Origin of the sequence: Nocardioides agariphilus, assembly GCF_015352445.1 — a bacterium.
GTDB lineage: Bacteria > Actinomycetota > Actinomycetes > Propionibacteriales > Nocardioidaceae > Nocardioides > Nocardioides agariphilus.
Window position 1 is genome coordinate 1 of the sequence record NZ_JADKPO010000032.1, and the last position, 51,771, is coordinate 51,771.

A 51,771-nucleotide genomic window follows, 5' to 3' on the forward strand; every position below is an offset into this window, starting at 1 on the left:
GCGCGCCTTCCTCAACCAGCGGGGGTTGTTGTTGGTTGAGGAGGTTGCGCAGCAACCGTCTCGAAACCATGGGGGTGGTCGGCGTTGTCTGGTTTCGAGACAGGCGCTGGCGCGCCTTCCTCAACCAGCGGGGGTTGTTGTTGGTTGAGGAGGTTGCGCAGCAACCGTCTCGAAACCATGGGGGTGGTCGGCGTTGTCTGGTTTCGAGCGAGGCTAGGGCCGGGTGGTGATGGCGACCTTCCCCTGGACCGATCCGGACTCCAACTGCCGCACCGCCAGGGGGGCGTCCGCCAGCGAGTACGTGCGGTCGATGCGGGGGACGACCTGGCCGGCTTCGACCAGCTCGGTGAGCCGCTCGTAGTCGCTGCCACGTTCCTTGGTCACCAGCAGTGCCAGCTTCTGCCGCAGGAAGGGCGAGAGGAGCGCGCCACGGAGCTGACGCCCCATCCCGGTCACCGCGCCGGCCGACTCGCCGCCCACGAAGACCGCAGTACCGCGCGGCTTGAGCGCCTTGCGGAGCCGACGCAGCGACGGGTTGCCCGCGATGTCGAGGATGAGGTCGTAGCGGGCGGCGACCTCGGCGAAGTCGTCGCGGGTGTAGTCGAGGACGTGGTCGGCGCCGAGAGAGGCGACCAGCTGCATCTTGCTCGTGCTGCACACGCCGGTGACCTCGGCGCCGAACGCCTTGGCCAGCTGGACCGCGTAGCTGCCGACGCCGCCCGAGGCGCCGAGCACGAGGACGGACTGTCCGGCGCGTACACCGCCGACATCGACGAGCGCGCGGAGCGCGGTGGCCGCCGAGACGGGCACGACAGCCGCCTCGGTGAACGACAGGTTGGCCGGCTTGGGCGCCAGCTGGGACTCGCGGGCCCGTGCGTACTCGGCGAACGAGCCCGGTGCGACGCCGTACACCTCGTCGCCGATGGCGAAGCGCGTGACGGCCGAGCCGACGGCGACGACGCGACCCGCGACGTCGCGACCCAGGACGGGGTTCTTGGGACGACGAAGGCCCATGGCAAGGCGGACGGCGTAGGGCTTTCCCGTCATCAGGTGCTCGGTGCCGCGGTCGAGCCCGGCTGCGTGCACCTGCACGAGGACGTCGTGGTCGCCGATCTCCGGGCGGGGCACCTCTGCGAGGCGCAAGACCTCGGACGTCCCGTAGCGGTCCTGGACGACGGCACGCATGGTCCCCGTGGTCGTCCCCGTGCTGATCGATGTGCTCATGGGTGTGATCTCCTCTCGGTTCCGGTGGCTACACCGGGGGCTGGGGGTCGTACTGGATGGAGCGACGTACGTCGCGGGCGCGCTCGTCACTAGTGAGACGAGCCACCAGGTGCAGGGACATGTCGATGCCGGCACTCACGCCGGCGCTGGTGACCAGGTCCCCGTCGTCGACGAAGCGCGCCTTGACGTCGGTGATGACGGTCGGGTCGAGCTCGGACAGCAGGTTCAGCGAGGCCCAGTGCGTGGTGGCGCGCCGACCGACCAGCAACCCGGCAGCCGCGTAGACGAGGCTGCCGGTGCAGACCGAGGCCATCAGCGGGACCGACGCGCGCTGCTGCCGGACCCACTCCAGGTGAGTCTGGTCGCGCAGCATCGGACGCGTGCCGGGGCCGCCGGGATGGATCAGTACGTCGAGGGCGGGCGCGTCGAGCATCGAGTAGTGCGCGCCGATGGTCAGGGTCTTGGCGGCGACCACGGGAGCGCCGTCGGCCGAGAAGCAGAAGGCGTTCCACCCGTCGTCGGGGTGCTCCTGGGTCCAGGCGGACAGCACCTCCCAAGGGCCGACGGCGTCGAGCTCCTCGACCCCGTCGAAGACGAGGATCCCGATGTTGCGTCGCTGCTTCATGAGCACTCCCGGTGTCGCGGTGGTGGCGGGCTTCTTGCTCGAATCCTGATCTCGCGCCGACGGAATCGCCCCGGTCAAAGGGCCAGGATCGACAGGGTCCCGACCGGTGGTGCAACGTGTACGTTCGTCGCGTGCTGGTGGGCCGTGAGCGCGAGATGGCGCGCTTCACAGCGCTCGTCGAGGCGGCCCGCAACGGCACGGCTGGCTGCGTCGTCGTGCGGGGAGAGCCTGGGATCGGGAAGTCGGTCCTGATCGACGAGGCCGTGGCCGCGGTGGGAGAGGCGACCGTCCTGCGCACCCAGGGCCTCGAGGTCGAGGCGCCGCTGGCGTTCGCCGCCCTGCACCGGCTCCTTCGCCCGCTGGATCGGCTGCGCGGCCAGCTGCCCGGACCGCAGGCCCGGGCGCTGCGGGTGGCCTTCGGGGAGGAGGACGGCACCTCGGTCGAGCCGTTCCTCATCGGGGTCGCGACCCTGTCGCTGCTCACGGCAGCAGCCGAGGAGAGCCTGGTCGTCTGCGTGGTCGACGACGCCCACTGGCTGGATGCCGCGACGGCGGCCGCCTTGCTGTTCAGCGCGCGCCGGCTGGGGGCGGACCGCGTCGCCATGGTCTTCGCGGCCCGTGAGGGGGAGTGGGCAGGCTTCGACCCGCAAGGGCTGGCCGAGATCGTGCTCACGGGTCTCGACGACCAGGCCTCTCGCGCTCTGCTCGCCGACAGGTGGGGCGAGGCTCCCGCGATCGCGGTGACCGACCGGCTGATCGCCGAGACGCGCGGCAACCCGCTGGCACTGGTCGAGCTGCCCAGCGAGCTCACGCCGAGCCAGCTGCAAGGCACCTCGGAGCTGCCGGCCCAGCTGCACCTGACCGACCGCGTCGAGCAGGTCTTCCTCGACCGCAGCCGCCGCCTGCCGGCGACCGTGCAGTCGGTCCTGCTGCTGGCAGCAGCCGACGACACCGGCGATCTCGACACCATCAGACGTGCCTCGAACCGTCTCGGCCTCCCGGAGGCGGCGCTGCCCGAAGCCGTGGCCTCGGGGCTGCTGGTGTCCGACGCGACGTCGTGCTCGGTGCGGCATCCCCTGGTGCGATCGGCGATCTACCAGGCGGCGTCCGCGTCCGAGCGACGCCAGGTCCACCTGGCGTTGGCCGAGGTGCTCGCCGGCTCGGGGGACCCGGATCGCGAGACCTGGCACCGTGCGTTCGCCGCCGAGGGACCCGACCAGTCACTGGTGTCCGCCCTCGAGCTCGTCGGCACCCGAGCGCTGCGCAGGGGTGGCTACGTCGCCGCGCTGGCGGCGTACGAACGGGCGGCCGGCCTCTCGACGGATCAGGCCCAGCGCGCCGGGCTCACCTTCGCAGCCGCTCGCAGCGCCTGGGCGTGTGGGCAGGCCGCCCATGCTCAGGCACTGCTGACCACTGCGCGGGAGCTGTCGGTCGACCCGCTCCTGCTCTGCGACATCGCTCGGGTGCGCGGGCACATCGAGGTCAACGTCGGTTCGGCCCCGGAGGCGCACCGGATCTTCGTCGAGGCGGCCCACGCGGTGCTCGCCTCGGACCCGGGCCGGGCCCTCGAGACCGGCGTCGCGGCGGCTGTGATGCGCACGTTCGGTGCCGACAGCGGCACGCCCCTGCGCGCGGCAGACCTGCTGGCAGCGACCGAAGCCGACCAAACGGCGCGCACCAGGTGTCTGCGCCACCTCCTGGTCGCCATGACCCACACCGCCCAGGGCGAGTGGCGCGCGGCCGTGGAGGCTCTGGACCTCGCGCTCGACGTCGGCGAGCAGGTCGATGACCGCGATGTCCTCTGGAACCTGGGGAACGCCGCACTCCAGCTTGGGGATGATCGACGCCAGCAGCAGTTCTACTCCTTCGCCCTGTCGCGTGCCCGAGAGGCCGGCGCCGTCACTGCCGTCGTCTACTGCCTGCAGCGGCTGTGCTTCGGGTACTACCTGGCGGGCGACCTCGTCGCGCTCCGCGTGGCCGCTGAGGAGGCCCTCGCCCTTGCCTCGAGCATCGGTCAACGAGCGATGACCGCTCTCCCCGTGGCGTGGCTGACGATGCTGGCCGCACTGCAGGGCAGCGACGAGTACGACGACCTGGTGCAGCGCCTGGAGGAGGTCGTCGCGGCCTCCCCGCTCGGCATCACGGCCGATCCGGTGCACGACCTGGCGCGCTGGGCAGCCGGCATCCGCGCAGCGGGTGCCGGGGACGCCACGGGTGCCCTGCACCAGCTCACGCGGCTGCGCGTTCCGGTGTTCGCGCGGATGGCCGATCCCGAGCGCATCGAGGCGGCGACCCGCTGCCATGAGATCGAAGCGGCCCGCGACCGGACCGAGGAGCTGGCCAGGTTCGCCGAGTCCACCGGCCGGCGCTGGGCACTGGCGAGCGTCGCCTTCGGGCGGGCGCTGACGGCCGAGCCGGACGAGGCCGAGGCGTACTTCGCCGAGGCCCTCTCGCACCACGCCCTCGCGGACCGGCCCCTGGACCAGGCGCGCACCCGGCTCGCGTACGGCGAGTGGCTGCGCCGGGCGCAACGCCGGGTCGATGCCCGCACTCACCTTCGTCACGCCGCTGAGACCTTCCAGGACCTCCGGGCCGAAGCATTGGCCGACCGCGCCAACCAGGAACTACGGGCATCCGGGGAGACCGCGCGGAAGCGCGACCCGTCGACGCTGGTCGACCTCACCCAGATGGAGCTCAAGGTCGCCCAGCTGGTGAGCTCGGGCATGTCCAACAAGGAGGTCGCCGCCCAGTGCTGGATCTCCCCCAGGACCGTGGCCTTCCACCTGCGCAACGTCTTCGCCAAGGCGGGCATCACCTCGCGAGGTGAGCTGGCCAGGCTCGACCTGGGCTGACCCACCGGGTGGCCGTGCACATCCTGGCCATCTGGCCGGGGTGAGCATGCGCCGACCGGCGCACTCTCGACGCAGTGCTCAACACGAGCCCACCTCCACTGCGAGAGCGAGAGAGCCATGAGCGTCGACCTCCACCACACGGCACGACCCGGTGCGTCCACCGAGAGCACCTCGCGACTGACGCGAGTGACCCTCGGCTCGCTCGCCGCTGGCGCGGCGGCAGCGCTCTTGCTGTCCGTCGTGGTGTTCCCGGGAGCCACCGAGGCCGTCATCACCGGGTCGCTCCTGGTCGGCTTCGCGATCGGCTGGGCGATGCTCGCCCTCGTCTCGAGCCGCCGGACAACGCAGCCGCAGTCCTGGGCCAAGGTTCCGGCGATCGCGATGGCGGCGACCGGCATCGCCCTCCAGGCGATCTCGCCGGCAGACGCTGCGCTCACGGCGCTCAACTGGATCTGGCCGCTGCCCCTGCTGGCCCTCGTCGTCTGGATCGCGGTGCAGGTGCGCCGGTCCATGCCGGGATTCGGGCGCTGGCTCCTGGCACCGGTCCTCCTCGTCCTCGCGTTCGCGTCGGTGGGAGCCACCGTCGAGAACGTGTCCTCGCTCGGCGACTCGAGCCCCCGCCCGGCGCCCGGCGACACCTACACCGTCGGCGATCACCGGTTGCACATCGACTGTCGCGGGCACGGCACGCCGATCGTCGTCCTGTTCAACGGCCTCGGCGAGATCTCCGCATCGTGGGCGCGCATCACCGAGAAGGTCGCCGACACCACCCGCGTCTGTGCCTACGACCGCGCAGGCGAAGGCTGGAGCGACGACGTGTCAGAGCCGCAGGACGGTGTCGCCGCCGCCGAGGACCTCCACGCCCTGCTGGCAGCGGCTGGTGAGCAGGGGCCCTTCGTGCTGGCCGGGCACTCCATCGGCGGGCCCTACGCGATGACCTACGCCGAGCTCTACCCGGACGACGTGGCCGGGGCGGTGATGCTCGACAGCTCCAGCCCGTTCCAGCTCACGGCCGTGCCGAGCTACCCCATGCAGTACGCCTTGATGCGGCGCGGGCTCGCCTTGATGCCCACCCTCGCCCGCATCGGCCTGGGTCCTGTGATCAGCGCGGGGTCGCACCTACCGACCGACCAAGCCGACGTCGTCGACGCCATGAACGCGACCCCCCGGGCGATGCGAGTCGCCCGTGACGAGCTGTCGGTGATCCCGGTGGTGTTCGAGCAGGCCCAGTCGCTCACGTCGTTGGGCGACCGGCCGCTGGTCGTGCTGACCAGCTCCGAGCAGGCGGGCACCGAGGGTTGGACCCCAGCCCAGGATCGCATCGCCGCACTCTCGACGGACTCGCAGCACCGCGTCGTCGAGTCCACCCATGCCGGCATGGTCGACGACCCGCACGGGTCGGCCGAGTCCGCGCGCGCCATCTCGTCGGTCGTCATGGCTGTCCGCACGGGCACGCCCCTGACCGCTTCCTGACCTCGTTCATCGCCCCACTCACATCGAAGGAGCACCGTCATGTCCGAAACCCACGCCCACCACTCACGCGCCACCGTCGACGACGAGCAAGGACCTCGCAGGTCCTGGGCTCTGCTCGTCGTCGCACTCGCCGCCCAGATCCTCGTCGTCCTCGACATCTCGGTGGTCAACACCGCGCTCCCCACGATCGGACGCGCCCTCGACCTCGCCGGTGGCGACCTGCAGTGGGTCGTCACGGCCTACGTGATGATGTCCGGCGGCGCGCTGCTCCTCGGCGGCCGGATCTCCGACCTGCTCTCGCGACGCGGGGTCTTCCTGACCGGTCTCGGACTCTTCACCGTGGCCTCGCTGGTCAGCGGGGTCGCCGAGACCGGGCCCCAGCTGATCGCCGCCCGCGCCGTCCAGGGGTTGAGCGCTGCTCTGCTCACACCGTCGGCGCTCTCGCTGATCACCACGACGTACTCCGGGGCGCAGCGCAAGGCCGCTCTCGCTATCTGGGGTGCCGTGGGCAGCCTCGGCGTCGCGGCCGGTGTGCTGGTCGGCGGTGCCATCACGACCTGGACCAGCTGGCAGTTCATCTTCTGGGTCAACGGCCCCATCGGGCTGGTCGCCCTCGTCGTCGGTAGCCGGATCATCGCCAAGGACGCCGTCAGCCGTCCGAGCCTCTCGGCCTTCGACATCCCGGGTGCCGTCACGGTCATCGCCGGTCTCGCCACGCTGGTCTACGCACTCGGCGGCACCGCCACCCACGGCTGGTGGTCGGTGCGCACCGTGGTCACGCTGGCGGTCGCCGTCTCGCTGCTGATCGTGTTCCTCCGGATCGAGCGACGTGCCGCCAAGCCGCTGTTCCCGCCCCACGTCTGGAAGCTGGACAGCCTGGTCTCCGGGACCGCCGTGATGCTCGGCGTGACCGGCATCCTGGTCGGCGCCGTGTTCTTGACCTCGATCTTCTTGCAGACGGTGCTCGGCTACTCGGCACTGCGGACCGGTATCGCGTTCCTGCCGTTCGCGCTCGCCATCACGGTCGGCGCGGTGCTGGCCAAGCACCTGCTCGCGCACCTGTCGCCGCGCACTGTGGCGACCGCGGGCCTGGCCGTCGTGGCCGTTGCCTCCGGCGTGCTCGCCATGGCCGGCGCCGACGCCCACTACGCAGCCGACCTGCTGCCCGGTCTGCTCGCGTCCGGACTCGGCGTCGGCATGGTGTTCGTCCCGGTCTCGGTGACCTCGCTGTCCGGTATCCCGGCTTCCCACGCGGGAGTCGCCTCCGGATTCTTGATGACCGGCCACGAGATCGGCGCAGCGCTCGGGGTTGCGGTCCTGTCCGCGATCGCCAGCACCGCCGGCTCGCTCGTCTCGGCGCAGGGCGCGGCCGACGCGTTCTCGCGCGGGTTCGTCGGCGCGGCAGCGATGGCGGCCGTGGTCGCGGTGTTCGCACTCGTCCGGATGCCTGCCGCTCGCGTCGCCGACGGCGGCGGACACCTCCACCTGCACTGAGAGGCGGAGTCCGATGAGGGCCGCTGACAGCCGGCGCGTGGGCGAGGCGGTGGGGTTCGTCGCCACCTGGGTGCTCCTGGGGTACCTGCTCCAGGGCAACGCCGATCTCTACCTCCTGCTGGGGATTCCCCTCACGATCGCCTTCCAGGTCCTGGTGCGCCGCCGGCCGGTGCGTGAGCTGTGGGTCCGCGACGCGACCCGGTTCGTGCTCGACCGGCGGGGCTGGGTGCTGGCCCTGCTGCTGGCACTCACGCCTGCGTACTTCGGGACGCAGGCCCTCATCGAGGGTGACTGGTCACTGACCGGCTGGTACGCCGCAGCTGTCGCGGGCGCCGCCGCGGCAGCCTTCGCGGTGCGATCCAGCACGGTGAGTGCCGTCGTACGCTCCGCCGCGCTTCCCCTGGCCGTAGGTGTCGTCGGCAACGTCGTCGTGCTCGGTGGCGCCCACCTCGCCACCGGCACGTCGGTCGACGTGGTCGCGATGCTCGGAGCGGCGCTCAAGTCACTGGCGCTCTACTTCCCGCTGACCTTCGTGATCGAGGAGGTGGCGTTCAGGGGTGCGCTGGACGCGCACGTGCACCACCCGGGCGAAATCCGCGGATGGTCGACCGCTCTCCTCGTCTCGGCGCTGTGGGGGCTCTGGCACCTGCCGGTCTCGAGCGGCCTGCCGTTCCCCGTCCTCGTCCTCTCACTGGTGGTGTGGCACTGCCTGGTCGGCGTACCGCTCTCGTTCGCCTGGCGGCGCAGCGGAAACCTGGCCGGCCCCGCACTCGCCCACGCCGGCCTCGACGCCGTCCGCAACGCGCTCATGCTCGGCCTCCGAGTGCAGGGACAGACCCGGTCGAACCTGGCCATTCGGCCGGTTCGAGCGATCGCGGTCGGCGGGAGCGTGGAGCCACGAGCCAACCACGGCCCGGACCAGATCGAACCAGACCAGACAAGGCGTGATCACGATGGACGCTCAGCCCACGATCTCGGAGTCCCCCCGGCACTCGGCCCTCTCCCACGGCGGTCCGGTGGTCTGCTGGTGCGGCCAGGACATCGAGCACCTGCAGGCGTCGTACTGCCCTCGTTGTGGCACCGCGTTCCGGCGCACCGCCACTGCCGGGACGTCCGCACTCGGTCTGGCTGCGTGACGACGTGTCCGCCGTGACCACCCTGACGAGCAGCACGTACGCCGCGACGCGACGTCACCCGGCCACTCTCGCGCTGTTGGTGTCCGCCCAGTTCCTGGTGATGCTCGACGCCTCGATCGTCAACGTGGCGCTGCCCTCGATCCAGTCCGACCTCGGCTTCGGCCCGGCGAGCATTACGTGGGTCGTGAACGCCTACGTCCTCGCGTTCGGCGGACTCCTGCTGCTCTCGGGTCGCTTCGCCGACATGTTCGGCCGCCGCCGGGTCTTCGTCGCCGGCTCGTCGCTGTTCACCGTGGGCACCCTCCTGGCCGCGACCGCCGGCGGTCAGGAGCAGCTCCTGGCCGGTCGCCTGGTCCAGGGCGTCGGCGCCGCGGCCCTCAGCCCGGCAGCCATGTCCCTGCTGCTGTCGGCATTCCCTGGTGAGCAGCGGGCGAGGGCGATGGCTACCTGGGGCGCGGCCTCCGCCTTGGGCGGCGCAACCGGCGTGATGGCCGGGGGACTTCTCGCCGGTTCGTTCGGCTGGCGCTCGGTCTTCCTGGTCACGGTGCCGTTCTCGTGCACCGCCGCCTTCGTGGCCAGGCGCCTCCTCGCCGAGTCTGCTCTGAGCGCAGCTCGCAGGTTCGACGTGGTCGGTGCCGCGACGGTCACCGCCGCGGTGATCGCCCTGGTGCACGGCGCGGTCGATGCGGTCGACCTCGGTTGGGACTCTCCCCGCGTCCTCATCACGCTGGCAGGCGCGGTCGTCTTCGCGGGGGGCTTCGTGGCGGTGGAGCGACGCGTGCCGGACCCACTGGTCCCGCTCGAGCTCTTCAGGTCGCGAGCACTCAGCCGCGGTGTCGCGTTGGCCGTGCTCGGAGCAGGAGCCCGGGCCTCGAGCTTCGTGCTGGTCGCGCTCTACTTCCAGCAGGCTCTCGCCATGGCTCCGCGGGAGGCAGGGCTGGCCATGGTGCCCACGTCTGTCGCTGGGTTCGCCATCTCCATGACCGTCCTGCCGCGCCTGCTGAAGGCAGTCGAACCGCAACGGTTGGTCGTCGTCGGCCTGGTGGTCCTCGCCGCCGGCCATCTCTGGCTGGCCAACGTGTCGCAACACGGCGGCTACGCGCTCGGCGTCCTGCCGGGTCTGATTCTCGTCGCAGCCGGGGTCGCCCTCAGCTTCACGCCGACCACCATGGTCGTGGCCGCCTCGGTGCCGGAGGCCCACGCCGGACTGGCCTCGGGCCTGGCAGCGACGGCCTCGCAGGTCGGCGGCGCGCTCGGGACTGCGACGTTCATCGTCGTCGGCCTCTCGGTGGCGGACTCGGGCTCGCGCGTGCTCGGCCCGGCCGGCTTCTCCGCAGCCTTCACCGCCGCCGCTGCGGTTGCGCTCGGGACGGCTGCCCTCGGTGCTCGCGGCCTTTTCGCCGCTCGCTGACCCATGTCCTATGCTTCCTCCGGTCAGGCAAATCTTCGAGATCAGGGGAGTGAAAGAGCAAATGCTGTCGGCAAACACAGAGATGACCGAACTCTTTGCGGGCAACATCGTCGATCATCCCGCCTGGTCCGACCTCAAGGCAGCCGTCGAGCGCGTCCGCGCCTGGCAGGTCGCTGACGGGTCCGTGGACCTGGAGGCACACGGGGCGCCGAGCGAGTCGGCGCTGCGCGACGCCGTCGAGGAGATCGTTGCCGGAGTGCAGCGGTTGAGCCCGCTGCTGCCCCACGACGCGGCCTACCACGCCGCTCTGGTCGGCGACCTGCGTCGCTGGGCGGACGACGGCTTCGGCGTGCCTGACTTCCTCGACAGCCTGATGGCCTTCCAGCCGGCGGTCGACCGCACCGACAAGCGCCAGCACCTCGTGGTGTTCGCGATGTACACCCAGAACGGCAACCCGCATCGCAACCTCGAGGCCGTCGTACTGCGCATGGTGTGGCCCGACTGGCTCGCCGAGCTGGAGAGCACCCGGTTCGACAACCCGCTGTTCTGCGGGATCACCTTCGAGGACTTCACCGCCGGCTACGACACCCACTCGGCCGTGTTCTTCCCCGAGACGATCGCTGTCCGCGAGACGCCCGAGCGGTTCACCTGGGGCGGCATCTTCTGCGACCGCGAGGCGGCCCGCTTCCGCCAGGTCGCCACCGCAGCGGTCGAGACGCTGAGGCTCGACGTCCCCGACGACGGCCGAGCACTCCTCGAGGACCAGCAGCGGTGCGAGGAGGCGTTCGTGCTCTGGGACATGGTCCACGACCGAGCCCACAGCCGGGGCGACCTCCCCTTCGACCCGTTCATGATCAAGCAGCGCCAGCCGTTTTGGATGTACGCCCTCGAGGAGCTGCGCTGCGACCTCACCGCGTTCCGGGCAGCCGTCGAGCTGGAGGGCGAGGGCACCGGCCCGGCCCGCGACGTCCAGTACGCCGTGCTCCTCGACCGGATGTTCCGCTTCCCGGTGACCGGTGCTCGCCAGCGCAACTACGACGGCCTCGGCGGTCAGCTGCTGTTCGCCTACCTGCACCAGCACGACGCGCTGCGCTGGACCGACAACTCCCTGCGCATCGACTGGGCCTTGGCCACGGAGGTCACCGGGAGGCTGCTCGACGAGATCGAGACCCTCTACCGCGACGGCATCGACCGACCCAAGGTCGTGCACTGGCTGCGCGGCTACGAGCTGGTCGCCCGCTACGTGACTCCGCACCCGGCGTCGCGCTGGGCCAAGGGCGCCGAGGCACTCGACTTCCACCAGCCACCGCGGGCGCTGGTCGACGACGTGCTGCCCGACGAGTTCCCGCTGAGCATGTTCTTCGAGGCGCTGGCCAAGAAGCTGCACGAGGTGATCGCCGAGACTCGCGGCATCACCAGGGCCGGTGCGGCATGACGGACCTCAGCGGCAAGGTGATCGCGGTCGCCGGCGCCGGTGGCTCCGCAGGTCGGGCGACCGTCGCGCGGCTGACGGCCGCCGGGGCGACCGTCGCCGCGGCCGACGCCGACGCGTCCCGGGTCGTGGGAGTCGCGGGGGCCAGCGTCGTCGACCTTCTCGACGCGGCGGCGACCCGAGCGTGGATCGACGGCGTCGAGCAGACCCACGGGAGGCTCGACGGCCTGGTCCACCTCGTCGGCGGCTGGCGCGGCGGCAAGGAGCTCGACGACGGCGCCCTGGCCGACTGGGCGGCTCTCGCACCACTCCTGGTCGAGACGGTGGCGAGCACCTCGGTGGCAGCACGCGAGGCGCTGGTGCGCACCGATGGGCGCTTCGCAGTGGTCAGCGCGACCGGTGCCCACCATCCGACTGCGGGCAACGCCGCCTATGCCGCGGCCAAGGCCGCTGCCGAGGCCTGGACGCTCGCCCTCGCCGACTCCTTCGCCAAGTCCGGCGCAGGGGCTGCCGTCGTGCTCGTCGTCAAGGCGCTGGTCGACGACGCGATGCGAGCGGCCAAGCCCGACGCTGCGTTCGCCGGCTTCACCCACGTCGACGAGCTGGCCGAGACCATTGCCGGGCTGTGGGCCCGGCCCACCCGCGAGCTGAACCGAACCCGCCAGTGGATGATCGAGCCGTGACCCTCTCCGACACCAGCTCAGCAGCGGTCCGCCGTCACGACCCCGAGGTGCGCGGCTTCGCCAGCGACAACTACGCGGGTGTGCATCCGCAGGTCCTGGCTGCCCTGGCGCACGCCAACGGCGGCCACCAGACTGCCTACGGCGACGACGCCTACACGGCCCACCTCGGCGACCTGATGCGCGAGCTGTTCGGCGGCTCGGTCGAGACCTACCCGGTCTTCAACGGCACCGGCGCCAACGTCGTCGCCCTGCAGGCGCTGACCGACCGGTGGGGTGCGGTGATCTGCGCCGAGACCGCGCACGTCAACGTCGACGAGGGCGGTGCGCCCGAGCGCGTGGGCTCGATCAAGCTGCACACCGTGCCGACGCCCGACGGCAAGCTCACTCCCGAGCTCGTCGACCGCCAGGCCTTCGGGTTCGACGACGAGCACCGCGCGATGCCGCAGGTCGTCTCGATCACCCAGTCCACCGAGCTCGGCACCCTCTACACCCCTGACGAGATCCGGGCGCTGGCCGACCACGCGCACGGGCTCGGCATGAGCCTGCACCTCGACGGGGCGCGGATCGCCAACGCCACGGCCGCACTCGGCACGCCCGTGCGCGAGTTCACCACCGACGCCGGCGTCGACCTGGTCTCCTTCGGCGGCACCAAGACCGGCGCGCTCGCTGCCGAGGCCGTGGTCGTCCTCGCCCCCGAGAAGGTCCGCCACCTCAAGCACCTGCGCAAGCTGTCGATGCAACTGGCCTCCAAGATGCGGTTCGTCTCGGTGCAGCTCGAGGCCCTGCTGGCCGACGGGCTGTGGCTCGAGCTGGCCGGTCACGCCAACACGATGGCGCAGCGCCTGGCTGCGGGCGTCCGCGAGGTCGACGGGGTCGAGATCCTCTACCCCGTGCAGGCCAACGCCGTCTTCGCCCGGCTGCCCCACGACGTGAGCACCCGACTCATGGAGCGCTACCGGTTCTACTTCTGGGACGAGGCTTCCGGGCACGTGCGGTGGATGTGTGCCTTCGACACGACCGAGGCCGACGTCGACGGCTTCCTCGCGGCGTTGCGCGAGGAGATCGCCCGCTAGGTTCCTGCCTGATGCAGCGGTGTGGGCGTTGTGGTTCCTGCGCTCTCCGCCCTAGCCTCCGACCAACCGGCCCCGGCGTGCTGAGCGGGGCCATCCCAGAGGGAGATGGTCAGGCATGTGGGCACAGGTACAGCGGGTCAAGACGAGTCCCGAGGGGGACGCCGAAGTGCTCGAGGTCTTCGACCAGTTGCGCGCCATCGAGCAGGAGGACTCCGGTCTCTTGCAGACCTTGGTGCTGCGCAGCCAGGCCGATCCGGCCGACGTCTTCGTGGTGGTCGTGTTCGAGAGTGAGGAGAAGGCCCGCGCACGCGAGGTGGATCCTCGGCGCCAGGAGCCGCTTGAGCGCATCCGCGGAGCGATGGGGAACCTCCTGGACGGCCCGCCTGAGTTCTTCGACTGCGACGTCCTCGTGAACCGGTAGTCGCCAGACGCTGTCCTATGTTCGGCCTATGCTCGCGCCGTGGTGGACATCCGCCAGGCCGGTCCGGGCCGAGTCGACCAGGTCGCCCGGGTGATGGGCCGTGCATTTGTCACCGAGCCGATGATGACGTGGCCGCTCGGAGGGCAGAGCGAGGACCTCGAGGAGCGATGCGTTCGCGCCTATGCGCTCTACCTTGGCCCATTGCTGGAACAAGGGCTCGTGTGGGAGACCGCGGATGGGCGCGGAGCCCTCGTCTTCGTGTCGCCCGACGGGACCGACGTGTGGGATGACGCGCTTGCCCACGTCGACGACTCGACCACTCACGACGTGACCGATGACGGCGGTCGGCGGCACGAGCGGTTCTGGGAGTGGGTCGCTTCGAAGATTCCGCCGGAGCCGGTTTGGCACCTTGACTCCGTGGCGGTCGAGCCCGGCTGGCAGGGACGCGGGATCGGTTCGGCGCTGATCGAGTTCGGACTCGAGCTGACCCGCGAGAGCAACGCGGCCGTCATCCTCGAGACCGGTACGGCGCGCAACGTGCCGCTCTACAAACGGTTCGGATTCCGCGTCGTCGAGGAGGCTGACTCTCCCGAGGGCGGACCGCACGTCTGGTTCATGCGGCGGGAGCCTTGGTAGGTCGACCTCGTCGCCCGGGTCGATCATCGCCGCGAACGCCTCGAGCGATGGATGATGGCGGGACGTACCTGGAGGTGGCCATGCAGACTCGCTGTTTCCCGAGCACTCCCGACGCTCGCTCTCCCGCGGGGGCCGAGGTTCGGACCCTGATCGAGGGGGAGCTGGGCGGCATGATCCACTCCACCGTCCCAGCAGGTCAGGTCAATCGGGCGACGGTCCACGCCACGGTCAGCGAGTTCTGGCACGTCCTGTCCGGCGAGGGTCAGATCTGGCGCCGAGATGACACCGGCGAGGAGACGACGCAGCTGGGTGCCGGTGTCACCATCGACATCACCGTCGGGACCGCCTTCCAGTACCGCTGCACCGGTTCCGAGCCGCTCACGTTCTTGTGCATCACGATGCCGCCCTGGCCCGGCGAGCAGGAGGCGACGATCATCGAGGGGCCCTGGACGCCGAACGCTCCCCAGGGTCGTCGAGGAGGCGGCGGCGTCGTCGGCTGGGCCTAATTAGTAGGACGTCCTAGTATCTAGGTCATGACTCCCCACCGTGCGCGCATCGTCGTGGCCAAGCCTGGCCTCGACGGGCACGACCGAGGCATCAAGATCGTGGCCCGGGCGCTGCGCGACGCTGGACACGAGGTCATCTACACGGGTCTTCGCCAGAGCCCCGAGGAGATCGTGGCGACGGCGATCCAGGAGGACGCCGACCTCATCGGGCTGTCGGTGCTCTCCGGTGCGCACATGACGTTGTTCCGCGTGCTGATCGAGGAGCTGGCCCGGCGCGACGTCGACGACATCGCGGTCTTCGGCGGAGGCATCATCCCCGACGAGGACATCCCGCTGCTCGAGGCGATGGGAGTGCGCAAGGTGTTCACGCCGGGCGCCGCCACCGGCGAGATCACGGCGTGGGTCGCCGAGTTCGTCGAGTCCCTCCGCGAGCGCGTCTGAGGCTCCTTGCTACGAGGCTGGGCTACGAGGCTGGCCTGCGCGCCTGGTCAGGCGTAGCCTCGATCTGCCGCCAGCGTGGGCGCACCCCGCTCCCAACGGAGGCGGCAAGGGGGGACCTACCCAAGTCCCTGGACCGCCCGTCAGCGATCTGCATTCGCCGACGGGCGGTGCCACGTCCGAGGAGAGCAGGGTCCGGATGTCAACAGAGCGCACGAGCAACCGCGTCGCCTTGGTGACCGGTGCCGCGCGCGGCATCGGGGCCGCCACCGTCGAGGCCTTGTGCCGACAGGGGTACGGCGTCGCCGCTCTCGATGCCTGCCGCGGCGGCGATGTCCTCCCGGGCGTCGGCTACCCGATGGCCACGCCGGCCGAGTTGCAGGCCCTCGCCGAGACGTACCCGGACCAGGTGCTGGCCGTGCGTGCCGACGTACGTGACCGGGAGGCGCTCGACCTGGCGGTCAACGCCACCATCGACCGGTTCGGGCGGCTGGACGCCGTGGTCGCTGCCGCCGGTGTGGTCGTCGGCGGCCTGCCGCTGTGGCGCACGCCCGACGAGCACCTCCAGACCCTGCTCGACGTCAACGTTCTCGGGGTGTGGAACACCGCGGCCGCGGTGGTGCCCACGATGCTCGACGGGCCCGATCCCCACGGCTGCCGGTTCGTGGCCATCGCCTCGGCGGCCGGCGAGCGCGGCCTGTTCCACCTCAGTGGCTACACGGCCAGCAAGCACGCCGTGATCGGCATCGTGCGCGGGCTGGCCGCCGACCTCGTCGGCACCGGCATGACCGCCGTCGCGATCGCGCCGGGCTCGACCCGGACGGCGATGCTCGCCGCGACCGCCGACCTCTACGAGGCCACGCCCGCCGACCTCGCGCAGCACCAGGGCATCCGCCGGCTCATCGAGCCCGAGGAGATCGCCGAGACGATCGCGCTGTGCTGCTCGCCGGCTGGGGCCGCGCTCAACGGGTCGGTGGTCCGCGCCGACGGCGGCTTCGGGTGAGGTGAACTCGGCTCACGGGGACCGGAGGTCGGAGCACGCACGCAGCCTGGCTCGGTCGTTGGCGAAGTCCTCGCGCTCGGGGGCAATTGCCGGTGTCGGCAGGCCGTCCGTGCCGATCAGAGCAGGTGACCAGACTGCGCGCGTGACGCGTGCGTGGGCTGCCGGGTGCGCCGGGTCCGTCGGCGGTCGGGTGCTCAGCGTGAGCACGCCGGTGGGCGAGGACCCCGGGGTGTACCAGACGTAGTTGCCCAACCCGTAGGCCACGTAGCTGCGTCCGAGCCGACCGTCTCCTTGCAGGGTGTGGCTGTGACTGCCGACCACGATGTCGGCGCCGCTGCGCACCAGCCGAGCTGCCAAGGTGCGTTGGACGTCGTCCGCGCACGACTCGCCCTGCATTCCCCAGTGCATGAAGACCACCACGATGTCGGCGTCGCGGTTGGCTTGCCTCACTGCTCGCAGGAGGCGGCGCGGATCGATCGCGTCGGCCGTCCCCGCGCGGGTGTCGGTGGCAGGCCACTGGGCAGTCGAGTCCGCGGTCGGGTCGCTCCCGGCCGTCGAGGCTCCCAGCACTGCCACCGAGACGCCCTTGCGCTCGACGATCGCGGGACGGAAGGCCGCTTCGGCGTTCTTGCCGAGCCCGACCACGGCCAGTGACGGCCGGTGAGAGCGCGCCGCCCTGATGGCCCGGAAGGTCGCCGGCAACGGCGTGCGCCCGAAGTCCAAGGCATGGTTGTTGGCCATCGTGACCACGTCGATGCCTGATGCGGCGAGCGCCTTGAAGGCCGTGGGCGGCGCCTGGAAGGTGTAGCGCTTCCCCGGCTCGCGACGTCCACCGACGCCGACCGAGGTCTCGAGGTTGACGATGGCGAGGTCCGCCTCGGCCAGTGCCGCTGTCGCTGTCAGGAGAGCCGATGCCGGGTCGTCGAGCCGCTCGCGAAGGACGCCCTCGAAGTGGACGTCGCCCGCCACGGCGATCGTGACCGTCGGCGGCTCCGTGGGCGCCGCAGAAGTCGGGCTCACGATCGTCGGTTCGTCCGATGCCGAGACTGGGCCGGTAGCGGATGGGGACGCGGTCGGAGCCGTCGAGACCTCGCTGTCCGTCGAGCAGCCGCCGACGACGACGAGCACCAGCACGCCCACCGCGAGTGAGCGCCACAGGTACACGCGCCCACAGTAGGTGGAGCAGGTTGTGTGGCACAGCGTGCGCTAGAAGGCTCGCTGAGCCGCACGACCCGCGCTGGGAACTACCTGCGGAGTATCTGACCTCCCGCGAGGCGCTCCTCACCTAGGTACGCGAAGGTCGCGCAGCACATGAGGGTGGACAGCCATGACATTCGTACGACGCAACGTGTGGGAACTGGGAGACGACTGGGCCGAGGAGATCCTCTGGTACGCCCGGGGCGTGGCGGCCATGAAGGCGAGAGGTCTCAACGAGCCGACGGGCTGGCGCTTCTACGCCGGGATGCACGGCTTCAACGCCGCGAGATGGCAGGAGCTCGGCTACCTGTTCGCGACCGACACGCCGCCGACCCAGGCGGACTTCAGCACCTTCTGGAGGCAGTGCCAGCACGGCAGCTGGTACTTCCTGCCCTGGCACCGCGGCTACGTGCTCGCCCTGGAGGCCAACATCCGCGCCGAGGTCGTCGCTCTGGGCGGACCCGAGGACTGGGCGCTGCCCTACTGGAACTACTTCAAGCCCGGCCAGGACGCGCTGCCTCCCGCGTTCGGCTCGCCCGACTGGCCCGACGGCGTGGGCGACAACCCGCTGTACGTCGAGCAGAGGTACGGCCCCGATGGCGATGGCAACGTGTTCGTGCCCACCGACCAGGTCAACCTCGATGCGCTCAACGACCCGGACTTCACCGGAGTCACGGGTGGCGGCAGCACCGGCTTCGGAGGTGTCGACACCGGGTTCTCCCACAACGGATCCCTGCATGGCGGGATCGAGACGCAGCCCCACGACTGGGTGCACGGTCTCGTCGGAGGGCAGTCCGTGCAGCCGCCCGAGACGGTCGGCGCGATGGCCGACCCGAGGACCGCCGGTCTCGACCCGATCTTCTGGCTGCACCACGCCAACATCGACCGGCTCTGGGCGAGCTGGAACCTCGACACCACCCACCTCGACCCGTCGCAGCAGCCGTGGCTGCTGGGCCCGGCCAGCACCGGCGAGCGCGCGTTCTGCGCGCCGATGCCCGACGGCACGACGTTCACCTACACCCCCGAGGAGATGATGAACCTGCCGGACCTGGGCTACGAGTACGACGACCTCACGCCGGCCGTCGCTCCGCCCCCGCCCCCGGGACCAGCAGGCCCGGTCGTCGACGATGGAGAGGAAGGGGTGGCCGTGCCCGAGACCGAGGTCGAGCTCGTGGGTTCCAACGACAAGGCAGTGCCGGTGGCCGGCCGCGAGAGCCGCACGCAGGTCCGGCTCGACTCCTCGGCCAGGCAGAAGGTGGGCGACCGCATCGATGCCGCTGACTCCGGGGAGGAGGGCGTGGCTGCTCCCGACCGGGTGTTCCTCAACCTCGAGAACGTCCGCGGGCGCTCGGATGCGACGGCGTTCAGCGTCTACCTCGGGCTCGGCGACGACGAGGACCCGGCCGAGCACCCCGAGCGGCTGGCCGGCAGCATCGCGCCGTTCGGCGTCAGCGAGGCGAGCGACTTCGACGACGAGCACGCCGGGGCGGGCCTCAACTTCGTGCTCGAGGTGACCGGCATCGTCAACGAGCTCCACCGCGAAGGCCGGCTCGCCGCCGACGACCTCTCCGTGCGGGTCGTGCCCCGACGCCCGCCCGGCGGGAAGTCGGAGCTGAGCATCGGCCGGATCAGCATCGTCCGCCAGGGTCGCTGACACCCGCGATGACTCCCGAAGCCCGCGAGCGCCGGCGGATCCGTACTCCGGTGGTTGCCGTCACCGCGCTGGCGTGGGTGCTGCTCGTGCTGGCGGACCCGCCGTGGTCGGCGCCCGGTGCAGGCCACGGCGCCGTGATGGTGCCCGGCATGGGGCACGCTGGCCACGAGGCGGGCCGCAGTGCGACGGGGCTCGCGATCGGCGGGCTGCTGATGCTGACCGCGATGATGGCGCCACTGCTGATCCCGGCGATCCGGCACGCGCGGGTGCGAAGCCTACGCCGTCGACGTGGCCGAGCCGTCGCGCTGGTCGTGCTGGCCCACGCCGCCGTGTGGGCCGTGGGCAGCGCACTCCTGCTCGCGGTCGCATCCTGGCTGCGGGCCGGCACGGCGCAGGATGCCCAGGCCGTGCTGGCGGGCCTGGTCGTCGCCGTGACCTGGCAGGCCTCGCCGCTCAAGCAGACCTGCCTGAACCGCCACTGCGCGACGCCGCCGCTGGCCTGCTTCGGCTGGCGGGCCGACCGGGACTCGCTGCGGTTCGGCGCCACCCACGCGGCCTGGTGCCTCGGTGCCTGCTGGGCGCTGATGCTGGTGGCCCTGCTGGTGCCGGCCTGGCACCTCGCCGTGATGTTGCTGGTCTCGGGGTGGATGTGGGTCGAGCCCTTCGACCGCCCCGCCCGGCCGAGCTGGCGACTGCGCCTTCCGTTGCGCTTCTTGAGGATCGTCGCCCTCAGGGTTCGGTCGGTGCGCAAGCAGGTCGCAGCAGCCTAGGTTGGGCGGGATGCACATCGAGGAGGTCCCGCCTCGCCCGCCGAGCATCGTCGGGCTGAGCACCAGCGTGGCCGGGTTCGTCGGATCCACGCCGTCAGGGCCTGAGCGAGGGTCTCTGCCTATGCTGTCCGGCTACTCGGACTTCGAGCGGATCTACGGCGGCCCGGGGCCGCTGGACGATCTCGCGCATGCCGTGCGGGGCTTCTTCGAGAACGGCGGCCGTCGGCTGTACGTCGCCCGCACCGACGCGTCGTCGTACGAAGCCGGGCTGGCGATGCTCGGTGAGGTCGACGAGATCAGCGTCGTGGCGGCACCGGGCTCGAGCAGGGGAGGAGGAGCTCGCAGCCTGGAGGTCACGCGACTGCTGGTCGCGCACTGCGAGCAGCTGCCGCACCGCTTTGCCGTGCTCGACACCCCGGACTCGTTGACGCCGGCCGAGGTGCTGACCTATCGCAGCGAGCTCGACTCGAGCCGCGCGGCGCTCTACTACCCGTGGGTCGAGGTCCTCGAGCCGACGACCGGCAGCAAGGTGTGGGTGCCGCCCTCCGGGTTCGTCGCCGGTGCCTACGCACGCAACGACATCGAGCGCGGCGTGCACCGTGCGCCGGCCAACCTCGAGGTCCGCCTGGCGGTGGGTCTGGAGCGGCTCCTCGACGACCGCGAGGAGGGGGAGCTCAACCCGGCCGGTGTCGACTGCCTGCGCCACTTCGAGGGCCGCGGCTACCTCGTGTGGGGCGCGCGCACGCTGTCCTCCGACCCGGAGTGGAAGTACGTCAGCGTGCGCCGCTACTTCTCCTACCTCGAGCACTCCATCGACCAGGGCACCCAGTGGGCCACCTTCGAACCCAACGCCGAACCACTGTGGCTGAGTTTCCGTCGCGTCGTCGAGGACTTCCTGTACGCCGAGTTCCGGGCCGGCCGTCTGCAGGGCATCACTCCCGACGAGGCCTTCTTCGTCAGGTGCGACCGCACCACGATGACCCAGGACGACCTCGACAACGGGCGCCTGGTCTGCCTGGTCGGCGTCGCGGCGGTCAAGCCGGCCGAGTTCGTGATCTTCCGCATCGGCCACCTCACCGCTGGCTCTGCCTGACCCGGACGAGGTGCGAGCAGACGGGCGGGCCGACCGGGAACCCCCGATCGGCCCGCCCGCTGGCGTCCCCCGGCTACTTCTTGCCGGTGCCCCCCTTCATCACCAGCGATGCGGCGTTGGTGTTGTTGGAGGAGACCGGGTCGGTGGTGGTGCTCGACAGGGTCGCGGTGTTGAGGATGGTGCCGACGCTGCCTTGCACCTGGGCCTCGATCACGAAGGTCACCGTCGCACCGGCGGGCACGTTGGCCGCGGTGCAGGTCACCTTGTGGGTGGTGGCGTTGTAGGTGCACTGCGGTGAGACGTACTGGACCACCAGCTTCTTCCTGTCCAACGGCAGGGTGTCGATGACCGTGACGTTCTTGGCATCCGACGGCCCGCCCGCACCACAGTTGGGGCTGACAGTGGACTGGGCGTCGGACTCGCACCCGGCGTCGTTGTGGACCACCAGGGTGTAGGTGACGATCGGCGAGGGGTTGCCAGACCGCTTCGTCGCCTCCTTGTCCAGCCACAGCTCCGCCGAGGTGATCACGTCGGTGGTCTCGGTCGCGGAGTTGTTGCCGGGGACCGGGTCCTGCGTGGACGAGGTCACCGACGCCGTGTTCGACAGCACCGTGCCCGAGGGCACCGAGGCGGCGACCTTGACCGTCAGGAAGACGGTCGCGGACGTCCCCGGCTGGAGCGTGCCCAGGTCACAGCTGACGGTCGCCGACTGCACCAGCGTGCAGATGGTCTGGCCGTTGCCGTCGACCCCGGAGAGGTACGTCGTCCCCGCCGGCAGTGGGTCGGTGACCTTCACCGCGTCCGCGGTCGAGGGACCGTTGTTGGTCACGGTGATCGTGTAGGTCAGCTGCGAGCCCGCAACCACCGGGTCGGGCGAGTCCGACTTGGTGATGGACAGGTCCGCCGACCCGACCGCCGCGGCTCCGGTCGTGGCCAGGTTGTCCGACAGGTCGTCGTCGAAGGTCTGGCTCACCACTCGCGCGTCGTTGTTCAACGGCCCGCGGGTGGCCGGCAGCACGCGGATCACCACGGTCATCGTGCGGCTGGCTCCTGGTGCGAGGTTGCCGAACGAGCACACCGTCGGTTGGAGCGCGTTGCCCGGCACGCCGGCGTTGCACGTGGCGCCGTTGCTGGCGGCCACGGAGACGATCTCCGTGCCGGCCGGGACGTTGTCCTGGACCGTCACGCCCGTCGCCGTCGACGGCCCGTCGTTGGTGATCGAGATGTCGTACTGCGCGGTCGTGCCCGCTGTCACGTTGGCCGGACCGGTCTTGGTGATCCGCAGGTCGGTCACCGCCGTCACTGCGACGGACTCCTGGGCCTGGTTGTTGGCGGTGACCGGATCCGGCGTCGCCGCGGTCACCGTGGCCAGGTCGTTGATGTCCATCGCCTCGGTCGCGGTGAAGTCGTAGGCGACCGTCGCCCGGCCCTCGGTGGTCGGGCTGGCGTTGGCCAAGGTGCCCAACGCGCACGTGAACTTCTGGCCACCGCTCACGACCGTGGTGGTCGCGGGGCAGGTGCCCTGGCTGGCGGTGATGTTGCTGACCGCGAAGGTGCCGTCGGCCAGGATCACGTTGGTCAACGTGACCGAGCGGGCATAGGACGGCCCCAGGTTGTCGACGAAGATCGTGCAGTGCCCGGTCTTGCCCGCGGCCAGCACGTCGTCCGGCTTGCAGATCTTGGTGACCTTCAGGTCCGCCTTGTCCTCCACGATCGTGCCGATCGTGGTCGAGTTGTCGGTGGTGTCGTCGTCGACGGTCTGCGAGAGGGCGCTCGCGGTGTTGAAGATCGTCGTCGGGCCACCGGCATTGCTGACCAGGTCGGGTGCGACGAACACCTTGATCTTGAACGTCTTCGTCTGCCCGGACTTGATGTCGCCAACGGTGCACGTCAGCGTGCCGGCCGGTGCCTGGACGCATCCGCCCGGCAGGTCGGTCGTCACGTAGGTGACCCCCGCGGGAAGTACGTCGACGACACTGGCGCCGATCGCGTCGTCCGGACCGTCGTTGTGGACGGCCACGGTGTAGAACAGCTGCTCGCCGGCGGTGGCCGGGTCCGGGCTGGCCGTCTTGGTGATCGACAGGTCGGCGCGCGCGGTGCTGACGCCGGCCAGCGAGTAGGGCTGGTCGCCGCCCATGGGCAGCCGCACCGTGGTGTCGGTGTTGAGCACGCTGACGCGCACCCGCCACAGGCCGGGAGCCGGGTTCGCCACGACCGCCTGCTCGAGGTTGTTGAGCCGGTCGGTGCCGGGCGCGGCGTTGATGGGCGTCGCCGTCGAGGGCCACGGGCCGGGGTCGGCGGCGGGGTTGGCGCAGCCGGCCTGGATGCCATTGCCCGCGTTGTTGTCGCAGTCGGACTGCGCGGCGGCCGGCAGCACCAGCGGCCGGACCACCTCGCCGTTGGGCCCGACCAGCAGCAGGTCGAGGTCGTTGACCAGCGCCGGGGTCGAGATGTCGGCGTTGGGCGTGCCCGGGAGGTCGTCCCAGGCGAGGGTGATCTTGAGCTGGGCCTGACCGGGCGCGACGGACGCCAGGAACTCGTCGGTCACGTCGGTCGTGGAGACCTGGTCCTCGAGGAACCGCTCCGACCTCATCAGGTTGGTGGCCGCCTGGGCGTCCACGAGCCCGTAGCCGGTCGCCCAGTCCGGCCCGGCGCCGTACACCGAGGCCGCGCCCGTGTCCGGGTTCGTGCCGCTGGCCGAGCCGGTGAGGTCTTGAGCCGTCTGGACGAGGATCGCCTTCAGGGTGGAGGCCAAGGGCCCGTTGGTGTCGATGTCGACACCGAACTGCTGGGCGTACTGCTGCAGCAGCAGGGCGCTCACGCCCGTCACGACAGGCGTGGCCATCGAGGTGCCGCTCATCGTGACGTAGCCGTTGCCGGGGTTGCCGTCGACATCCGCGCCGGCCGCGACCACCGTGGTGCCGTTGGCCGCCAGGTCGGGCTTGAGGCGACCGTCGCGCGTCGGGCCCTGGCTCGACCCGCCGCTCAGGCTGGGGTTGTTGGCCGGGTTTGCCGCCGGACCGTCCAGCAGGTTGGCGACCATGATGCAGTTCTTGCAGGCCTTGGTCAGCCCGAAGTAGCCGCTGGTGTTGCCGAACTGCGCGTTCTGCCCGCCGTTGCCCGCGGAGAAGACCTCGAGCTTGCCGACACATCCGGCGTCGCCGCGGATGATGTCGTCGATGTCGGCCTGGTCGCCGTCGTACACGCCGTCGGCGCCGTAGGCGTAGGAGTGGTTGCTGACGTCGACCCCCAGGCCGTTGACGGCCGTGGTGCACATGGTGGCCGGGTCGTCTCCGGTGGAGCCGGGCAGCGAGGCGACCTCGGCCTGCGGGGCCATGCCGCGCCACTGGAAGGGTGTGCCGTTGTTGGGGTTGTTGGCGTCGTCGTTCTGGTTGCTCATCGCGCCGCTACCAGCCGCGATGCTCGCCACGTGGGTGCCGTGGTCGTTGCCGGCGCCGGCCGCCCCCGAAGCCGGGTGGTTGACCGCACCGATGCGTCGGCCGTCGAAGTCGTTGTGGTGCTCGTCGAGACCGTTGTCGTTGATGGAGATCTGCACACCCAGGCCGGACAGCCCGAGGTAGGTGCCACTCGCGGTGTCGAGCTGCTGCACGGCGTCGACGTTCGCCTCCCGGCGGGAGGTGTCGAGCTCGTACATGCCACGGGCGGACCGGGCCTCGAGGAACTGCACGAGGTCGGAGCCCGCGAGGGCGAGGACCTGGTCGCGGCTCAGCTTCGCGATGATGGTGTCACCGGACTTCCGGATCCCGTGGATGCCCTTGCTGGCCAGCAGGGCGTTGCCATCGGCGGCCCGCACGTCGCTCCAGAAGCGCACGCTCGTGTTGACCGGACCCGAGGCCAGCTTGACCGCCAGGCCGACGGCGATCTTGTCGGCGGTGACCAGCGGCGAGACGGCGCGCACCAGACCGGTGGTCTTGAAGCCCGGCTTGAGCTTCGCGAGGTACGCCGTGCCGATGCCGCCCTTGGCGTTGAGGTAGGCCAGCGGCCTGATGCCGGCCGCGGAGAGCCTGCCGAGGTCACCGGCGCGCGGGAGCGCGTTCAGCTGGACGATCGCGTGCACACCCTTCTCGGACCTCTTCGCGGCCTTCGCCACCCGCGGGTCGACGCCTCTCTTGCCACGCAGCAGCCGCTTCTCGAGCGACACGTCGAAGCTGTACGGCGACGCGGAGCCGGTGACGGCGACCGAGCCACGGGCGCTGTGGCCCGAGTTCGCCGCGCAGCCTGCCTTGCCCTTCGCGCGTCCGACGGCCACCAGGCTGCCCGTCCCGGAGGCATCGTCGGGCAGCCGCACCTTGGCCGAGACGACACCGCCCTTGTCGACCTTGCCGCCGCCGAGGACCAGACCGTCGGTCGAACCCCAGTAGACGAGCACGCCGCAGTCCCCGGTGTAGCCGGTGCCCCTCACGGTGACCGTGGCCCCGGGACCCGCCGTCGCCGGTGTCACCGAGATGGCCGGCGCGGCCGGGACCGAGGTGGCCACCGCAGCCTGTGGCAGGGCAGGAATTCCCAGCGTGGCAAGCGAAATCAGCGAAATGAGCGCAAGCAGACGTCCGCGCATCAGACACCCCCATGTGTGTGGCGCGTGAGAGGCCCGGACCCCGTCTGGTCGAGCCGATCAGGACAGCACACTCCGAACGCATGGCGACCGCAATGGCCCGAAATGACTAGGGGACTGGTGGTGTCAAGGGTCGCGAAACCCCTTGCCTACTCGAGGAGCAGGCACTCCTGGAGCTCGGTGTCCTCGCCACCTTGGTAGGTGAAGTCACGCTTGCCCAGGGCCAGCACGATCCGGTAGCCGGGGAACGGTCCTGGATCGTAGGTCTGCTCCCCGCGCGGACAGCCGTACGACGAGTCGGGCCAGGTCACCCGTTCTGCCCTCACGACCTCGAGCTCCGCCGGATCGACGCCGTGGTCGCGCTCGACCAGCCGTCTCGCTTCGGCGACCTTGTCATCGAGGGCGGCATCGGCCGACGGTGTGCCGCTCGGCGCGGCAGTGGACGCCGTCGCCCCAGGCGGCGTCGGGTCCGCTGTTCGGGTGCCATCCGGCGAGCAGCCGGCCAGTACGCAGACGCTCACGAGCACCACCGGCACGACCTCACGCAGCAGCATCATCGCGGCCTCTCTTGACGCGTCCATGATGCGCCACGGGGCTGGAAGAGCCAGTCGACGGCCCGCGCGGTCGTGCAGCGGGCCGACCAGGTGAGGAGCCCGCCGGGTCGTCGCGCCACGAAGGCGAGGACGTCGGCCCTAGGATTCCCACGAAGCACCGGGTCACGAACAACTGACGGGAGCCCGGGTGTCCGAACGGGAGACGGCATGACCACGAACGACCCCACGCCCCCAGCCGCAGCAGCGGTCCAGCCCCTTGAGCCGCCAGACCAGGTGCTCACCCTCGAGGCCCCGGCGGCTCCCGCGGTGGTGCAGGAGACGGCTGCTCCCAAGATGGCCCCTGCCGTGGCCGCCGAGGCGATGCCGGTGCTCGACGAGAAGGTCGACTCCTACATGACGGCGCTGGCGACCGCGCAGCCCAAGAGCCCGGAGTTCGCCGCCCAGGCCGACAACGTGCGCACCATGGGCGACGCCGACATCCGCAGGGCGGCCGAGACCTCCAACCGCCTGCTCGACAAGCCGGTCACCGCGCTGAAGAAGGGCGGCCTGTCCGAGGGATCCGAGGTCGGCAAGACGCTGCTGGAGCTGCGTCGCACGGTCGAGGACCTCGACCCCAGCCAGCTCACGGGCACGCGCAAGCTGTTCGGGATCATCCCGTTCGGCGACAAGGTGGTCGACTACTTCCGCCGCTACCAGTCGGCGCAGAGCCAGCTCAACGGCATCCTCCACTCGCTGCGCAACGGCCAAGACGAGCTCCAGCGCGACAACGTCGCGCTCAACATGGAGAAGACCAACCTCTGGGCCGCGATGGGTCGCCTCAACCAGTACGTCTACATCGCCGAGCGGCTCGACGCGAAGCTCTCGGCGCGCATCGCCGAGCTCCAGACCAGCGACCCCGAGACGGCCAAGGCGCTCAACCAGGACGTGTTGTTCTACGTGCGGCAGAAGCACCAGGACCTGCTCACCCAGCTCGCGGTCTCGATCCAGAGCTACCTGGCGATCGACATCATCATCAAGAACAACATCGAGCTCATCAAGGGCGTCGACCGGGCCTCGACCACGACCATCTCGGCCCTGCGCACGGCCGTCATCGTGGCCCAGGCGCTGGGCAACCAGAAGCTCGTCCTCGACCAGATCGCGGCACTGAACACCACGACGTCCGGGATGATCGAGCGCACCTCCGAGATGCTCAAGGAGAACTCCGCGGCGATCCAGGAGCAGGCTGCCTCCTCCTCGATCGGCATCGAGCAGCTCCAGGCGGCATTCGCCAACATCTACGCGACGATGGACTCGATCGACGAGTTCAAGGTCAAGGCCCTCGACACGATGGCCGAGACGATCGGCGTCCTGGAGAACGAGGTCGAGAAGTCCAAGGCGTACGTCGCCCGGGTGCAGACGCAGGACCAGCGGGCGGCCAGCGGCCAGCTCGACCTCCCCTCCATCAGCGGCTAGGCAGATCGCGTGGGGTTCTGGGACTGGTTGACGGGAAGGTCGCGCCGCAAGCGGACCGAGCCCGTCTCAGCCCCGCGCGCCCCCACGGAGGCCGACATCCTGGCCTCGCTGGCCCGGGTCGAGGCGATGCTCGCCGATGGGACCGCGCCGTCGGTGGTGCGCTCCCGCGTCGAGCGCATCGACCGCACCATCCGCCAGACGCTGCCCAAGCTCCCGCAGCTCGGCTGGGGCAGTGCCGACGCCTACGCCGTGGTGGCCACCGCCACCGACTACCTCCCGGAGGCCGTCGGGGGATACCTGCGCCTGCCTCGTGACTGGGCCAACAGCCGGCCGATCGAGGGCGGCAAGACCGCCTTGATGATCCTGGTCGACCAGCTCGAGCTGCTCGCCTCGACGATGACCAAGATGCTCGACGCCGCCAACCGCGCCGACGCCGAGGCGCTGATCGCGCACGGCAGGTTCCTGGAGGCGAAGTTCGGCCACGCCTCGACAGGCGGCGCATTGGACACCGGAGGCAGTCTGCCCGTCCCGCCTGAACCTCCGACCGACACACCGACCGGGCCCCGATCCACCCTCGACCTGGAGTGAGCCACGATGCCTGACACATCTGCGGGGGGCTCCTCCCTCGCGGTCGCCCTCGCCGCCCTGGCTGAGGTCGCGGCCGCAGCCGGCGTCGACCGCGACGTGGCGCGCCGCGAGGGCGAGGCGCTCGCGGCCACGGTCGCGGAGGCCGCCGTGGGCGCCCACGTGGACTGGGCTGCCCAGACAGGCGGTCACAGCGGCGGGCCCAACGGTGACCCGCGCGGCGCGGAGGAGTTCTTCGACGCCGCCTCGCGCGGACGGCGCTACCGCTCCGGCCCGACCCCGTCGCTGTCGGCGTTGGCGCTGGCACGCAGCCCGCAGGCGCTGGCCTACGCCACCGCACTCAGCGAGGTCGCGACGGCCGCGGCGACGCTCGGCCAGCCCACCCCCCGGGTGATGGGCAATGCCTCGACCGCTGCCGCGGCCCAGCTCGCCGCCGTACGCCCCTCGCCGACGCCGCCTGCCGGCGCAGACCTGACGCCGGTGCTCAGCGAGCCGGGTCACCGGCTCACCGAGGAGGAGATGCTGCGCATCGCGACCGAGTCAGGCAAGGCCGTCACCGAGCAGCTCAACGCCGTTCGCGACGCCCTCACCAAGATGGTCGGCGGAGGCGGGGGAGCGCCGCCACAGGCACCCGCACCACCGCCGGCACCGGACCCCTCGGAGGTTTCGGGCAGCTCTGGCCAGCCCACCCAGACGGCGCCGCCCGCCGCTCCCGAGCCTCCTCCCAAGACGCTCGAGGAGCTGCTCGCCGAGCTCGATGCGCTGGTCGGGCTCGAGGCGGTCAAGGGCGAGGTGCACCGGCAGGTGGCGGTGCTCGAGATCGAGGCCAAGCGCAAGGAGGCAGGGCTCAAGGTGCCGCCACTCACCCGGCACCTGGTCTTCGTCGGCAACCCGGGCACCGGCAAGACGACCGTCGCGCGGCTCGTCGCCGGCATCTACCGCGCACTGGGCCTGCTGACCAAGGGTCAGCTCGTGGAGGTCGACCGCTCCGAGCTGGTGGCCGGCTACCTCGGCCAGACCGCGATGAAGACCGCCGACGTCGTGAAGGCGGCGGTCGGCGGTGTGCTGTTTATCGACGAGGCCTACAGCCTGGCCGGCGACCAGTACGGCACCGAGGCCGTCGACACCCTCGTCAAGGAGATGGAGGACCGCCGCGAGGACCTCGTGGTGATCGTGGCCGGGTACCCCGAGCCGATGGCGTTCTTCATCGCCCAGAACCCCGGCCTGGCCAGCCGGTTCCGCACCACCATCGAGTTCGCCGACTACAGCGACGACGAGCTCGTCGGCATCTTCCGGGTGCTCGCCGAGGCCGCCGACTACGACGTCACGGACGCGGTCGAGACGCGGTTTCGCGAGATGCTCAAGGGCATCCGGCGCGGCCCGACGTTCGGCAACGGTCGCTACTCGCGCAACGTCTTGGAGGCTGCGATCGGTCAGCACGCGTGGCGGTTGCGTGACATCGCTGAGCCGACCGTCACCGAGCTGCGGACGCTGGCTCCCGAGGACCTCGTCTACACCGCCGTCGACGACTCCGTGGCCGAGGTGCTCACCGGCCCGACCGAGGGACCGCTGGTGATCGGCCCCGAGACTCCCGTGCCCGCCCAGCCACCCGCCCAGCCACCCGCCCAGCCACCCGCCGAGGAGGCCTCGTCATGAGCCAGGCGACCCAGGGAGCCCCGGCTCCACCGCCGACCAAGGCGTCGGTCGGCACGCCGGCCCGCGCGCCAGTGGTTTCGGCGCCATCAGGGGCGTTCGCCACCCTCGGCTCCTCTCGCGAGGACGAGGGCGCTCGCCTGCTCGCCGCGCGCGTGCCCACCACCCTCAACCGGCTGCGGCTCGCAGCGGTGGCCATCTGCCTGGTCTTCGCCGCCATCACCGCCCTCCAGCTCGCCTTGTCGTGGCAGGCCAACCGCACGGCCGCCGCCGACACCGAGCAGCTGATCCGGGTCCAGGGCATCAAGACCAGCCTGCTGCGGGCAGACGCGCTGGCGACCAACGCCTTCTTGATCGGTGGTCTCGAGCCCGCCGAGCAGCGCGCGGCGTACGACGACGCGATCGACCAGACGGTCCGCTCCATCACCGACGCGGCCGACGCCCAGCCTGCCGACCGGGCTGCTCTCAACGCGCTGAGCAGCGCGGTCCTCGACTACGCCGGCAACATGGAGCTGGCCCGGGCCAACAACCGACAGGGCCTGCCGGTCGGCGGGGCCTACTTGCGCAAGGCCAGCAGCGAGCTGCGGTCGACCGCGCTGCCGATCGTCGACGAGCTCGTCAATGCCAACTCCACGCGCACCCGCGACGCGATGGGAGCCCACCATCCCTGGTACGTCTTCTTGCCGGCCCTGGTGGGCGTCGCCCTGCTCTGGCTGGTCAACCGCTGGGTTGGCCGCCACTTCCACCGGCGCGTCAACCCCGGCCTGTTCCTCGCGCTCGTGGCGGTCGGCCTCGTCGGTGTGGTCGCGGCCTTCGTGGTCAACGGCCAGCAGAACCAGAACGACGACCTCGACGCTGGGGAGTTCCAGGCGGTCGTCGACGGCGCCACTGCTCGCACGGCTGCCAACGACGCCAAGGCCAACGAGAGCCTGCGACTGATCGCACGCGGCTCGGGGCAGGCCTTCGAGGACGCCTGGGTCGCGGCCGCCGCCACCGTCGACCAGGCCCTGCTGGAGCCGGGCCTCAGTGGCCTGCAGGGCGCCTGGTCGACCTATGAGTCCCAGCACCAGGAGATCGTCGACCTCGACATGGGCGGGCAGTGGGACGACGCGGTCGCAGCGGCCACCAGCAGCGAGACCGGGTCCTCGTCCGACACCTTCGCCCAGTTCGACCGGCAGCTGCAGGACGCACTGAGCCGCTCGGGTGCGGTCACGACCGACACCTTGACCACCGGCAACACGGTGCTGCTCGTCCTCGCCGCGCTGGCACTGCTGGCCGGCCTCGGGGGTGCGTTCTTCGCGGCGTCCGGCATCAACCAGCGGCTCAAGGAGTACGCATGAAGCGCCTCCTCGTAGGTCTCCTCGCCGTCCTCGCCCTGGCTGCGTGCGGCGTCGACGACACGTACGTGCCGAGCCCACCGGCGCCTGCCGAGGTCACCGGTGGCGCGGCGCCGGCCGCGCAGGACTGCGCCAACCGGCTGCTGTCCTACGCGCCCGACGCCGCCGACCCTCTCGCCATCCCGAGCGGCTCGACGATGGCCGCGATCCGCCAGCGGGGCCGCCTGATCGCCGGCGTATCGGCCGACACCTACCTGCTGGGCGCCCGCAACCCGGTCACGGGCGAGGTCGAGGGCTTCGACATCGACTTCGTCAGGCAGATCGCCAAGGCGATCTTCGGCGACCCTGACCGCTACCAGCTGCGCGTGATCACGGCGGCCCAGCGACTCGACGTACTCCAGAAGCACGAGGTCGACATCGTCGCGCGCAACATGACCATCACCTGCGAGCGCTGGAAGTCGATCGCCTTCTCCGCCGAGTACTACCTGGCCGGCCAGAAGATCCTGGTGCGCAAGGGCTCGGACATCACCGGGCTGGACTCCCTGGCCGGGCACAAGGTCTGTGCACCTCTCGGCACCTCCAGCATGGACAACCTGATCCGGCTCGCTCCCGACGCCGAGCCCGTCGGCGCCGACAACCACACCGGCTGCCTGGTGCTCCTGCAGGAGGGTCAGGTCGACGCCATCACCGGGGACGACACGGTGCTCGCCGGCCTCGCCTCGCAGGACCCCTACGCCGTGGTGCTCGATGAGGCGGCGTTCACCGAGGAGCCCTACGGCATCGGCGTGCCTGCCGACCAGGTCGACATGGTCCGCTTCGTCAACGGCGTGCTCGAGCAGATGCGCACCGACGGCGCCTGGGACGCGTCCTACGCCACGTGGCTGCAACCCACCCTCGGCAAGTCCTCCGGCCAGCCCCAGCCGCAGTACGGACGGACTCCCTAGATGCCCGTGCACGCGCCGGAGGCGCCGGGGAGGCTCGGCCAGGCGGTCGAGGTGATGGCGATGCAGACCTACCTCACCGACCTCGACTCCTGGGTGCGCTACCGCAAGGACGAGCTCGACGAGCTCGATGCGGCCGCGTTGTCGAGCCGTGGCACTCTCGTGGGCAAGGACGACCTCACCGACGACATGACGCTCTCGATGGCGCTGTGGAAGGCGGTGTCCGACCGGCTGCAGCTGCTGATGGCGGTCTGGGACGGCGGTCGCGTGCTGGAGCCCGAGCGCGAGCGGCTCTCGACGCTCATCCACGGACGGCTCGACGCGACGCTCGACCCGGCGGTCCTGGCCACGAGCGCGCGGGAGTCGGTGACGGCCCCCGGTACGACGAGTGGCGCGCTGGCCGTCTCGCTCCCGGAGGCGTGCCGGCTCTCCGACGCACTGGCCGGGCAGCTGAGACAACGCCTGGCCCTCGACCCCGCCGCCGACGCCAACGCGGCGCGCGTCAAGGACCTCCGGGCCGGTCTCGACCGGCTGCGCGACCAGGTGTCGCTCGAGCCCGACTCGAGCCGGCCGAAGGCGCAGTCCACCTGGGACGACCTCGCGGCCCGCATCACCGACGTCACCGAGCGACTCCAGCGCGGCGGCGACGTCGGCGGCCTGCTCGGCCCGCTCGAGAACGACACCGCGCGGTTCGAGCGCGACCTGATCGTCGGCGGCGCCGAGCGGCGCGACAACCGCGACCGAGCCGCCGCCGCCGCCGAGCTGCGCGAGGACCTGCTGGCCCGCTCCGCAGCCCTCGAGCAGCTGGCCGCACGCTGCGTGGAGGCCGTCGACCCGGCTCCCAAGTACGCCGTGCCCGACGTCGAGGCGCTCGGGCCCGTGCCCGACTCGGCGTCCGAGCTGGCGACCTACCGCACCCGTCTCGGGCGCGTCGCCGACGCGATGAACCTCGCCCACGCGTCGTACGCCGCGGCTCTCGCTGCCCACGACGACCTGGTCGCCCGGCTCGACGGGCTCGTCCTCAAGGCGACCGCCCAGCGCGATCACGACCCCGACCTCGCCCAGGCGGAGTCGACCGCCCGCGAGGTGCTCGCCCGCAGACCCTGTCCAGTTGCCGTCGCCACCGCGCTGGTCGACGCGTACGCCGCGTGGGCGACGTACTCCCAAGCCCGTGACCCAGCCCGTGACCCAGCCCGTGACCAGTCCCGCTCCTCCAAGGAGGCTCGCCGATGAAGTGTCAGCAGCCCGGGTGCACCGGCACCGTCGTCGACGGCTACTGCGACGTCTGCGGCATGCCGCCGGCCGCGGGCTCCACCACGACGTCGGCACCAGCGAGCAGGGCGACGACGCCGACGACCCCACCAGCCGCCGCGGTCCAGGACGGCACGAAGTGCCAGCAGCCCGGCTGCACGGGCACCATCGTCGACGGGTACTGCGACGTCTGCGGCACTCCCGCCGGGGCGCCTGTCGTCGCCTCCCCGTCCGGCGACACCCCGTCCGGCGACACCCCGGCCGGCGACGCCGCGAGCGTCGCGACCGGCTCGTTCCGCCTGGAGTCGGCGGCCATCGGCTCGCAGCGGGCGACTGGCACCGGGGCGACCCACCGGGTCCGCTCGGGCTCCCAGCGGCTGCGCTCGGCCCGGCTCGGGGCCGGCCTGACGACCATCGCGCCGATCCCGCTCGTCGACCCCGCCAAGGTCGTCATGAAGGACCCGCAGGTCCCCGAGGACAAGCGCACCTGCGCCAAGTGCGGCGGACCCGTCGGCCGCAGCAAGGACGGGCGTCCGGGCCGCACCGAGGGGTTCTGCCCGGCCTGCGGCCAGGAGTTCTCCTTCACGCCCAAGCTGCACCCCGGCGACCTGGTCGCCGGGCAGTACGAGGTCGCCGGCTGCCTGGCCCACGGTGGCCTGGGCTGGATCTACCTCGCGCGCGACAAGAACGTCTCCGACCGCTGGGTGGTGCTCAAGGGCCTGCTCAACTCCGGCGACGCCGACGCGCTGGCGGCAGCGATCGCCGAGCAGCGCTTCCTGGCGCAGGTCGAGCACCCGCTGATCGTCGAGATCTACAACTTCGTGACCCACGACAACGCGGGCTACATCGTCATGGAGTACGTCGGCGGCCGGTCGCTCAAGCAGGTGCTCAAGGAGCGGATGCGCGACAACGGCGGTGCCTACGACCCGTTGCCCGTCGACGTCGCCCTGGCCTACATCCTCGAGATCCTGCCCGCCTTCCAATACCTCCACGACCTCGGCCTGGTCTACTGCGACTTCAAGCCCGACAACCTGATCCAGGTCGGCGACGCCCTCAAGCTGATCGACCTCGGTGGTGTGCGCCACGTCGACGACCAGGAGTCGGCGATCTACGGCACGGTCGGCTACCAGGCCCCCGAGGTCGCCACGGTCGGGCCCACGGTCGCCTCCGACATCTACACGATCGGCCGGACCCTCGTGGTCTTGTGCATGGAGTTCAAGGGCTACCAGTCGACGTACCTCTCGTCCCTGCCCGACCCCGAGACCACTGCGCTGTTCCGCGACAACGACTCTCTCTACTGCCTGGTCGCCAAGTGCTGTGCGGCCGACCCGGCCGACCGCTTCCAGTCGGCCGACGAGCTGCGCGTCCAGCTGCTCGGCGTGCTGCGCGAGGTGGTCGCCAAGCAGAAGGCCGGGACCGCGCTGACCTCGGCCGCCTCCCAGCTGTTCGAGACCCCTGCCGTGACGACGGTGGCGCTCGACTGGGACCAGCTGCCCGCCCTGCGGGAGGACACCAGCGACGCGCAGTACGCCTGGCTCACCAGCCTTGCCCCGGTCTCGCCCGAGGAGCGCCTCGAGCAGCTGAAGAAGGCGCCCGAGGACACGGCCGAGGTGCGCATCTGGCGGGCCCGCGCAGCGCTCGAGGCACAGCAGGGCGAGGAGGCGCTGGCGCAGTCGAGCGCCATGCTGCAGGCCGACCCGTGGGAGTGGCGCGCGCTGTGGGTCTCCGGCCTCGCGGCGCTCCAGCAGGAGAAGTGGGACAACGCCGCATCGGCCTTCAACGCCGTCTACAAGCAGGTGCCGGGTGAGCTGGCGCCCAAGCTGGCCCTGGCACTCGCGTGCGAGAAGGGCGACCGCTCCCAGGTGGCCGCCGAGTTCTACAACACCTGCGCCGAGACCGATGCCGCCTACGTCGCACCGTCGGCGTTCGGGATGGCCCGCATCCGCGCCGAGATGGGTGACACCGACGGCGCGGTCGCGGCCCTCGACCTGGTGCCGCCGACCAGCCGCGGGTACGGCGAGTCGCGACAGCTCCGTGCGGAGGTGCTGTTGCGTGGCTCTGGCGAGGACCTGATGCGGCTCGCCGCAGCGATGACCAGTGTCGAGAGCGCGGGCCTGGAGCCCTACGACCGGGCGAAGCTGTCCTCCAAGATCCTCGGGCGAGCGCTCGAGGTCGTCACCAGCAAGGGACCCGGGACTGTGCGGATCGGCAGCTACGAGGCCAAGGAGCCTGCGTTGCGAGACGGGCTGGAAGCGAGCTACCGGATCCTGGCTCGCGAGGCCCAGGACCGCGACACCCAGGTGCTGATGGTCGGCCGCGCCAACGCCGTCCGCAACTGGACGCTCACGTGAGCGATTCCGCCACCACGTGCCCGCACTGCGGAGCGCTGAACGAGGCAGCATCGAAGTTCTGCGAGTCGTGCGGGAAGTCGATGACTCCTGATGCCCCAGCCGCGACGCCGACCCTCACGGCGAGCGAGGCGAACCCGCTCGACGAGGTCAGCCCGATCAGCGCCGTGACGGTCCGGCCCGGCGACAGGCCGGCGGTGGAGGCCGACCGCGCACCGTGCCTGCAGTGCGGCGGCGTGGTCGACGACGACGGCTACTGCACGCAGTGCGGCACCAAGGCGCCGAGCCCGCGTGACCACTTCGAGGAGCAGCCGGCCCCCTGGGTCGCCGGAGTGTGCGACCGGGGCATCCGGCATACCCGCAACGAGGACGCGATGGCGCTGGCCGTCGACGGCGAGCGGGCTGTCCTGGTCGTCTGTGACGGCGTCTCCAACTGCGTCGACTCCGATGTCGCCTCGCTGGCCGCCGCCAAGGCGGCGCTCGACGTGCTGCGACCACCGTTGCCGAAGGGTCTCGGCGTGCCCGAGAGTGTCGCGGCAGCGGTGACCAAGGTGTTCACCGATGCTGCCGCCGCCGGCAACAAGGCGGTTCTCGAGACGGTGCACGACGACGTACCGAACCCGCCGTCGTGCACGTTCGTGGCCGCGGTGCTCGAGGGCACGACGGTGCACTACTGCGGCATCGGCGACTCGCGGGTCTACCTGCTGCCCGACGCGGGCGGCGGGCAGATCCTCACCGTCGACGACTCGATGGCCCAGGTGCTGATCATGGGCGGCACGCCCCGCGCCGAGGCCGAGGCCTCCAAGCAGGCGCATTCGATCACCAAGTGGCTGGGCAAGGACAGCCCCGACGTGGTGCCGCGCGTCGGCCAGGTCGAGGTGACCGGACCCGGCTGGCTGCTGGCCTGCTCCGACGGACTGTGGAACTACGCCTCGGAGCCCGACGCCTTGCAGGCACAGCTGCAGGCCGCGGGCTCGTCCGAGCCGCACGCGATCGCCACCCACCTGGTCGCCTTCGCCAACAAGTCCGGGGGCCAGGACAACATCACGGTGGCGCTGGCGCGGGTCGGCCAGCGGCCGGTCGAGGAGGTCTCGACAAGCTCGACCAGTGATTCATCGACCGTAGGCAACAATGCTGCTCCAGACGGAGGGGAGTCCCATGGCTGACTTCAGTGCGGCGGTGTACCAGAACGAGTTCCTGCCCGACGGCGGGACCGACGTACACGCCATCGTGACCATCGAGTGCTCCGGTGCGGGCACAGCCGGGCAGACCGGATCCGGCGCGGCCGGCGAGATCATCATCATCGACACGTCCGGTTCGATGGGGCAGTCGGCGATGGCCGCTGCCAAGCACGCCGCCCAGGCCGCCGTCAACGAGATCGTCGACGGCACGTACTTCGCCGTCATCTCCGGCAACGGCGCCGCGTTCTTGGCCTACCCGTTGGTCAACTCCGGCCCTGCCATGGTGCCGATGAGCGATGCCACCCGGGCCGAGGCCATCGATGCGATCTCGCGGCTGCGCTCGGGTGGCGGCACCGAGATCTCCACCTGGCTCGACATGGCAGGCGTGCTGTTCACGTCCGTGCCGCAGGTCATCCAGCGGCACGCGATCCTGCTGACCGACGGCGAGAACAACGAGCCGGACCAGGTGCTCGACGAGGCGATCGCGCGCGCCACCGGCTACTACCAGTGCGACTGTCGCGGCGTCGGCGTCGACTGGAAGGTCGAGGAGATCCGGCGCATCGCCCAGGCCCTGCTCGGCACCGTCGACATCATCCCGAGCGAGGCCCAGATGGCGGCCGAGTTCGAGGCCATGATGCAGAAGTCGATGGCCCGGGGCGTCGCCGACGCCCAGCTGCGGGTCTGGACGCCGCAGGGCGCGCAGATCCTGTTCGTGCGGCAGGTCTCGCCGACCGTCGAGGACCTCACCAGCCGGCGTACGGCCGTCAACGACCTCACCGGCGCCTACCCCACAGGCGCCTGGGCCGATGAGTCCCGCGACTACCACGTCGCCATCCGCCTCGCCGCGAAGGACGTCGGCCAGGAGCAGCTCGCTGCCCGCGTCCAGCTGGCCATCGGCGAGGAGGTCAAGGCGCAGGGACTGGTCAAGGCGAAGTGGTCCGACGACTCCGAGCTGACCACCCGCATCGACCAGCAGGTCGCCCACTACACCGGGCAGACCGAGCTGGCCGAGGCGATCCAGGAGGGGCTGGCCGCCAAGGCCGCCGGCAACGAGGAGCTGGCCACGACCAAGCTCGGCCGGGCCGTGCAGCTGGCCAAGGAGACCGGCAACGACGAGGCCACCTCCAAGCTGCGCAAGGTCGTCGACATCGACGACGAGGACGCCGGCACCGTGCGGCTGAAGAAGAGCGTCGAGAAGGCCGACGAGATGGCCCTCGACACCGCCTCCACCAAGACCACCCGGGTCCGCAAGTGAAGTGCCCCAACGGACACGAGTCCACCGCCACCGACTACTGCGACACGTGCGGTGCTGCGATGCCGGCTTCTGGGCCTTCCTCTGGGCCTTCCTCTGGGCCTTCCTCTGGGCCTGCGGCTGGCGACACCGTCGCCGTACCCGTCCTGGAGCCCGAGACCACGCCACCGGCCGACGAGACCCCCGCACCGACCGCTGGCCAGGAGTGCCCCAACTGCGGCACGGCCAACGCCAAGGACGCACTGTTCTGCGAGGCGTGCGGCTACGACTTCACCACCGGCACCATGCCGCGCACGGGGTCCCCGGCCGCGACCTCCGGCGACTCGACCGGTGATGCGGCCCCCCAAGACAGCATCGCGCCGCCGCTGGAGGGCGACGCCTGGGTGGCCGAGCTCTGGATCGACCCGGAGTGGTACGCCGAGCAGTCCAGCCCCGACCCGCTGCCCTCGGCCGGCCCGCCGATCGTCGTCCCCCTGAAGAACACCTCGCTCCTCGTGGGCCGCGCGTCCAAGAGCCGCGACATCCACCCCGACGTCGACTGCGGCGCCGACAACGGCGTCAGCCGCCGCCATGCGCAGCTGACCACCGACGGCACCCGCTGGTGGGTCGAGGACCTCGGCTCCTCCAACGGCACCTTCGTCGCCGGCGCCGTCGACCCGCTGCCCAAGACCCCGATCGAGGTGGGCGTCAAGCACGAGGTCGGCCCCGACGACCGGATCTACGTCGGATCCTGGACGCGCCTGGTGATCCGGAAGGCTGCCCCGGGCGAGGTCACCTAGGACTCGGAGCTGCCAGACGAGCGCGCACCCTCGCCGTCCCCGGCGTACCCGACACCTCGGATGCGATGAGTCCACCGCTCGGGCCCGGTCGACCTGTGCATGACCGAGGAGCTCGTCGACCTGGGAGACATCAGGCTGTGCGTGGAGTCGTTCGGGTCCGCAGACGACCCGGCAGTTCTGCTCATCTCCGGGGCGGCCGAGTCGATGGACGGTTGGGACCCAGAGTGGTGCGCCGAGCTGGCTGCCGCCGGACGGCATGTCGTGCGATACGACCATCGCGACACTGGGCGGTCGACGACGAGCCCGGCCGGGCGGCCGTCGTACCCGGCCGTCTCGCTGCAGCGCGACGTCGCCCGTCTGCTCGACGCGCTCGCCATCGAGCGTGCACACCTGGTGGGGTTGTCGATGGGCGGCGGGATCGCTCAGGCCGTCGCGGCACGTCACCCGGAGAGGGTGGCGACGCTGACGCTGATCGCGACCAGCCCAGCGGGTCGGCGACGCGACGACCAACCCCTGCCGCCGCCGGAGGCACGGGTCGCGCAGTCGTTCCAGGACCCACCGACCGAACCCGACTGGGCCGACCACCAGGCAGTGGTGGCCTTCCTGGTCGAGTCGTACCGTCCCTACGCCGGCTCGGCAGGCTTCGACGAGGTCACGAGCCGCCGGCTGGTCGAGCACGTCGTGGGTCGTACGACCGACATCGAGGCAGCCTGCAAGAACCACTGGCTCGCCGGCGATGAGGACGGCCACGACGAGGGCGACGGCTTCGCGATGGCTGACATCGCGGCGCCCACGCTGGTGATCCACGGGGACAGCGACCCGATGTTCCCGCCGCCTCACGGTGAGGCGCTGGCGCGCGAGGTCGCCGACGCGCAGCTCATCGTCGTCCCGGGCATGGGGCACGAACGGCCCCCGCCCGCCGTACGGCGCCGCGTCACCGAGGCGATCGTGCGGCACACGACCCGATGACGCCGATCGGCCGTCGATCCCGACGAGCACACCAATGGCTTCGACCAACTGCCCGCGGCCGGGTGACGTTCGACCCTGACCCGCACGCTTGGCCGCTCCTTAGCCTCGGAGAGGGGCAAGCTCGATTCCGAGGCTCATGGGGGCGTCCGAGCTGCCCGCTGAGGAGGTCAACGTGAAGTCCTTGTTCATGGCTGCGGCACTGGCTGCCACCGTCACCACAGGCGTCGGGGTCGCGCTGCCCGCGGCCGAGGGTGCAGCGGGTTCGGTGGCATCGACGGTCGTGCTCGTCGATGGTGGCGGTGATGTGTGGACCTACTCCGACACCACGATCGGCTACACACCGGCCAGCCGCCCGGACGCCGACGTCCTCCGCGCCCGGATCTCCCTCGGCGATCACGCCCTGAATATCCGCATGTCCTTCGACAACCTCCGTCGCGTGGCCACGCAGTGGTACCGCGCCGATGTCCGCACTCCCGACGGGACCTTCCGCTACGTCCTCGAGGCCAAGTCTGGCCACTGGGCAGGGCAGATGTTCCGTGACGTGAAGGGGGAGTGGGAGCCGGAGGCGTCGGTGGGCTACTCCATCGACTACTTCGGCGACGTCGTCGGCCTACGCCTGCCCTACAGCACGTTGGGCGATCCCACCTGGGTGCAGGTGCGGCTGCGCAACGACCTCGGAGCGCCCGGCGGCGAGACGTTCTTCACCGACAACCCCTCGAGCCATGGTGAGCGCCCGAGCTTCACGGGTCGCCTGGGTTGCCCCTGACCCGGCGACCTGGACTCAGCGCGGGAAGCTGAGGATGGCGTCCACACCACGCTGCAGGAACGTCGACTCGCCCACCGTGTTGAGCTTCCAGAACACCGCTTGGCTCCCGCCGGCGGTGATCGCCGACACCGACATCTCGTCGCCGACCGCCAAGACGCTGATGCACAGGCTCACCCGGTTGCCGCCCAGGGCGCTGTACCGCTCGTACATCCGCACCACCATGCGCGCGTCGCCGATCCGCTGGTCGGCGCGGTCCTCGAGGCTTGCGCTGATGCTCCCTGCGGGGATGGTGCTGTCGAGGTGAGCGACGAACGAGTCGACATCACCTCGGAGTACATGCTCGTAGTGCGCCATGCCGCAACCGTATGGCGGGCTCGGACGCTTGGCTCCCGGACCCATGGGCCCCGTTCCCAGCGCATTGGTGGTAGTGACTTGTCCGCCGTGAGGTGCGGCTAAGGCAGCGGTGTGACGCGGGGCCGCTCCGAGAGCGGGCTCGCGCGAACCGTCTGGCAGCGTCGACGCCGACGTTCCGGACGAGCCTCGCACCCCACGTCTAGATTGGTTCCGCACTCCACGGGACGCGGTCAATGCCGTCCGACGGTCACGGGGGCGATAGCCCGGTCTGCGGAGACGCGCGACCGCGCGGCGGCATGGTCCGACAGAGGAGGGTTCGGATGCCGGTGAGCCTCAACCACACGATTGTCTATTGCCGCGACAAGCAGGCCTCGGCATCGTTCTTGTCCGAGATCCTGGGGCTGCCGGCCCCGACGAGCTTTGGACCGTTCTCAGTGGTCCAGGTGGCGAACGAGGTCTCGCTGGACTTTCTCGAGGAGGGAAACGTGCACCCCCAGCACTACGCGTTCCTTGTCGACGAGCACGAGTTCGACCAGATCCACGGGCGGATCATGGCCCGTGGCATCCCCTACTGGGCCGACCCCGGGCGGAGTCGACCGCAGCAGATCAACACCAACGACGGCGGCCGCGGTCTGTACTGGCTGGACCCCGACGGTCACATCCTCGAGATCCTCACCGTTCCCTACGGCGGTTGGCCGAAAGCTGGCTAGTCCGTAGGGCCGACAACCTGCCACGACAAGGCCGAGGAGACTTCGCTCTGCTAGTCGGCAGGGATGCGCTATCGCATGATCGAGTGATGTTCTCGCGGGCCGGCGGGAGCGAGGCTGTAGCAGCCAGTCCGACTCAGCGGACTTCGCCCGTCCCCAGCCGGGTCTGGGCGAACCGGAATCCCGTTGGATAAGTAGGAGGACACATGTCGGTCATCATGATCGCGGAGGTGGCGGGCGCTGACGCCACGTTTATCGACGCGATGCGCGCCGCCGGCGTCGCGGAAGCGCTCGCCACACGTCCCGGGTTCGTCAGCCACATCAGTGGCGCAGCGGACAGCGGGTATCGCGTCGTCGAGGTCTGGGAGTCTCGCGAAGCTCACCAGGACTGGGTCGACAAGGTGGTCCTTCCCAACATGCCGCCCGGTGCTCCGGCGCCCACCACCGAGTACATCGATCTCCTGATGGCGGTGCCGGAGGGCTGAAGCCTGGGAGCAGCGACCGGTGGACGTCACCCGAAGTCGCTGGCTGGGCCTGTGTTGGCCCCGCAAGGATCCGGGCTGATCGCCGATCGAGGTCGAGCCGCAGGTAAGCGCAGGACTAACGGCCGAACGCCAGGTGGCGACTTCGGCAACGGGGTTTCACAGCAGAGAGCGGCTGGACCCACCTGCCACCTCCTTCGGCGGCCACCTCAGGGAGCCTCGACCGTGCGACTGCTCAGGAGCCATGTGGGTGCGTCCGGTATGCGGAGTGACGCACTCATCGCGGCAGATTCGGCCATTCGAACAGAGTCCGACACCGCCCGCCGCGCTTGAAACAAGCACGTGCGGATGGCCCGACTCCGCTGGTCGGGATCCTCTGCGGGGAGCGTCATGCCCCAGCCAGCTCTGCGCAGCCGTTCGAGCGAGGCGCCCTGGGTGGTTCGAGAGGGCGTCGACCGAACTGAGGTGACCGGATATTACGACGAGCGCTGTTCCAAGGTCTCAAGGACGAACTGACACCACACGTGGGCGGACCCCACTGCAAGCCGCGCGTGACGGGGTGTCACCCAAGTGGGCACCTCGGCCTGCCCGTGGCCGGTTCCGATCTGATTGCGCAACTCCGCCATCCCAACCCCGATCCGGGATACCGCGCCTAGCAGGGTGCGGATACCGACGGCGTTCTCTGCGCTGTCTTCCACCTGTTTGGCGTTGATGCCGAGCGCAGTATGCGCCTTGGCTACGAGGCTTGGAAGGTCGTCGGTCTTCCCATACTCGACACCGGAACGTTTCAGTACCAGCTTCGCGGTGGACTCGACGAGCTCTTTGGCGGAGCCAACCGCCAGTCTGGGGTCGTCGTCAAGGCTGCGCTCGATCCGATCCAGATGATCGCGGATCGCGCCGGGGTCGTCCAATGCTGACAGCGCCTCCTCGGTCACCTTTGGTCCGGACCCTCCGGTGACCAAGGCTTCGAGGCGGTCGTGGATCGGATTGAACAGGTCGGTCAGCAGGTCGCGACGTGCCTGCCATCCGCCGGCTCCGGAAGCGCCCTTGCGGATCCAGTAGCTGCGGAAGCTTTCAAAGTCCCTGAACCCGAACTCGACGTTGCGCAACCCGACACGCGCCAGAACTGCCTTCAGTGTGGTGAGCAGCTTGCGCGCCTCGGTGTTGGCGAGTTCGCTGCCGTTCGTACCGTACTTTTGATATTCGTCGTGAGTGAGCTCAGTCAGAGCCTTCGCGAGTTCAAGGTCTGACCAGGTCGAGGACGGTGCTGCTGCAATCTGGTCGAGCAGTTCAATGTGAAGCCGCGTCGTCTCGCTTGTTCCCCATGGGCTGGTGTCCTTCTCTGTGCTGAAGAACTCGCTGCTGTCCACACCACTATGGTTTCACCGGTGCATGCGGCCCACGTCGCTTCCCCACACCTCGCCCTTCCTCCTGCATTCGCTGCACACTTGCGCGGCGGATAGACACGCCGCGCGACGGCGGCGTGCGAGGGTGAATCTGACTCCAGATGGGAAAGTCCTACCGTGTGGATAGATGACCACGGCGTCGCTCACACCGTGGCCGTGCCTGAACCGACATGGGTGATGTCCGAGGACTTCCGGTCGAGCCTCGACACCCTGGTCGCCCGAGATCGCCAGGCCCTTCAGTCAATGATTGAGGCGCCGAGATGCGTTTCCTTGAGAAGGACTGGTCAGACTTACGTGGGTCAAAGATCCATATCGCAGTGCCGGCGCCCTGCGACCTGCTCCGAGGGCACGTCGTCACGCTGGACGACGTTGTGGGCTCCATCGACGAGGTTTCTCCGCGATGGCAGCTCGACGCGATCCTTGCGCTGGACGACTATCTCGACGACTAATGTCGGCGTTTGGTGCCGACAGATAAGAGAGTCCTCAACGCGGCGAATAGACGCACATCTCGATGCCCCCGGATTGCTGTGTGTGAGTGCGTTTCGAGTTGCGCAGGCTAGACAACCCGTTCCACATGATGTTCCGGCCGTCCGTGGGAGGCTCATGATGGCCTCATGACGAACCGTTCCGCAGGCCTAACGAGCGTCATCGTTGCGGCCTTGATCGCAGCGGTCCTGGTAGGCAGCCAGGTTCTCGCCACTGCAGGCCCGGCAACGCCGCGCCTCAAGCAGCCTGCGCCTGCGGCAACGAGCACCGCCGACGATGGTGACTGCGTGAACGATGCGTGCGGCAGTGGGCATTCGAAGGCGGTTCACGCGTGGGTCAAGTGCAAGGCAGTCAACGGAAAGGACGCCTGCGTGAGACCGGCCCCACCGGGCGATGCCCACCGGCGCACCAACCACTCAGGCACCGCGCCAGGGCCGGCCAGTGCCAACGGACACGGGCATGGGTGGGGTCGGGCGCACGCGCGCGATCAACTCAAGAACAAGGGCGAGCCAACCCCCCACGACGACCAGGACGCCAACGACCCAAACGACTGACTCGTGCAGGTGGCCTCCGCTCATCGGCTCGATCAGCGCGTCCTGCAAGCGGCGGAAGACGCAGGCGGTGTTCGAGTCGCCGGATCGTCCATGACAGAGGCAGTGGGCTGTCGCTCGGCACCACCAGACGCCACAATGCCGATGGCGGCCGCTCGGTCGCCCGAGAGCGGGGCTGAGGCCTGGAGACTGGGTGGGTGGCCATGGATCCGCAACTAACCTTCGACGAGTCCGAGATCCGCGCTGCTGAGCGTCGACTGGAAACTGCGCTCGAAGCGGATGACCCCACTGCCTGGGTCTTCGACTACACCGACGACGCGGTCTTCGACGGAGGCGGTGAGCACGCATCTATTGGGCGCGAATCGCTTCTTTCGATGGCCAGATCCATGCGCCCCTTGACATCCGTGTCCATTCGTCCGCTCCGCACAGAGGGACAGGGCAGCCTCGCGGCTGTTTGGGTAGAGGGGTCCTGGGTCAGCGGACCAACGGAGAGTCCGCCGACGACGGTCAACGTGCGGGGCCTGCTCGTGTGGCGAAAGGAGGCCGACGGCGTGTGGCGGGTGGCGATGGAGCACATCGGCTGACTGCTTTGTGCAGTGAACGGTTCGCGGCGATCTGACGCACCACTAGGCGCCCCCGTCCTCGGCACATGAGTGCGGCGTAGCGGAAGTGACGTTCCTCGGCGCACCACCTCACCCGCCGCGCGAGGGCTATTGGCGTCGGGTGAAGGTGGTGGAGCCGTCGGAGTGATGGTGGGTGTCCCAGGTGGGGTCGTGGGCCCGGTGGTGGTGGAATGGGCAGAGAAGCTTGCCGTCGGCGAGGTTGGTCTTGCCGCCTCGCGCCCAGGGTTCTCGCCAGTGGTGGGCGTGGCAGAAGGCGGCGGGGATGTGGCAGTTGCGGGTGGTGCACTCCTTGTCGCGCAGGTCCATGGCCTTGCGTTGGTATCCCTTGAAGAGCCGCGCTGCCCTGCCGAGGTCGAGGATGGCGCCCTGGCCGTCGAGCACGGCTGGCAAGATGCCGGCGCTGCAGGCCAGTCGGCGGGCCTGAGCGGCGGTGATGGTGTCGCCCGTGGAGGTTGTCGCGGTCCCCAGTCCGGTGAGCAAGGTCTGGTAGTCGACGGTGACCACGACGCTGGTGGCGGTGGATCCGTGGACGGGCAGGTGGGACTCCAGCACGGTCTCGAGGAGGGACTGGAGCGCGATGCCGCGTCGACGGTCGACGGGTAGGGCCATGAAGTCGTCGTCGTTGCTGGTGCGGCGGGGGTTGGCGATGGCGTGAACGTAGGCGCGTAGCCGGTTGGCCGCCTGATCGGGCAGCCGGGCGTGTAGGTCGGTGGTGCCGTCACCGCGGCGGTGGAAGGACAGCCGGGTGGCCGCGTCGGCGCGGGCCTCCTCGGCGCGCAGGGCGCGCAGCTCGGCGCGGTCGGCGATGTCGGGGGCCACGTGGGCCAGCACCCCCCGGCCGAGGTGGCGAAGCTCCCGAGGCCCGAGATCGGAGGCCCGCTCGATGAGGAATTCCTCGGCCTTGGCGACCAGTCCGTCACCGAGGTTGGCCGGCAACGCCTCAAGGGACTCCACCATGGCGCGGGTCTGGGCGAGGTTCACCTGCCCGGCGGCCAGGGCGGCGGCAAGTCTGGTCCACCGCTGGTGGAGAGCTGCCGCCAGCTGAGCGCGACTGCGGAGAGTGCCATGCGCCTCCCTGGTCTGCTCGGCGGCCCACACGGCGGTGGACCGGGCCCCGGTGTCCTCGGCGACATCGTCGCGACCGGCGGCCAGCAGCTGCAGGTCGAGCGCCTCGACGCGGGCCCGGGCCCGGGCGATCTCGACCAGCGCCGTCTTCTTCTCAGCCACCGTCATGAACAGGGGTTCGATCTCGGAGATCTCGTCGAGGGCGGCGTGGATCGCCGTGATCGCCGAGAGCGCCGGGTGGTTCATACCTCCCATCCCATCATCGACCACCGACATCGCAGTCCCGAAAAGGGCTCAATCCCCAGGTTTTGAGCCACATTCTCGAAAAACGGTGTACTCGTCCGACGTACCTCCGACGTGCGAGGTCGCGACCCTCGGGACCTGCTCGACAGGCACGCGACCAGGGAGTGGGGGAGTGGTCGGCCGACGGCCGGGCAACTGCACCAGCAGCACTGCGAGCAGCACCAGCGCACCTCCGACCAGCTGCCTCGGCGACAGCGTCTCGCCGAAGACGAGGGCAGCGAGCGAGATGGTCACCAGCGCCTCGATGATGGACAGGATCGCGGCGACTGACGGCCCCACCCGCGCGAGGCCGGCGAAGAACAGCAGGATCGCCGCCACCGTGCTCACCAGCGAGAGGGCCAGCAGCCATCCCCAGGCGGCGAACCCTGAGTCGAGCGAGGTCGGGCCACCGCGCACCGCGGTGGCCACGGCGTACGTCGTCGCGGCACCGCAGCAGACGAGCGCGGTCAGGGGCAGCGGTGGCGTGCCCGCGACCAGCCGGTCGCCGGTGAGGATGTAGACCGTGTAGACCAGCGCGGAGGTCAGTCCCAGCGCGGCGCCCAGCCAGTCGAAGCGACCCGTGATCGAGCCGGTCAGCACCAGGGCCATGCCACCCAGGGCCAGCGAGAGGGCGCCGGCTCGCTGGGCCGACCAGTGCTCGCGGCCCAGCGCGACGGCACCCACCATCACCAGCACCGGGTAGAAGTAGAGGAGCAGGGCCAGCAGCGATGCGTCGATGCGGTTGAGGGCAGCGAAGTAGGAAGCCGATTGGGCGGCGTACCCGAAGGCGCCCATCGCGAACGCCGCGACTGCGGTCCGCCGGGTCAGGCCAGCGAAGCCGCCGCGCCAGCGGACGATCACGAGCATCACCAGCGCGGCGATGCCGAAGCGCACCAGCAGCAGGTCGCCGACCGTCACGCCTTCGTCGTAGGCGAGCTTGCCGAAGACGGCCATCGCCCCGAAGGCGACAGCTGACAACAGGCAGTAGATGGCTCCCACGACACCAAGGATCACAGCCACCACTGTTCAGGTCCATCGCGAGAAAGTGGATCCTTTCGTGAAGGTATACTGAACAAATGTTGGACCTGCGCCGACTGCGCCTCCTCCGCGAGGTCGAGGCCCGAAACACCCTGAGCGCGGCAGCCGAGGCGCTCGGCTACACGACCAGCGCGGTGTCGCAACAGCTCTCGGTCCTCGAGCGCGAGGCCGGTACGGCGTTGCTCGAGCGCGTCGGCCGCAACGTACGCCTCACCGATGCCGGTCGCGTCCTGGTCCGGCACGCGCAGACCCTCCTCGATGCGGCCGAGGCGGCCGAGGCCGAGGTCGCGGAGGTGGCCGCCGGTCAGGTCGCAGAAGTGGTCAAGGTGGCGTCGTTCCAGTCGGCGTTCCTGCGCATCGTCGCCCCGGCGGTGCGCGACCTGGCCACCTCGCACCCTCACGTCCGCGTCGAGGCGAGCGAGCAGGAGGTCGAGCAGGCGGTTCCGGGGCTGAGGCTGCAGCACCTCGACGTGGTCGTCGGCGACGAGTACGACGACCAGCCCAGGCCCGTGCACGGCGACCTGGCCCGCACCGACCTCGTGCGCGAGCGCGTCCGCCTGGTGATGCCGGCCGACCACCCGCTGGCACGGCGGCGCAAGGTGCCGCTGACCAAGCTGGCCGGCCAGTCGTGGGCCGCATGCCAGCCGGGTACGGGTCATCGCGAGATGCAGGTCCGCATCTGCCGGCAGCTCGGCGGCTTCGAGCCCGACCTACGACACGCCTCCGACGACTTCCTGATCCTCATCGAGCTGGTGCGTACGACGGGCGCCTGTGCCTTGCTGCCGGACCTCGTGCTGGGCTACGCACCCAGCGACTGGACGCCGGGAGTCGTCGTGCGCGACCTGGTCGAGGGGAGCATCGGCCGGACGGTCTTCATGCTGGCTCGCACGGCCCGGACACCTGCTGTCGCGGTCGTCACCGACGCGCTGCGACGCAGCGCAGCGGGTGCGTGACACAGCGAGCCACTGCCAACACACTGTCCCCCGTGAGCGTGGCGAAGGGGACGGCCCGTCGCGCCGTCGTACTGCTGGCAACGATGGGCGCGGTGGCGCTCTCGGTCGTGGCACTGGAGGTGCCCGCGACGGCCGATCGAGCGGAGGGCTCGACCTCCGCGGCCCGCGTGGACGCAGGGTCCCTCGCGACCGGTGGGAGTCACTCCTGCGCCATCACCACTTCCGGCGGACTGCGGTGCTGGGGGGACAACGAGTTCGGCCAGTTGGCCCAGGGCAACGTCGCCGATATCGGCAACGACTCTGGTGAGTCCAGCGTGGCGGTCGGGCTCGGTGCCGACACCGCCGTGGCGGCGGCATCGGGTGACAACCACTCCTGCGTGGTGCTCTCGAGCGGCGTCGTTCGTTGCTGGGGACAGAACGACCAGGGCCAGCTCGGGCAGGGCAACACCGAGAACATCGGGGACGAGAGCATCGAGCCCAAGACCGTGGTCGTCGACCTCGGGGGCGCCAAGGCCATCGACGTGGTCGCCGGTATCAAGGCGACGTGTGCCCTCCTGGTGGGTGGATCCGTCCGCTGCTGGGGCGACGGCTCCTACGGCAAGCTCGCCCAGGGCAACATCAACTCCATCGGTGACGCTCCCGGCGAGACCACCGTGGCCGTCGACCTCGGTGGCACAGCCGCGGTTGCGCTCACGTCGGGTGGCAACTTCTTCTGTGCCCTGATGGCGGGCGGGGTCGTGCGCTGCTGGGGCTACAACTTCGAGGGCGAGCTCGGTCAGGGCAACACCGACAACGTCGGCGACGAGCCGGACGAGTCGACGGTCGCCGTCGATCTCCAGGGCCACCAGGCCAAGGCCGTCGCCTCCGGTCTCGGCCACACCTGCGTGATCATCGAGGACGGCACGGTGCGCTGCTGGGGCGGCAACTGGGTCGGCCAGCTGGGCCAGGGCAACATCCTCGACATCGGCGACCAGGCGGGGGAGCACCCCGTGGCCGTCAACCTCGGCGGGCACACCGCCGTCGCCCTCGGCGCGGGCGACGAGTCCCCATGCGCCATCCTCGACGACGGGTCGCTGCGCTGCTGGGGCGACAACTCAAACGGCCAGCTGGGCCAGGGCAACACCGAGTCCATCGGTGACGACGCCGGCGAGACGACCGTGGCGGTCGACACCGGCGGACACCGGGTGATCGCCGTGGGCGGCGGGCGGTCCTTCACCTGCGCGGTGTGGGACGACCGGTCAGCTCACTGCTGGGGATCCGGACCGGACGGTGAGCTCGGGGTGGGCGGCCTCGTGGAGTACGGCAAGACCGCCGGCCAGACCGCGGGCCTGACGGAGCCGACCCTGCTCGGCGGCGAGCTGTTCGGTCGCGACCTCGACGCGGACGGCGTGCGCGACGCCACTGATGCCTGCCCGACCGTCGCAGCACCTGGCCGGGCCAACGGCTGCCCGGTCGTCCAGCAGGTGACGCTGAAGGGCCGGTGGGTGCAGGTGAAGGCGTTCGTCAAGCGGATCAAGCCCGCTCGCGGCTGCCCGGCTCAAGCCACCGTGACCGTCAAGCGCGGCACCAAGGTGCTGGTGACCAAGAAGATGACTGCTGTGAAGCGCACCCGCAACGGCGTCAAGGGTTGCCTGGTCACCGGTCAGGTGCGGCTCGCCAAGAAGCCGGCCGCCACGGCGACCATCAGGGTCGTGATCACCGGAAGGAATGTGAAGACCCGCACGTTCACCGCCGTGCGGATCTGAGCGTCACTCGAGAAGCCGGTCCGCCAGCTGGGGTCCGCTCGTCGCGTCCTCGTGGCGGTTGAAGTCCGACTCCTTCTTGGAGAACGTCTCGCGCCGCTCCTCCGGACTCATCGCCTCGATGAGCGGCGCTACGTCCATGCCGTAGCCGTTGATCTCGACCCCGTCGTGCGTCGGCACGATCGAGGTGACCACGCGGTCGCCGTAGAGGTGGATCACGTTGACCGACTGCTCGGCGTCGACCGCCGAGATGAACCGCTGGTCGGGCGCGATGTCGCTGATGTAGCAGGTCGCCGACGCCACCGAGACCGGGATGCCGGCGAAGGTGCTGTAGGACGAGTAGTGGAAGTGCCCCCCGAGGACCATGCGGACGTCGGTGCCGGCGAGGGCGTCCGCGAGTCGCTCCTGGTCCGCGAGCTCGATGATCGCTGCCACCGGCAGCATCGGGATCGGGATCGGCGGGTGATGCATCGCCAGGAACGTGCCGTGCCGTGCGGGCTCGGCGAGCACGTCGGCCAGCCAGACGTACTGCTCGTCGCTGATCTCGCCGTGGTGGTAGCCGGGCAGGCTGGTATCGAGCGAGACGATGCGCAGCCCGTCGATGTCGTAGACCTGGTCGAGCACCTCGGGTGACTCCTCGGTGTCGAAGAGCCCACGCGCGTAGGCGGCCCGGTCGTCGTGGTTGCCCATGCACCAGACGACCTGAGCGCCGATGCGGTCGGCGAACGGGTCCACCATCTCGCGCAGCATCCGGTAGGCCTCCGGCTCGCCGCGGTCGGCGAGGTCGCCGGTGAACACCAGTGCCTGGGGCACCGGGCGGATGCGACCGAGGCGCTCGAGCGCGAGACCCAGGTGGTGCACGGTGTCCACCGCGCCGTACTGGAGGTTGCCCCCAGCGAGCAGATGGGTGTCGCTGATGTGAGCGATCGTGTGGGTGGGGTGCGGGTACTGACCGAACGGCTGCACGGGGAAAGCGTAGGAGACCGGCTCGCCGGTTGGTCAACACACGGCCGTCGACTCACCGGGTTTCGAGACAGGCGCTGCGCGCCTTCCTCAACCAGCGGAATCGACGGCGGTTGGTCAACACACGGCCGTCGACTCACCGGGTTTCGAGACAGGCGCTGCGCGCCTTCCTCAACCAGCGGAATCGACGGCGGTTGGTCAACACACGGCCGTCGACTCACCGGGTTTCGAGACAGGCGCTGCGCGCCTTCCTCAACCAGCGGAATCGACGGCGGTTGGTCAACACACGGCCGTCGACTCACCGGGTTTCGAGACAGGCGCTGCGCGCCTTCCTCAACCAGCGGAATCGACGGCGGT

43 protein-coding genes are annotated in these 51,771 nt (G+C 70.3%); 33 read left to right on the forward strand and 10 right to left on the reverse strand.

Annotated elements, in window-relative coordinates; genetic code table 11:
* Positions 1–213 precede the first annotated feature (213 nt).
* Both ISU10_RS18610 and ISU10_RS18615 read right to left on the reverse strand, forming a co-directional pair.
* A complete protein-coding gene (locus ISU10_RS18610) occupies positions 214–1,224 on the reverse strand; it encodes an NAD(P)-dependent alcohol dehydrogenase (RefSeq protein ID WP_228501323.1) in 1,011 nt (336 codons plus the stop codon).
* A gap of 28 nt (positions 1,225–1,252) precedes the next feature.
* On the reverse strand, positions 1,253–1,849 hold the full coding sequence (locus ISU10_RS18615; RefSeq protein ID WP_194697935.1) for a DJ-1/PfpI family protein: 597 nt from the start codon (positions 1,847–1,849) through the stop codon (positions 1,253–1,255).
* A 131-nt stretch (positions 1,850–1,980) separates the two neighbouring features.
* Here ISU10_RS18615 and ISU10_RS18620 point away from each other — a divergent pair, with 131 nt between their 5' ends.
* The 13 genes from ISU10_RS18620 (at position 1,981) to ISU10_RS18680 (ending at position 16,407) form a co-directional block, all read left to right on the forward strand.
* Positions 1,981–4,701: a helix-turn-helix transcriptional regulator gene (locus ISU10_RS18620; RefSeq protein WP_370865668.1), complete on the forward strand. Its 2,721-nt coding sequence runs from the start codon at positions 1,981–1,983 to the stop codon at positions 4,699–4,701.
* A 117-nt stretch (positions 4,702–4,818) separates the two neighbouring features.
* Complete coding sequence (locus ISU10_RS18625; RefSeq protein WP_194697936.1) at positions 4,819–6,174, forward strand: alpha/beta fold hydrolase; 1,356 nt, start codon at positions 4,819–4,821, stop codon at positions 6,172–6,174.
* A gap of 39 nt (positions 6,175–6,213) precedes the next feature.
* Positions 6,214–7,668, forward strand: coding sequence for an MFS transporter (locus ISU10_RS18630; RefSeq protein ID WP_194697937.1), 1,455 nt, complete (start codon positions 6,214–6,216; stop codon positions 7,666–7,668).
* Between the two features lie 13 nt (positions 7,669–7,681).
* The gene (locus tag ISU10_RS18635; RefSeq protein WP_194697938.1) at positions 7,682–8,821 is read left to right on the forward strand and encodes a CPBP family intramembrane glutamic endopeptidase; all 1,140 of its coding nucleotides are present in this window, start codon (positions 7,682–7,684) and stop codon (positions 8,819–8,821) included.
* Positions 8,818–10,215, forward strand: coding sequence for an MFS transporter (locus ISU10_RS18640; protein ID WP_194697939.1), 1,398 nt, complete (start codon positions 8,818–8,820; stop codon positions 10,213–10,215). Before ISU10_RS18635 ends, ISU10_RS18640 begins: the two co-directional genes overlap by 4 nt.
* 82 nt (positions 10,216–10,297) lie before the next feature.
* A complete protein-coding gene (locus tag ISU10_RS18645) occupies positions 10,298–11,650 on the forward strand; it encodes a DUF6421 family protein (protein ID WP_228501324.1) in 1,353 nt (450 codons plus the stop codon).
* Positions 11,647–12,330 carry an SDR family NAD(P)-dependent oxidoreductase gene (locus ISU10_RS18650; RefSeq protein ID WP_194697941.1) on the forward strand — a complete coding sequence of 228 codons (684 nt, stop codon included), beginning with the start codon at positions 11,647–11,649 and terminating at the stop codon, positions 12,328–12,330. Before ISU10_RS18645 ends, ISU10_RS18650 begins: the two co-directional genes overlap by 4 nt.
* Positions 12,327–13,403, forward strand: a complete 1,077-nt coding sequence (locus tag ISU10_RS18655) for a threonine aldolase family protein (protein ID WP_194697942.1) — start codon at positions 12,327–12,329, stop codon at positions 13,401–13,403. The genes ISU10_RS18650 and ISU10_RS18655 overlap by 4 nt, the downstream gene beginning before the upstream one ends.
* 115 nt (positions 13,404–13,518) lie before the next feature.
* A complete protein-coding gene (locus ISU10_RS18660) occupies positions 13,519–13,824 on the forward strand; it encodes an antibiotic biosynthesis monooxygenase (RefSeq protein ID WP_194697943.1) in 306 nt (101 codons plus the stop codon).
* Between the two features lie 39 nt (positions 13,825–13,863).
* A complete protein-coding gene (locus tag ISU10_RS18665) occupies positions 13,864–14,460 on the forward strand; it encodes a GNAT family N-acetyltransferase (RefSeq protein WP_194697944.1) in 597 nt (198 codons plus the stop codon).
* Between the two features lie 170 nt (positions 14,461–14,630).
* Positions 14,631–14,966, forward strand: a complete 336-nt coding sequence (locus ISU10_RS18670; RefSeq protein WP_228501325.1) for a cupin domain-containing protein — start codon at positions 14,631–14,633, stop codon at positions 14,964–14,966.
* Between the two features lie 27 nt (positions 14,967–14,993).
* On the forward strand, positions 14,994–15,407 hold the full coding sequence (locus ISU10_RS18675) for a cobalamin B12-binding domain-containing protein (protein WP_194697946.1): 414 nt from the start codon (positions 14,994–14,996) through the stop codon (positions 15,405–15,407).
* A 196-nt stretch (positions 15,408–15,603) separates the two neighbouring features.
* Positions 15,604–16,407, forward strand: a complete 804-nt coding sequence (locus ISU10_RS18680; RefSeq protein WP_194697947.1) for a mycofactocin-coupled SDR family oxidoreductase — start codon at positions 15,604–15,606, stop codon at positions 16,405–16,407.
* A gap of 12 nt (positions 16,408–16,419) precedes the next feature.
* Here the strand turns inward: ISU10_RS18680 and ISU10_RS18685 are convergent, their stop codons facing one another.
* Positions 16,420–17,571: a CapA family protein gene (locus ISU10_RS18685; protein ID WP_194697948.1), complete on the reverse strand. Its 1,152-nt coding sequence runs from the start codon at positions 17,569–17,571 to the stop codon at positions 16,420–16,422.
* A gap of 163 nt (positions 17,572–17,734) precedes the next feature.
* Between ISU10_RS18685 and ISU10_RS18690 the strand changes: the two genes are divergently transcribed.
* The 3 genes from ISU10_RS18690 (at position 17,735) to ISU10_RS18700 (ending at position 21,121) form a co-directional block, all read left to right on the forward strand.
* A complete protein-coding gene (locus tag ISU10_RS18690; protein ID WP_194697949.1) occupies positions 17,735–19,258 on the forward strand; it encodes a tyrosinase family protein in 1,524 nt (507 codons plus the stop codon).
* Positions 19,259–19,266: 8 nt separating this feature from the next.
* A complete protein-coding gene (locus ISU10_RS18695; RefSeq protein ID WP_194697950.1) occupies positions 19,267–20,028 on the forward strand; it encodes a copper chaperone in 762 nt (253 codons plus the stop codon).
* 121 nt (positions 20,029–20,149) lie between these two features.
* Positions 20,150–21,121, forward strand: coding sequence for a phage tail sheath family protein (locus ISU10_RS18700; RefSeq protein ID WP_194697951.1), 972 nt, complete (start codon positions 20,150–20,152; stop codon positions 21,119–21,121).
* Between the two features lie 73 nt (positions 21,122–21,194).
* Here ISU10_RS18700 and ISU10_RS18705 read toward each other — a convergent pair whose 3' ends face one another.
* Together ISU10_RS18705 and ISU10_RS18710 are read right to left on the reverse strand one after the other, a co-directional pair.
* Complete coding sequence (locus tag ISU10_RS18705) at positions 21,195–25,619, reverse strand: S8 family serine peptidase (RefSeq protein ID WP_194697952.1); 4,425 nt, start codon at positions 25,617–25,619, stop codon at positions 21,195–21,197.
* A 224-nt stretch (positions 25,620–25,843) separates the two neighbouring features.
* Positions 25,844–26,275 carry a DUF8738 domain-containing protein gene (locus tag ISU10_RS18710; RefSeq protein WP_194697953.1) on the reverse strand — a complete coding sequence of 144 codons (432 nt, stop codon included), beginning with the start codon at positions 26,273–26,275 and terminating at the stop codon, positions 25,844–25,846.
* A 180-nt stretch (positions 26,276–26,455) separates the two neighbouring features.
* Here ISU10_RS18710 and ISU10_RS18715 point away from each other — a divergent pair, with 180 nt between their 5' ends.
* The 12 genes from ISU10_RS18715 to ISU10_RS18770 all read left to right on the forward strand — a co-directional run bounded on the left by ISU10_RS18715 (position 26,456) and on the right by ISU10_RS18770 (position 40,762).
* Entirely contained in the window at positions 26,456–27,700 is a 1,245-nt protein-coding gene (locus ISU10_RS18715) for a toxic anion resistance protein (protein WP_194697954.1), read from the forward strand.
* A 9-nt stretch (positions 27,701–27,709) separates the two neighbouring features.
* Positions 27,710–28,288 (forward strand): hypothetical protein, encoded by a 579-nt coding sequence (locus ISU10_RS18720; protein ID WP_194697955.1) that lies wholly within the window; start codon positions 27,710–27,712, stop codon positions 28,286–28,288.
* A gap of 6 nt (positions 28,289–28,294) precedes the next feature.
* Positions 28,295–29,941 carry an AAA family ATPase gene (locus tag ISU10_RS18725; RefSeq protein WP_194697956.1) on the forward strand — a complete coding sequence of 549 codons (1,647 nt, stop codon included), beginning with the start codon at positions 28,295–28,297 and terminating at the stop codon, positions 29,939–29,941.
* On the forward strand, positions 29,938–31,278 hold the full coding sequence (locus tag ISU10_RS18730) for a GlnX family signal transduction membrane protein (protein ID WP_194697957.1): 1,341 nt from the start codon (positions 29,938–29,940) through the stop codon (positions 31,276–31,278). Before ISU10_RS18725 ends, ISU10_RS18730 begins: the two co-directional genes overlap by 4 nt.
* Positions 31,275–32,219, forward strand: coding sequence for a glutamate ABC transporter substrate-binding protein (locus tag ISU10_RS18735; protein ID WP_194697958.1), 945 nt, complete (start codon positions 31,275–31,277; stop codon positions 32,217–32,219). Before ISU10_RS18730 ends, ISU10_RS18735 begins: the two co-directional genes overlap by 4 nt.
* On the forward strand, positions 32,220–33,449 hold the full coding sequence (locus ISU10_RS18740; protein ID WP_194697959.1) for a hypothetical protein: 1,230 nt from the start codon (positions 32,220–32,222) through the stop codon (positions 33,447–33,449).
* Complete coding sequence (locus ISU10_RS18745; RefSeq protein WP_194697960.1) at positions 33,446–35,818, forward strand: serine/threonine-protein kinase; 2,373 nt, start codon at positions 33,446–33,448, stop codon at positions 35,816–35,818. The genes ISU10_RS18740 and ISU10_RS18745 overlap by 4 nt, the downstream gene beginning before the upstream one ends.
* A complete protein-coding gene (locus tag ISU10_RS18750; protein WP_370865678.1) occupies positions 35,815–36,981 on the forward strand; it encodes a protein phosphatase 2C domain-containing protein in 1,167 nt (388 codons plus the stop codon). Before ISU10_RS18745 ends, ISU10_RS18750 begins: the two co-directional genes overlap by 4 nt.
* The gene (locus tag ISU10_RS18755) at positions 36,974–38,251 is read left to right on the forward strand and encodes a vWA domain-containing protein (protein ID WP_194697961.1); all 1,278 of its coding nucleotides are present in this window, start codon (positions 36,974–36,976) and stop codon (positions 38,249–38,251) included. Before ISU10_RS18750 ends, ISU10_RS18755 begins: the two co-directional genes overlap by 8 nt.
* The gene (locus tag ISU10_RS24220) at positions 38,248–39,027 is read left to right on the forward strand and encodes an FHA domain-containing protein (protein ID WP_370865680.1); all 780 of its coding nucleotides are present in this window, start codon (positions 38,248–38,250) and stop codon (positions 39,025–39,027) included. Before ISU10_RS18755 ends, ISU10_RS24220 begins: the two co-directional genes overlap by 4 nt.
* 99 nt (positions 39,028–39,126) lie before the next feature.
* Positions 39,127–39,996 (forward strand): alpha/beta fold hydrolase, encoded by an 870-nt coding sequence (locus ISU10_RS18765; RefSeq protein WP_194697962.1) that lies wholly within the window; start codon positions 39,127–39,129, stop codon positions 39,994–39,996.
* A 172-nt stretch (positions 39,997–40,168) separates the two neighbouring features.
* Complete coding sequence (locus ISU10_RS18770) at positions 40,169–40,762, forward strand: hypothetical protein (protein ID WP_194697963.1); 594 nt, start codon at positions 40,169–40,171, stop codon at positions 40,760–40,762.
* A 15-nt stretch (positions 40,763–40,777) separates the two neighbouring features.
* Here the strand turns inward: ISU10_RS18770 and ISU10_RS18775 are convergent, their stop codons facing one another.
* Positions 40,778–41,116: a DUF6054 family protein gene (locus ISU10_RS18775; RefSeq protein WP_194697964.1), complete on the reverse strand. Its 339-nt coding sequence runs from the start codon at positions 41,114–41,116 to the stop codon at positions 40,778–40,780.
* A gap of 320 nt (positions 41,117–41,436) precedes the next feature.
* Here ISU10_RS18775 and ISU10_RS18780 point away from each other — a divergent pair, with 320 nt between their 5' ends.
* Together ISU10_RS18780 and ISU10_RS18785 are read left to right on the forward strand one after the other, a co-directional pair.
* The gene (locus tag ISU10_RS18780) at positions 41,437–41,826 is read left to right on the forward strand and encodes a VOC family protein (RefSeq protein WP_194697965.1); all 390 of its coding nucleotides are present in this window, start codon (positions 41,437–41,439) and stop codon (positions 41,824–41,826) included.
* A gap of 203 nt (positions 41,827–42,029) precedes the next feature.
* Positions 42,030–42,308: an antibiotic biosynthesis monooxygenase family protein gene (locus tag ISU10_RS18785; RefSeq protein ID WP_194697966.1), complete on the forward strand. Its 279-nt coding sequence runs from the start codon at positions 42,030–42,032 to the stop codon at positions 42,306–42,308.
* A gap of 473 nt (positions 42,309–42,781) precedes the next feature.
* On the opposite strand, the gene ISU10_RS23290 is transcribed toward ISU10_RS18785, so the two are convergent.
* Positions 42,782–43,675, reverse strand: a complete 894-nt coding sequence (locus tag ISU10_RS23290; protein ID WP_194697967.1) for an abortive infection family protein — start codon at positions 43,673–43,675, stop codon at positions 42,782–42,784.
* 1,276 nt (positions 43,676–44,951) lie between these two features.
* On the opposite strand from ISU10_RS23290, the gene ISU10_RS18795 reads away from it, so the two are divergent.
* On the forward strand, positions 44,952–45,332 hold the full coding sequence (locus tag ISU10_RS18795) for a YybH family protein (protein WP_228501335.1): 381 nt from the start codon (positions 44,952–44,954) through the stop codon (positions 45,330–45,332).
* A gap of 126 nt (positions 45,333–45,458) precedes the next feature.
* On the opposite strand, the gene ISU10_RS18800 is transcribed toward ISU10_RS18795, so the two are convergent.
* Both ISU10_RS18800 and ISU10_RS24225 read right to left on the reverse strand, forming a co-directional pair.
* Positions 45,459–46,682, reverse strand: coding sequence for an HNH endonuclease signature motif containing protein (locus tag ISU10_RS18800; RefSeq protein ID WP_194697969.1), 1,224 nt, complete (start codon positions 46,680–46,682; stop codon positions 45,459–45,461).
* A gap of 48 nt (positions 46,683–46,730) precedes the next feature.
* On the reverse strand, positions 46,731–47,717 hold the full coding sequence (locus ISU10_RS24225; RefSeq protein ID WP_194697970.1) for a DMT family transporter: 987 nt from the start codon (positions 47,715–47,717) through the stop codon (positions 46,731–46,733).
* A gap of 77 nt (positions 47,718–47,794) precedes the next feature.
* Here ISU10_RS24225 and ISU10_RS18810 point away from each other — a divergent pair, with 77 nt between their 5' ends.
* Together ISU10_RS18810 and ISU10_RS18815 are read left to right on the forward strand one after the other, a co-directional pair.
* Positions 47,795–48,709 (forward strand): LysR family transcriptional regulator, encoded by a 915-nt coding sequence (locus tag ISU10_RS18810; RefSeq protein WP_194697971.1) that lies wholly within the window; start codon positions 47,795–47,797, stop codon positions 48,707–48,709.
* 32 nt (positions 48,710–48,741) lie between these two features.
* On the forward strand, positions 48,742–50,454 hold the full coding sequence (locus tag ISU10_RS18815) for an RCC1 domain-containing protein (RefSeq protein WP_194697972.1): 1,713 nt from the start codon (positions 48,742–48,744) through the stop codon (positions 50,452–50,454).
* Between the two features lie 3 nt (positions 50,455–50,457).
* Here the strand turns inward: ISU10_RS18815 and ISU10_RS18820 are convergent, their stop codons facing one another.
* Entirely contained in the window at positions 50,458–51,417 is a 960-nt protein-coding gene (locus tag ISU10_RS18820) for a phosphodiesterase (protein WP_194697973.1), read from the reverse strand.
* Between the last annotated feature and the right edge of the window lie 354 nt (positions 51,418–51,771).

What these genes read in the sequence shown, in the direction of transcription:
- ISU10_RS18610 (WP_228501323.1), bottom strand. Translation starts at nt 1,224, where the DNA reads ATGAGCACATCGATCAGCACGGGGACGACCACGGGGACCATGCGTGCC.
- ISU10_RS18615 (WP_194697935.1), bottom strand. Translation starts at nt 1,849, where the DNA reads ATGAAGCAGCGACGCAACATCGGGATCCTCGTCTTCGACGGGGTCGAG.
- ISU10_RS18625 (WP_194697936.1), top strand. Translation starts at nt 4,819, where the DNA reads ATGAGCGTCGACCTCCACCACACGGCACGACCCGGTGCGTCCACCGAG.
- ISU10_RS18630 (WP_194697937.1), top strand. Translation starts at nt 6,214, where the DNA reads ATGTCCGAAACCCACGCCCACCACTCACGCGCCACCGTCGACGACGAG.
- ISU10_RS18635 (WP_194697938.1), top strand. Translation starts at nt 7,682, where the DNA reads ATGAGGGCCGCTGACAGCCGGCGCGTGGGCGAGGCGGTGGGGTTCGTC.
- ISU10_RS18645 (WP_228501324.1), top strand. Translation starts at nt 10,298, where the DNA reads ATGACCGAACTCTTTGCGGGCAACATCGTCGATCATCCCGCCTGGTCC.
- ISU10_RS18650 (WP_194697941.1), top strand. Translation starts at nt 11,647, where the DNA reads ATGACGGACCTCAGCGGCAAGGTGATCGCGGTCGCCGGCGCCGGTGGC.
- ISU10_RS18660 (WP_194697943.1), top strand. Translation starts at nt 13,519, where the DNA reads ATGTGGGCACAGGTACAGCGGGTCAAGACGAGTCCCGAGGGGGACGCC.
- ISU10_RS18670 (WP_228501325.1), top strand. Translation starts at nt 14,631, where the DNA reads ATGATCCACTCCACCGTCCCAGCAGGTCAGGTCAATCGGGCGACGGTC.
- ISU10_RS18675 (WP_194697946.1), top strand. Translation starts at nt 14,994, where the DNA reads ATGACTCCCCACCGTGCGCGCATCGTCGTGGCCAAGCCTGGCCTCGAC.
- ISU10_RS18680 (WP_194697947.1), top strand. Translation starts at nt 15,604, where the DNA reads ATGTCAACAGAGCGCACGAGCAACCGCGTCGCCTTGGTGACCGGTGCC.
- ISU10_RS18690 (WP_194697949.1), top strand. Translation starts at nt 17,735, where the DNA reads ATGACATTCGTACGACGCAACGTGTGGGAACTGGGAGACGACTGGGCC.
- ISU10_RS18695 (WP_194697950.1), top strand. Translation starts at nt 19,267, where the DNA reads ATGACTCCCGAAGCCCGCGAGCGCCGGCGGATCCGTACTCCGGTGGTT.
- ISU10_RS18700 (WP_194697951.1), top strand. Translation starts at nt 20,150, where the DNA reads ATGCTGTCCGGCTACTCGGACTTCGAGCGGATCTACGGCGGCCCGGGG.
- ISU10_RS18710 (WP_194697953.1), bottom strand. Translation starts at nt 26,275, where the DNA reads ATGGACGCGTCAAGAGAGGCCGCGATGATGCTGCTGCGTGAGGTCGTG.
- ISU10_RS18715 (WP_194697954.1), top strand. Translation starts at nt 26,456, where the DNA reads ATGACCACGAACGACCCCACGCCCCCAGCCGCAGCAGCGGTCCAGCCC.
- ISU10_RS18725 (WP_194697956.1), top strand. Translation starts at nt 28,295, where the DNA reads ATGCCTGACACATCTGCGGGGGGCTCCTCCCTCGCGGTCGCCCTCGCC.
- ISU10_RS18730 (WP_194697957.1), top strand. Translation starts at nt 29,938, where the DNA reads ATGAGCCAGGCGACCCAGGGAGCCCCGGCTCCACCGCCGACCAAGGCG.
- ISU10_RS18735 (WP_194697958.1), top strand. Translation starts at nt 31,275, where the DNA reads ATGAAGCGCCTCCTCGTAGGTCTCCTCGCCGTCCTCGCCCTGGCTGCG.
- ISU10_RS18740 (WP_194697959.1), top strand. Translation starts at nt 32,220, where the DNA reads ATGCCCGTGCACGCGCCGGAGGCGCCGGGGAGGCTCGGCCAGGCGGTC.
- ISU10_RS18745 (WP_194697960.1), top strand. Translation starts at nt 33,446, where the DNA reads ATGAAGTGTCAGCAGCCCGGGTGCACCGGCACCGTCGTCGACGGCTAC.
- ISU10_RS18755 (WP_194697961.1), top strand. Translation starts at nt 36,974, where the DNA reads ATGGCTGACTTCAGTGCGGCGGTGTACCAGAACGAGTTCCTGCCCGAC.
- ISU10_RS18765 (WP_194697962.1), top strand. Translation starts at nt 39,127, where the DNA reads ATGACCGAGGAGCTCGTCGACCTGGGAGACATCAGGCTGTGCGTGGAG.
- ISU10_RS18775 (WP_194697964.1), bottom strand. Translation starts at nt 41,116, where the DNA reads ATGGCGCACTACGAGCATGTACTCCGAGGTGATGTCGACTCGTTCGTC.
- ISU10_RS18780 (WP_194697965.1), top strand. Translation starts at nt 41,437, where the DNA reads ATGCCGGTGAGCCTCAACCACACGATTGTCTATTGCCGCGACAAGCAG.
- ISU10_RS18785 (WP_194697966.1), top strand. Translation starts at nt 42,030, where the DNA reads ATGTCGGTCATCATGATCGCGGAGGTGGCGGGCGCTGACGCCACGTTT.
- ISU10_RS18795 (WP_228501335.1), top strand. Translation starts at nt 44,952, where the DNA reads ATGGATCCGCAACTAACCTTCGACGAGTCCGAGATCCGCGCTGCTGAG.
- ISU10_RS18800 (WP_194697969.1), bottom strand. Translation starts at nt 46,682, where the DNA reads ATGAACCACCCGGCGCTCTCGGCGATCACGGCGATCCACGCCGCCCTC.
- ISU10_RS18810 (WP_194697971.1), top strand. Translation starts at nt 47,795, where the DNA reads ATGTTGGACCTGCGCCGACTGCGCCTCCTCCGCGAGGTCGAGGCCCGA.